Genomic DNA, 57,671 nt, shown 5'->3' on the forward strand with positions numbered 1-57,671 from the left:
AACGCAATCAACCCGTTGTATGAGGAACCCAGTTTACGTACGATCTGGACTTCTTACTTGAAAGAATCCGCTACTCCTTTGGATAAAGAATGGACCGCTGATTACGGTGGCGCATTGAATGCCAAAGAGTATTTAGTAGAAAAAGGGCAATCAGTGAGCTATCCAGTGGTTGATGTGCCAACGTGGAAATATGACGATGATTTGGAAGTCGTTGTTAACCAAGTAGGTGATGTAATTAAGGAATACTCATGGAAAATGATTTATGCAAATGATGAAGCAACCTTTAATTCATTAAAAAAGGAAATGCTCGAAAAAACGACCAATTTGGGTTATAAAAAATGTGTTGATTTCGAAACTAAACAAGCGAAAGTCTGGACCGACGCGCGAGGACAGTAGCTTACGAAAGAAAAATGGTGAGATAAACAGGTGAAATGACTCAAACATAGAAGATGACCTAGACCAAAGCTGGTCTTCTTCTGTGAGTCGTTCACCTGTTTTGATTTACTGAATTACTAAGAAGGATATCTTGATTTGGTACTGTAGAAATTTGAAAAATATTCGTCAAATTAACAATTAGAATAGGAATATCCATCTAGAAGGAGCAATGAATGAATCAAAATTTAGCAATCAAAATATATGAAGGTAGTCTTTTTATCACTAAATTGGCATTGATGAATTTATGTTGGATAATTTTTACCTTGTTAGGAGGTGTGATCTTTGGAGTCATACCGGCGACATTGACGCTAGCCGAAGTATTCAGAAAAACAATTGTCTCAAGCGATGAGTTCAACTGGTTTCGTCATGCTTGGCGTACTTATTTTGTTTATATGAAAAAATATTTTGTTGTTTCTCTTCTTTTCGTGGAATCAATTTGTGTTTGATTTTGAGTTATTACACATTAGGCTTCAAGTACGTCATCTTCAAGAGTGTGATCGTGATTACGGCGTTCTATGTTAATTGCGCGGTGTTACCATATTTGACAATTAATGAAGTGCACTTTCAGCTTCCGATAAAAGTGCTTCTTAAAAATTCAGCCTTGTTACCAGTATTCTGGACTACGACTACTTTAAAAATCATAGCGGTGTCAGTAGCCGTTATACTTTTAAGCTATTTAATTCCCGGTGGCATACCATTCTTTAGCTTCGCAATACCAATCTATCTTAACACCTTTTTCATTTTAACTCGTTGGCAGAACTATTTGAAAACTGAAGGCAGGGAAATTTAATGTTGAAATGCTTGATTGTAGATGATGAATATATCAGTCGAGAAGGCTTAATTGACTCACTGGAATGGGCAGAATTTGAGATTACGATTGTAGGGGCAGCACAAAATGGTGTAGAGGGACTACGACTGTTTGAAGAACATCGACCAGATATCGTGGTGACAGATGTCAAAATGCCGCTCATGGATGGTCTTTCAATGACTAAAGAAATCATGAACATTGATCCAACAACGAAAATCATTTTACTGTCGGCATATGGAGAATTTTCTTATGCACAGGAAGCTATTAAGTATGGTGTCAGTTATTATTTGTTGAAACCGGTAGATGAAGAAGAACTGCGCAATACGATTCAAGAGGTGGTAGAGGAAATTAGAGTGAGTCAAGCTTTATCTTCAGACAAACAGATCACCGAATTATTTACGGCTCAAAAGTATGTCCTTTGTAAAAATGAGGAACTTTTTATCCGAATTGGTGATAAAGACCTCTTTTTTGAAAAAATGATTGTTGCACAAGGTTTTTTCAGATCAAAATTCATTCAAATCTATGTCATCCCTCAGGGAAGAATGTATCCTATGCTGGAAACACTGTCTAAGGGTTTTTATAGTTTATCTCATCAAGACGGAAATTTAGTTGAAGCATACAATGAAGCAAATAAAGCTTTTCGCAGTGCCAATTTTTGGCAGGTAGATAAAGAGACGTTCCATAATGTTGATCAGCAATGGTACAAGTGGAAAAAATCTGCAAAAATGCGAAACGATACTATCGATATGGTGACTGTGACCTTATTAGAAAATACAAGTGGAAATAGATTGCAACATTTAGTCCAGACATTAGAAGGATTTATTCGAGTTTTGAAACAGTTTTGTGGAATCGATAAAGAGCAGATTTATTTTTATTGTTATGAACTGATTCATCATTTAGACGAACGTTTTTTCCTATTTAACGATCAAAACGACAAACAACGGTTCAAAGAGCACCTTTATCAAAATGAAGTTTTTGAAGATCTTACCAGTTTTTTGAAAAGAGAGATTATAATTTTGTTTGATACAAACGAGTTGTCTCCAACTGACAATAAGATTATTTCTAAAGTTAAAAATATCATTCATGAACAATACATGGAAAACATTGGTAGCAAATCGATTGCTGAACAGATTTTTCTCAGTCCTAACTATATGGGTCAATTGTTTAAGGAAGTGACCGGTAAGTATCTGAATGATTATATTTTGGAAGTTCGGATGAAAGAAGCCAAAAAGAAACTTATAGAGACAGATAAGAGCTTAAGCGTGATAGCTGAGGAAGTAGGAACTTCTTCTCAAGCATACTTCACGAGCTTGTTTAAGAAGGTTTATCAAATGACACCGAAAGAATATCGAAGAAAAATTAAAAAAATATAGCGAAGAAAAAAATCAAGCTACCGGCTATCATAGGCAGCAAAAAAATTCGGAGAGAGTTTAATCAATGGAAAATATCAATATCTTATCATGGAAACAGACACAGAAATCAGCTGTTCTAACTTATACTCACCCAAATCCTAATAAAAATAATCAATGGACCTATCATGGCTTTCAAGAATTAAATGATCATGCCGCGGATGTCATAGACTATTGGGGAATTCGAATCGAACCAGAAGCAGACTTTCCTTCGCAGTGGATAGAGATCACACTTACTTGTAGTCTCAAAAAAAATCCAGCTCCTGAAGCATTGATTACGACCAAAGGAAAGATTTATCTGGAAGGCGGAAAAGCAACTGAACTTTCATTTGAAAGTTTCGACTATGACCGCGGTATGTCCATTTTATTTAAAGCTGTAACTCAAATAGCTTTTTCTGCACCTATAAAATTGCTTATCTGTGAATTTATTCCTGCACCAAGAGTACTTTTGACTGCAGCAATCAAAGGGAAGCCACTGAAGGATCAGGTTAACTATGATTTCACTGTCAGTAATACGACTCACGAAATAATTCCGTTGCAGTTGATGATTGAAAGAGAAGGCTGGCAAGTTTTAGATGCTAAGCTGGCAGCTCCCAATGATGGGGCTGTTGAAGAACTTACCACAGAGCTAGCTGTCGGTGAAACGAAAACCTATCGGTTAGTGGTGAAAAATACCACTCGTTTTCCAGCTTTTGCTCGCGAAACGCAAAAAATAGTTGCTATCAGTGGCGGTTTTCAAAGTAGTTGCCAGTTTGTTACGGTAGCTCATAGTGAAGATTTGCTGACTAATTTATCACTGATGGATATTTGTGAGATTAAAGAGAAAATTCAAGAAGCGGACTGGGCCAAAACAAAATTTCAACAGCTATATAAGCAAGCTAAGAATTGGCAAGTACCGAAGATTGATCCAAAGCGTTCCTACCTTTTCTTAACCCGCCAATCAGATGAAGCTGGCAATGCTGCCTTAATGTATCTTTTGACTGACGAGCAGGTATTTGCTGAAAAGGCAGCAGCCTTTTTGAGAGAATTCATTCGAGATGATTACGGCTATCTCGTCTTTCCCCATGGAGGAAATCAGGAATTGGTACATGAAGGCGAGTTTTTCAAGCATACAGCTCTGGCTTATGATCGAATCAAACATGCAGGTTTATTGTCTAATGATGAAGAAACACGACTTGAGCAAGCTTTCAGATTCTTCATGAAGATAATTGAGGATGAGTGTCAGAAGGGAAGAGTATCCAATTGGAATTTGGCGGAGCTTTCAGGTGTGATTACTTGCGCTGCTGTCTTACAGGATCTGGACCGAGTAGACTTCTTCTTAGAACACATGAATGGTGTTCGCGGACATATCGCTCGAGGAATTCTCGATGATGGATGGTGGTATGAAGCATCTATCGGCTACAATCTTTTGGCGATGGGACTATTTTTGGAAATTTGTCAAATCATCGATAAATGGGATTATAATTTAAGATACGAGAAAATCCCGGGAAACTATGCGTCTTATTACAATTTAGATGAAAAAAAATTACCGCTGGAGGATCAGATCGACGGTTTGGTGAGTGATGTTTGGGGACCGTCTGAGAATAATAGTCGCTCTATCGAGATGCTGGTGGACAGTTTATTCGCTTTTTATGATGAGCAGGGAGTGATCTTCGGAATGAATGACTCCGGCGAGAGCCGGGCAGTAGGGGTTCATTTGATGGACCCACGTTTCGATTTAGCATACCATCTGTATCCGAAGTCGGAAATGCTCCCACTTTTACACACGATTCAGCCGGAGGACCGAGATTTATTATTTGGCTTGGCGGAGTTACCGAGCTATCAAGAATCTGATACTCACATCTATCAGCAAACGGTCAAAGCGGACGTTGCTGGTATTACTTTACTACGTACTCAAAACAAAGATGTACCACCAAACGAGCGCTATCAAGTGAGCTTGAAGACCGGGATTTTAGGAGGAGCACATGGACATTATGATCGCTTGGCTTTAAATTCTATCCGTCGCTTTGGCAAAAATTTCTATAATCCAGAAAATATTTGGTATGCTTATCATACTTTTATGTATAAATTTTTTGTGCAGAATTCGATCACCCATAACATGACAGTGGTAGATCTGAAGCAACAAGACCCCAAAGAAGCTGTCACGAAGGAAGTATACTCTGGCGAACAGCTTCAATATGCTCTGCAAGAGATAACGACTCAGTGGTGCAATCCTCCTTATGGTGGCTGGCGGGTCGGAGAAGATGAGACTTTTGAGGAGCGCTGTTGGAAGGAAGGCCGTTATGTACCGCTTCCAACTGAACAGCCCGCTTATTCCGTACGAACAGATTTTACTGAGGATATCTTACAACGAAGAGCCACGTTGGTGACCGATGATTATGTGGTCATCGCCGATTATTTAGCTGGTAATCAAGAGCATGATTTTGATTGTTTGTTTCATGTTAGTGGTCTTCAAAAAATCTGTCATCCTGAAGCGGAAAAAAGTCATCGACTAACAAAGGATCTCAGTGACAGCTGTGCTTTTGAAATCGGAGAAAATGAACAGCTTCATTACGATCATTTTTCAGAGCAGCTGGATAGTAATCCCCTTAGCAGTGGCCAGTTCGTGACTGAATGCCATTGGTTTAAAGCCAAGGATCAAGTGCGTCTAGACTGTTCAGTAGAGATGTCTAAGTACAATGATCAGGGCTGGCTAACACCTTTACGAACTTCACAAAACGTACCCGGTTTACTGAAAATGGCACTTCATTCTGTTGATCAAGAGGAAAAGGAGGTAATTATTGCGTGTGATCCAGAATACTATCAGACACAACAACAGCTCTCTTATCGAATTGAAGCAGATGGAGAAACACTTTATGAAAATCAGTTGGGTACATGGGTATTAGGACGAGACGACATCCGCCTATCATTAAGGAACACCCATGAGCTTCGTTTGATAACAAACACCAAATACGTTGCCAATGAATATGGCAGCGGTATTGATGTGCCACTACCTGCTGTTTTTTGGGGAGATGGTCAGATAAAAACAAAAGATGGAAAACTAATTTCTTTGAATACTTTACCTTATCAAATGAAAAATATTCGACCAGTGTCTGAGCCAAACCGTGATTATCAAGGAGGACCGGTGAAAATTCAAACAAAGTTGATGACTGAAAGCCTGCCTGCAACCCCGATAGCAGAAAATCAAGTAGCTGAAATGGTTTTTGACCTTTCAGATATTGATCCAAAAGAGTTGGTTGTGAGTATTGGCGGAGATTATCCGTTAGGAAATGAGGCTGATCGGCGGCGTTTAGTAAGCTTCCGCAAGCGTGGAACAGCAGCTAACTTTCTAATTGTTCTTGAGCAGTACCAAGATCAGCCGATGATAAAAAAAGTTGAAAAAACTACCACTGGACTGAAGGTTTTTCTAGCTAATGGCAAAGTAGACGAGGTTGTTATTCCAGACACTACTTTGGCCAAAGGCGAGTTTCGGCTACACAAAGGGTGAGAAGATGAAAAAATTTCAAATAGAAATTCCAGCAATTCATGCTGTAGAGATCAAAGGAAATGTTTATCGTCGGACAAAAGAGGAACAACAACCCGATGGATTCGCCCTAACAGGAAGTAAGTATGAAAGCTATTTAGATATGTCAAACCCTTTAACGAACACAAGTAACTTTCTTTCTACGATTCCTGCAGGACAAGATCAAGCTGCTTGGGACATCGAGCTACCAAAGGATGGCTATTATCGTATTACGTTTCGCTATAATAATCCTGGATTTATGATGGGAGGAGCTCGGAATCTTCGTGACGAACGAAATTGTCGAGTGATGATTGATGATGACTCTTTGGGTAGAAAAGATAACTGGCTAGGATGGATGATTTTTTCTGTGTCTGGTTATAATCAGGATTGGAAACCGTATTCTCCCCAAACGAAAGAAACAGTCGCTGGAAATCAGGAATGGAATCTGAACCATCTCAATTGCTATCTGACAGCCGGAATCCATCGATTATATCTTACGAATGAAGCGCCACCGGGACAAGCAGTTTATGACGGCCCTAATTTAGATTTTATTCAAGTTGAAAGTTACGATGAAAACTACATGGAAGAATCACAATTAGTGAATGTATCATCAACTCATTCGTTTCAGCACCCAGGTATTTTTCAATCGGCAAACGATTTGGAGAAGCTAATTTTCTCGTATCAAAAAAATGTTTTCGGTGTTCGAAAGGCTGTAGAAGAACTGATGAACGCAAATTTTATTGAGGACGAGAGAGTCCCGCATTCTATTACTGCGATTAATGTCGGCCCCTATAATACACCGAATATTGGTGGAAACGAATGGACGACAGATTGTATCGCAGCTCATGATCTCGCATTATTGTGGATAATAACAGGGGAAAAATGTTACGCTAAAAAAACGATGGCTATATTGAACACTTGGGCGCGTTATTTGAAAGAGGTAGCTGATGGCAATGATTTGATGTTACGATTTTCCCTAGTAGGAGTGGAGTTGATTAATGCAGCCGAACTTATTCGGCATCACTACAATCAGCATACAACTATCTCGCAGGATGAGCAGTGGCAAACAGCGGAGATCATTGCGTTTGAAAACTTTATACGTGAGAAATTATTGACGAAAACCGCTGCTTTCTACCCTCAAGCTAATGGAAATTGGGATGCGATCATCACGGCCTTTAATTTAGCATGCGGGATATTTTTGGAGGACACACAATTGATGGATCGTTGTCTTCGTCAATTTCAGTTAGGAAACGTTGCAGGTGGTGCTTGCTTGTCTATGGGGGCACTTCCTAACTATGTCTATCCCACAGGTGAATCCCAAGAATCAAACCGAGACCAAGTCCATGCAAGGATGGGACTTACTGGACTCGCCAACGTGGCACATCTCGCGAGTCGTCAGGGATTTGATCTTTTCAGTTTATATCAAGCACGACTGCTTGTAGGGTTTAACTACAATGCGGCATATCAAATAGGGAAAAATGTTGTTTCAGAGACTTTTATCAGTGATCGTGGATGCGGCCAAGTAGATATCAGTTCGTTAGGCTTCGAGTGTATTTTAGCTCATTATACTGATAACAAAGAGTTGGCAGATATCGAACTCGCTGTGATAAAAACTTTACGAGGAGCTAAAAATGAAGGCGAAATGATTTCCGGTCATCGGGGTTCGCTGCTCTACGGTAAATAAAATCATAAAATAAGCTCACACAGGCCTTAGATTCTGCAGTCTGTGTGAGCTTTTACGGATTGTACGAATGAAAAAAAATCCACCCGAAGCCAGAATAAGCTTTGGGTGGAAAAATGGATTCTATGGTAATTTGATAACATTCTCACTTTCCGTATCGAAGAAGTGTCCTTTATTTATGTTGAATGACAAGTCGATATTCTCACCAGGATTATGGAAATCACGAGCATCAACTCTTGTTACAAATTCTGTTTGGCCAGTTTTTGTATACAACATCGATTCAGCCCCTAATAACTCAGAAACAATCACTTCGGCACGAACAGTTGTATCAGGGGAAGAATCAAGAACTACTTGCTCAGAGTGAATATCCTCTGGGCGAATACCAAACACTATTTCTTTTCCTTCATAGCCTTTTTCAACCAAAACTTTGTTTTTTCCTTCAGGAATATGTAGTTTCAATCCGTAGCCGTCAGAAATCACGCTATTGTTCAAAGAGACCTTGAAGAAGTTCATAGCCGGTGATCCAATGAAACCTGCGACAAACATGTTTTTAGGTGTATCGTATACCTCTTGAGGTGTTCCGATCTGTTGAATAAATCCATCCTTCATAATAACGATCCGATCAGCCATGGTCATCGCTTCGGTTTGATCATGAGTAACGTAAATAGTTGTCGTATTCAAACGCTGATGTAGTTTAGCGATCTCAGCACGCATGGCAACACGTAATTTAGCATCTAAATTCGATAACGGTTCGTCCATCAAGAAAACTTTCGCGTCACGGACGATGGCACGACCCAAAGCGACACGTTGACGCTGACCACCAGATAAGGCTGCAGGTTTGCGGTTTAAATATTCACTTAAGCCTAAGACTTCAGCAGCATCTTCGACTTTCTTTTTAATGTTTTCTTTGTCATATTTACGGAGCTTCAAGCCGAAGGCCATATTATCAAAAACAGTCATATGTGGGTACAAGGCATAGTTTTGAAAAACCATGGCGATATCTCGATCTTTTGGTGCTACATCATTCATAACTTTGTCACCAATTAAAAACTCGCCTTCTGTAATATCTTCGAGTCCAGCAATCATTCGTAATGTAGTAGATTTTCCACAACCTGAAGGTCCTACGAAAACAATAAATTCTCGATCAGCAATGTCTAAATTGAAATCGGTTACTGAGTAATTCTCCGCATTGTCATATTTTTTGAAAACATGATTCAAATTCATTTGTACCATAAAGTTATACATCTCTCTTTCTTTTGTATAACCAAAGTATAGAGGAAAACGTTTACAGCTGTTACGTCGATGTGCACAAAAAGCTATTCAATTATTGTGCAAGTTATCAAAGACTGAAGTTTATTGAAGGAAGGTTCACTGTTCGAATTAATTATCATAAAAATTTTCGATTAATATATGGCAAAATACCAGATCATCCATTTTTTTTAAATCCAAATTCGTCAGTTCCTGAAATTTATCGATACGATATTTGATAGTATTTCGATGGATAAACAATGCTTTAGCAGCAGCACTAATATTCCCTTGTGCTTGCCATAGACATTTTAAAAGCGCTATCAACTCTTTATCAGAAAACCAAATTTCGTATAAACTTTTGAAGAGTGGAATTTCTCGCATGGGATCAACTAATAAATAATCAATAGCAGAATTACTCAGAGTGAATTCTTTTCTGGTTTTATTGTATAGTTTCTGCTGAAAGAAAATAGCTCTTTCTGTTTGGAAATTGGCAGCTAGGTCATTATTTGGATCATAAAAATTACCGATAAAGATGCGACTATAGCAGTCAAAGTCGCTGTCTAGCGCTTGAAAGATACCGAATATCTCACTCACTGAATAATTTTCTAAGTCTTTTTTTTCAATTAAAATTAAATGCTGCTCGCTTATCCAAAAGGAGTCTGCTAATCCTGGAAACATATTATCGATTGTCTCAAGCCACTCTTTTTTAGCAAAATCCTTTCTAATGCTTATTTCTACTTGAAGGATTCTAACGGGGGTTTCATAATCACTTTTTTTATTTTCAAATAATATTTGATACCATAAATGCGAGAGGGCTGAATTTTCTTCGTAAGTAGTATTTCCTAAAAGTAGGAGTAATCGCTGTTCTTTACTAGTGAGACTACTTTTTAACAATGTTGCATAGCCTTCATCTATAGGTATGCAAAGATAGAGTGGATCAGAAATTGGACTATTCGTTAAATGGACTTCAGAGTAAATTTGCTGTAATTCTTTGTACCTCATACGATCTCCTTTTTATAAGCTATTTGCATTACGCGATTTTTTTATGTCAAAAGTCACTTGATTTCTAAAACAGTTTGCAAGTGCAAGCTCTTTCATTTTAATACACTAATACTGTGGTATCAATGTTGTTTTAAATAATGTAATAAAATGATTTTTTAAGCGAGTTGAACATTATTACTAGGAAGAATCTTTTTAAAAAAAGGTAAATGGTGGTGAAACAAACAAACGGCTTCAGAGCTTTCTGACTCAGGATTGGTTGACCGATCACGAGTTAAATGGATTGAGATTGATAAATAGGTAGGTAAACGAGTATAATGATTTCATATTCGGTTTGATTTACTAGATAAAGTTAGTAACGTTCTATGAGTATTTGAAAATTGAAAACGACTTATAATAATAGCGTAGAAAATAGCTAAAAATAAATAACGGGTCAAAATTTCGGGTGAGAACAGAAAAAAAGGCACTTCCTGGTAACAGGAAATGCCTAACGGATGGATGCTAAAATAATGCGCCCTGAGGGAATCGAACCCCCGTCTCAAGAACCGGAATCTTACGTGATATCCACTACACTAAGGGCGCAGCACGTTTATTAGTTTAGCATATAATTTTAAAAAAACAAGGGGAAAATATATGAAGTTTCAACAAGGCTATTCGCAAAAACAACAACAGACCCAAAAATTGGCGATGACACAGGAATTACAACAAGCCATTCAGATATTACAATTTAATACCGAAGAGCTGCAAGACTACGTTGAAACAGTCTCATTGGAGAATCCGCTGTTTGAAGTCGTTGCGCCGAAGATTCAGAGTGACTTGATGCAAATGAGCGGCAGCGCACCCAAGAATGATTCATTTATGCAAATCGCGGATCATTCCGTCTCGTTGTTTGAGCACTTGATCAATCAAATTCATTTGAATTATCGGAATACTTTCATTCGTGAAATCATGCTGGTCTTAGTCGAATATGTCGATGTCAATGGCTATTTAAAAGTGGATGAAGTGGAGGTTAAGGAAGAACTGCAAGCAAGTGACATCCAATACTTGGATGCTTTGACGCTTTTGCAGCAATTAGATCCACCTGGTGTTGGGGCCAGAGATTTGCAGGAGTGCTTGATGCTGCAAACGGAGCAAGATGATTTTGCACCGGAACTTGCTTATCTTCTATTAGAAGAGGCCTTTGATAAAATCGCTAAACGAAAATTTGAACAGCTGGCGAAGGAATATCAAATCAGTCTGGCGCAGATTCAGCAGATTATGGATTACATTAGGACGTTAAATCCATTTCCTGGAGCAAGTTTTGGTGAACAAGAGTCAAACTTTATCATTCCTGATCTAACCTTGATTCGTGAAGAAGATCATCTGGAAGTTCTATCAAATAAACGCGGACAATTGCGACTGAATTTTCAAGAAAATTATTTTAAACGGTTGAAAGAGCAGGCAGATGAGGAAACCAAAGTTTACTTGAAAGAAAAGCTGCAGCAATTTGAATGGTTAAGTAAGACACTGGGACAACGGAAAGATACGATCCTAGAAGTGGGCAAGATCATCGTTCAACATCAATCGGCTTTTTTTGAGGATAAACAAGGTGCCTTGAAACCATTGATGTTGAAAGATGTTGCCAAACAATTGGACGTCCATGAATCAACTATTAGTCGCGCGGTCAATGGAAAATATATTGAAACCGACTTCGGCGTCTTTGAGCTGCGAGGCTTTTTTGTCAATAAAGTAAACGATGACGACACCTCAGCGGATGAAGTAAAGCAATTGATCGCGACGTTAGTTAAAGAAGAAGATAAACGCAAACCGTTATCGGATCAAAAAATTGTCGAACTACTTGCTGAAAAGGAGCAAAAAATTTCGCGGCGGACGGTTGCGAAATATCGAGACGCGCTGAAAATTCCCAGTTCATCGAAAAGAAAACGTTTCGATTAAGCCAAGTGAAAAATCTTGGCTTTTTCCTTGCGTAGAAGGCTCAAAACTGGTACACTTTGTCATGTAAGAAATTCGTATTTAAAAAAATAAATTGACTTTCTTACTTTTTTTTAGAATTCATGGGTCGCTAAAAGTCTATGAGGGACTACTTAAGTCCAACGGAGGAATTCCTTTGTTAAGTGAATTAAGAGTACTTGAAGCAATCGCCCCTGATGTGTTAGAGGTTGTCAAAAAAAGATACCGCGTCATGCAGAATATTTTTTGGATGCAACCAATCGGTCGAAGAAACTTAGCTGATTCATTAGGTTTAACTGAGCGGGTCTTGCGCAGTGAAACGGATTATCTTAGAGATCAGCGTTTGATTGATGCGACAAAGAGCGGCATGTTATTAACTGAAAAAGGTACGGAACTGTTGCAGCATTTAGAACTTTTGATGGAACAGTTTACGGGTATGGATCAGTTAGAAAAACAACTAGCGGCACTTTTCAACATCGAACGTTGTCTGATTGTTTCTGGAAACAGTGATGAACAGGAAAAAGTAATTGGTGAATTTGGCGAGTTAGTTGATGAGGCATTGCAGCGTCAATTACCGGATGGCCGAAACATTATTGCAGTGATGGGCGGTACCACAATGGCAGAAGTTGCCAGACACGTTAGCCCGTTAGAGACAGCGAAACGTCACAATCTTTTTGTTCCAGCTCGAGGTGGTATTGGGGAAGCAGTATCGATCCAAGCCAACTCAGTGAGTGCCTTGATGGCGGCTAATGCTCATGGCGAGCATCGTGCCCTTTATGTGCCAGAGCAATTAAGTGAAGAAGCCTATCATACACTGCTGAAAGAACCTTCGATCAGAAGCGTCTTGGCGATGATCAAAGAGGCCAATTGTGTGGTTCACAGTATCGGTCGTGCTGTCCATATGGCAGCCAGACGTAAGATGTCAGAAGAAGAGATCGTTCGTCTGAAACAAAAAAATGCTGTTGCAGAATCTTTTGGCTACTTTTTCGACGAACATGGAGCGATCGTCCATAAAGTGCCACGCATCGGATTATCATTAGAAGATATTCAGAAGATGCCAACGGTTCTAGCCGTAGCTGGTGGGAAAAGCAAAGTTAAAGCAATCACCGCCTATATGAAAAATGCTCCAAAGCAAACGTGGCTCATTACTGATGAAGCCGCCGCAAATGAGATTTTAAAAGGGACATCCCCTTTAAAATAAATATATTTTTTGATTCCATAAGGAGGAAATCTTAAATGACAGTAAAAGTTGGAATTAACGGATTTGGACGTATCGGACGCTTAGCATTCCGCCGTATCCAAGATGTAGAAGGATTGGAAGTTGTAGCTATCAACGACTTAACAGACGCTAAAATGTTGGCTCACTTGTTAAAATATGATACAACTCAAGGTCGCTTTAACGGAACTGTTGAAGTTCACGAAGGTTCATTCAACGTGAACGGCAAAGAAGTAAAAGTTCTTGCTAACCGCAACCCTGAAGAATTACCATGGGGAGACCTAGGAGTAGATATCGTATTAGAATGTACTGGATTCTTCACTTCTAAAGCAGCTGCTGAAAAACATTTAACAGCTGGTGCTAAACGTGTTGTTATCTCAGCTCCTGGTGGTAACGATGTTCCAACAATCGTTTACAACACTAACCATGAAACTTTAACTGGTGACGAAACAGTTATCTCTGGTGCTTCATGTACTACTAACTGTTTAGCTCCTATGGCTAAAACTTTAAATGACGAATTTGGTGTTGTTGAAGGCTTAATGACAACTATCCACGCTTACACTGGTGACCAAATGACTCTTGATGGACCTCACCCTAAAGGCGACTTCCGTCGTGCGCGTGCTGCTGCAGCAAACATCGTGCCTAACTCAACTGGTGCTGCTAAAGCAATCGGTCTAGTTATCCCTGACTTAAACGGTAAATTAGACGGAGCTGCTCAACGTGTTCCTGTTGCAACTGGTTCATTAACTGAATTAGTTACTGTATTAAACAAAAAAGTTACTGTTGATGAAGTAAATGCTGCTATGAAAGCTGCGTCTAACGAATCATTCGGTTACAACACTGACGAAATCGTTTCTTCAGATATCGTAGGCATGACTTACGGTTCATTATTTGACGAAACTCAAACTAAAGTAATGACAGTTGGCGACCAACAATTAGTTAAAACTGTTTCTTGGTACGATAACGAAATGTCTTACACTGCACAATTAGTTCGTACTTTAGAATACTTCGCTAAACTTTAAGATTTAGTTTAAACGAAAACAACATTGTCTGAACAAGGCGGGGAAGCGACGCGCTTCTCCGTTTTTTTGTTAGAACAGAAATATATAGCTGGACAAAGATAGGGCTTTTGAAGTTTTTATTGGTTTCTGGCTTGACGAACTAGCTGTTCTATAAAAGTTTATCATTGGCTCTTTCCTTGAAAAGAGTTGTATAATGAAGAAGATTTAAAAAAATTAATCGGAGGTTTTCTTTCATGGCAAAAATGACTGTTAAAGATCTTGACTTGAAAGACAAGAAGGTTTTAGTTCGTGTGGACTTCAACGTTCCTGTTAAAGATGGCGTGATCACGGATGACACTCGTATTAAAGCGGCGTTACCAACTATCAACTACATTTTAGAACAAGGCGGCAAAGCAATTTTGTTTTCTCACTTAGGTCGTGTGAAAACAGAAGAAGACAAAGCAGGCAAATCATTAAAACCTGTAGCTGAACGTTTAAGCGAATTACTAGGCAAAAACGTGACATTCGTTCCTGAAACTCGTGGTTCTGAATTGGAATCAGCAATTGCTGACATGAAAGACGGCGATGTCGTTGTCTTTGAAAATACTCGTTTTGAAGATATCGACGGTAAAAAAGAAAGCGGCAATGACGCTGAACTTGGTAAATACTGGGCTTCATTAGGCGATATATTCGTCAATGACGCATTCGGTACAGCTCACCGTGCCCACGCTTCTAACGTAGGGATCGCTTCTACTGGTATCCCAACAGTAGCTGGCTTCTTAATGGAAAAAGAAATCAAATTCATCGGCGAAGCTGTTGAAGAACCTAAACGTCCTATGATCGCAATCTTAGGTGGCGCGAAAGTTTCTGACAAAATCGGCGTAATCAAAAACTTAATTCCTAAAGCAGACAAAATCTTGATTGGCGGCGGAATGACGTATACATTCTACAAAGCTAAAGGCATGGAAATCGGCAACTCATTAGTAGAAGCTGACAAAGTGGAATTAGCAAAAGAATTGATCGAAGCTGCTGGCGACAAATTAGTTTTACCAGTAGACTCAATCACAGCGGCTGAATTCTCAAATGACGTTCCAACAGAAGAACATACTGGTGATGTTCCTGAAGGACAAATGGGTCTTGACATTGGACCAGAATCAATCGCTTTATTCGCTCAAACATTAGAAGGCGCGAAAACAGTTGTTTGGAACGGACCTATGGGTGTGTTTGAAATGAGTAACTTTGCTCGCGGAACAATCGGTGTTTGTGAAGCAATCGCTAACCTTAAAGATGCAACAACCATCATCGGTGGTGGCGACTCTGCAGCAGCAGCTGAACAATTAGGCTTTGCTGACAAGTTTACTCACATCTCAACAGGTGGCGGTGCCAGCCTTGAGTTGCTAGAAGGTAAAGAATTACCAGGACTAGCTGCAATCAACGATAAATAAGAAAAGTTTTTGAGCTCGAGTAGCTCTTGAACAATAAGACTAAAATTTTGATAAACTGCTTCTCAAGTTTCTCGAAATTTTCGCTTATTGCTGATAGAGCTAGCTCAATAAACTAGACAATAGAAGAGTTTTTGAGCTCGAACAGCTCTTAAACCATAAAACCTAAACTAATACCAAGTGTTGAAGGAGCTCACTTGTAAGTGGGTTCCTGAGCTTGAAAAAAAGGGAGTTCATTTAAATGCGTAAACCAATTATTGCTGGTAACTGGAAAATGAATTTAACTGCATCAGAAGCAAAAGATTTTGCTGAAGCAGTAAAAAACAACATTCCTGCAAATGATAAAGTAGATTCAGTGATTGGATCACCTGCTTTATTTTTACAAGAATTAGTTGAAGCAGCAAAAGGCACAGAACTAAAAATCTCTGCTCAAAACTGCTACTGGGAAAATGCTGGAGCCTTCACTGGTGAAACTTCACCTGCAGCTTTAGCTGATCTTGGTGTGGATTATGTCATCATCGGCCATTCAGAACGCCGTGAATACTTCCACGAAACAGACGAAGAAATCAACAAAAAAGCGAAAGCAATCTTTGCTAACGGCATGTTGCCAATTCTTTGCTGTGGTGAGTCTTTGGAAACCTATGAAGCTGGAAAAACAGCTGAATGGATCAAAGGACAAATCGAAGCTGGCTTAGCTGATTTATCTGCTGAACAAGTTTCAAGTATGGTTATTGCTTATGAACCAATTTGGGCGATCGGTACTGGTAAATCTGCTGACGCACAAATCGCTGACGAAATCTGTGGCGTTGTTCGTTCAACTGTCGAAGGGATCTACGGCAAAGAAGTTTCTGACGCTGTTCGTATCCAATACGGTGGTTCTGTAAAACCAGAAAATATCGCTGAATACATGGCGAAAGAAAACGTTGATGGTGCTTTAGTTGGCGGAGCTAGCTTGAAAGCAGATTCATTCTTAGCGTTATTAGAAGGCGCTAAATAATTTCAGAAAATCGCGGCTTTTGTTTGCAACTGCCAACGATTTTCATTACTATTGGTTATAAGGGTTTTTACCCCTATTTACAAAAACAAATTTAAAGGAGAGACAAAACATGTCAATTATCTCAGACGTTTACGCACGCGAAGTCCTAGACTCACGTGGTAACCCAACAATCGAAGTAGAAGTTTATACAGAAGACGGCGCATTCGGCCGCGGTATGGTTCCTTCAGGTGCTTCAACCGGTGAATACGAAGCCGTTGAATTACGTGATGGCGACAAAGCTCGTTACGGCGGTAAAGGTGTTACTAAAGCAGTTGATAATGTAAACAACGTTATCGCTGAAGCAATCATTGGCTACGACGTACGCGACCAAGCTGCAATCGATGCTGCAATGATCGAATTAGATGGCACTCCTAACAAAGGTAAATTAGGCGCCAACGCTATTCTTGGTGTTTCAATTGCCGTTGCTCGTGCAGCTGCTGACTTCTTAGAAATCCCATTGTACAACTACCTTGGCGGATTCAATACAAAAGTTTTGCCTACTCCTATGATGAATATCATCAATGGTGGATCACATGCTGATAACTCTATCGACTTCCAAGAATTTATGATCATGCCTGTTGGCGCTCCTACATTCAAAGAAGCTTTACGTTATGGCGCAGAAGTATTCCACGCTTTAGCTGCAATCTTGAAATCTAAAGGATTAGCAACTTCAGTTGGTGACGAAGGCGGATTTGCTCCTAACCTTGGTTCTAACGAAGAAGGTTTCGAAGTAATTATCGAAGCTATCGAAAAAGCTGGCTATGTACCTGGTAAAGACATCGTTCTTGCTATGGACGCTGCTTCTTCAGAATTCTACGATAAAGAAAAAGGTGTTTACGTTTTAGCTGACTCAGGCGAAGGCGAAAAAACAACTGAAGAAATGATCGCATTCTATGAAGAATTAGTTGCTAAATACCCAATCATCTCAATCGAAGACGGCTTAGACGAAAACGACTGGGAAGGTACTAAGAAATTAACTGAAGCTTTAGGCGATAAAGTTCAATTAGTTGGTGACGACTTGTTCGTTACAAACACTGAAAAATTAGCTAAAGCAATTGATATGGGCGTTGATAACTCAATCCTTATCAAAGTTAACCAAATCGGTACTTTAACAGAAACTTTCAATGCTATCGAAATGGCTAAAGAAGCTGGCTACACTGCAGTTGTATCTCACCGTTCTGGTGAAACAGAAGATTCAACAATCTCTGATATCGCTGTTGCAACAAACGCTGGCCAAATCAAAACTGGTTCTCTTTCACGTACTGACCGTATTGCTAAATACAATCAATTATTACGTATCGAAGACCAATTGGGTGATGTTGCAGAATACAAAGGAATCAAATCTTTCTACAACTTAAAAAACAACCCATTCATCGCTAAATAATTAAATCTGACTTTTAAGATCTGATTTAAGTTAGTGTAAAAAAAGTCCCGCTATCTATTTGGATAGTGGGATTTTTTTGTTGATAGAAGCTGTCTAAAGAATCGATTTTTTTCCCTGTCGCGGCCTTCAATGCTAGTATAGAGTTAGGAAGTATAAAGGAGTTGATTCGTGTGAATATCCTAAAGCGCTATGGCTTTTATTTTTTATTAGTAGGTGTTATCAGCGACTTTTTAACGCCATATGTTTTAGGTTTTTTTTATCCCCAGTTGGATCAAATGACGAGTGTGATGAGTTTATTTGGGGATGTGGATAGTCCAGTTCGCCAAGCGTTTCTGATTTGGTCAGTTGTGGCAGGCTGCTTTTATGTGCTAGCGTTACCAGCACTTTATTCAGCCTTCAAGCCAGTGTCCCATGGGCTAGCAGGACTGGCAGTGTTGGCGATTGGCGCTTATGGGATCGGGGATTGTATTTTTACCGGATTGTTCAGCGTGGATTCTGCGGAGGCCCAGTGGAATTTTTCTACTTGGGTCCATAATATTGGCTCTGGTATTGGTTATGCCGGTTTTCTACTGTTTCCATTGATCTTATTCTTTTTATATCGTATACAAAAAGATAAACAAATGAGTCGACGGTATCTTATTTTATTTTGTTTAAGCATCGCTGTTGCTGCTATTTACGGCTTGGCCCGACTGCCGCAATTGAATCAATTTGCCGTCTTCAAACAGTTGGGTTTTTGGCAACGTTTGAGTTTTATTTTTAATTATTTGCCAATCGTTTATCTAGCGATGACCCAATTAAAGAATCGCAAAAGCGTCAAGAAATCAATCAAAAATATTTAGGACTAGGTTTGTTCGTTTCTTATAAGGCGAATATTTGGTCACAATAAAAGCAGGAATACGGCAGCAACTCTTGTCTGCCGTATTCCTGCTTTTTAAAATGTCTGGTGAATCTCATGTAGCGCATGGGCAACAGTGGGATGTTGAATAGGGGAGTGCTCGCGTTTTTCCCATAAGCGGTTAAACTGTTTTTCGACTTCTGGTTGCATCGAAGTAAAAATCAACTTTTGCTGGTTTAAAGTAGCGATAGAAAAGTAATCATTGAAACTATCCAAAGCGGTCAAGTCGATACTAGGAACGCCGCGCAGTGAAAAAATCAGACCTTCTTTGTTGATGACTTGGTCTAACGTCTTTTTCAATTGATTGGCGGACATAAAAAAGAGTGGACCTGTAATATAGATCACTGCCCAGTCAGAACCGACAGGAGAATCAGGAAGATCCATCCGTTTCCAATCAATATCCTCAGTTATTATCGAAATTCGGGCACTTTTAGCGATGAAAAAAATGCAACTGCAAATGACCCCGATCACGATCGCGATACTTAAGTCAAAGATGATTGTGCTGAACATCGTCACAGAAAACAAAAGCAAGGCGGAACGGTTTTTTTCATGGATCATGGCTTTGATCGTTGCCCACTCATGCATCCGCCAGCTAGTGATGAGTAACACGCTGGCCAACGCCGCCATCGGAATTTGTGACATGATTGGGGCGAAGAGGATCATTGATAAAAATAGAAATAGTGCATGAAAAATACCTGCTAAACGTGTTTGTGCGCCTGATTTGATAGCGACACTGGTTCTCGCGATAGCTGCCGTTGCGGGGATGCCCCCGAAAAAAGGTAAAATGATATTGCCGATTCCTTGAGCAATTAATTCCTGATTGCTGTCAAGGTCTTTTCCGGTCATTCGTCCGGCAGAGGCCCCACATAATAGACTCTCAATCATTCCCAACATCGCAATGCTAATTGACGGTAAAAGCAATTGCTTGATAGAAGATAGGCTAAGGGCAGAGAGTTGAAGGCGTTCACCAGTTAATAAAGAAGTTGGAATTGTGCCGACTTTCGCCACTGGAAATTGAAAAATAATGGTTGCGAAAGTGGCAAGAATAATAGCAACGAGCGAAGCTGGCAAAATTTGATTCCATTTTTTTGGATAAAGGAGAAGGATCAATAAAATAATGATTCCTAATGCTAGGGTCGGAAAATCAGGAGAAAAACCATCTTTATAGCTTATTAACTTAGCTAAGGAATTTTCACCAGTAGAACTCGTGCCAAAAAAGTTATCAATTTGTCCTAAAGCAATAATAATGGCGATTCCCGACGTGAAGCCGGTAATCACTGGTGAGGGGATGAAAGAAGTTAAACTACCCAATTTCAATAGTCCGGCAAAAAGTAAAATCAAACCTGCGATAAACGTCGCTAGTAAGACCCCCGCTAACCCTTGAGTCGCGATGATTCCTGTTAAAATGGCAGCCATTGCACCGGTTGGTCCAGAAATTTGATAAAAGCCGCCTGAAAGACTGCCAATCACTACCCCTGCAATGATCGCTGTGATCATTCCTGCGGCGGCGTCTGCTCCACTAGAAACACCAAAAGCCAGAGCTAAAGGGAGGGCAACTGCGGCAACAGTCAATCCCGCTAGTAAATCTTTTTGCAGCTTTTCTTTTGAATAATGAAGAAACTCTTGTTTTAACATTTTTTTGTAACGCTTGATCATAAAACACTCCTTTTAGAAAACACGACAAAAGCCCGTTGATCAACGGGCTTTTAATAAAAGACAGTTTTCATATTTTTTAACTATCTTTAACTATAAAGTAGATAGAATAAAAGTACAATGGTTTTCTTAAGGCTTTTTGCAGCTCGACATATTCGTCAAATGTAGTATGTGATAACTGATTACAAGGAATCAGCATTTTCAGCGTACTTTTGTTATACTAGAATCAATCGAAACAATGGATAAGGAAGTGAATAAAATGGCAAAAGATGAGTTGCAGCAGCATATGGATAAGGGACGGTATGGAACGCCGCAAGTCAATCCAGATGAGCAAAGAAAATATTTAGGAACTTTTCGTGAACGGTGCTTTTTGAGCATGACCGTCAAAGAGATGGGAAATCCTACCGATCGAGACCACCTGCTGACAGAAATTCAAAAATACCCAGAAGGCAAGCTGTTGATCAATGGAGAAGTTCCCGAGACGCTGCAAAGCACCTTTATTGCGCTGGCTTCTAAGAACTCGGTGGATTTTACGATTGTCAATGACGCGACAGTGGATTCTGAAGATAGCATCGGTTTGTTATTAGTGACAGATCATGCGGTGAATGAAGAGATCATTGATATCGAAAAAAAATACCCGCCTAAAACAGATGATGAAACTGCCGATCCGAAAGAAAAGAAAAGCTTTTTTGGTAAGCTATTTGATTAAGGAAAATTAAGCAACCAAGAATTACTGTTGACATTTTTCCAAAGACTCGGTATTATACTGCTTGGGCACCCTTTTAGTAAGGGTCAGTGTTTAGTGAATTCAAAGCTCCCTATCAAAAAAGATAGGGAGCTTTCTTTTTGTTTGGTTCTACGGACGTATCTTTCAAAAAAGAGAAGTCGGTTTTGCCTTTCAGATTCTTTTTGCTAGACGTTTCCTGCAAATTAGTATGAAGGAGTTTTTTCATTTATGACAAAGTATATTTTTGTAACTGGCGGCGTAGTTTCATCAATCGGCAAGGGAATCGTGGCAGCATCATTAGGTCGTTTGCTTAAAAATCGGGGATTGAAAGTGACTATCCAAAAATTCGATCCGTATATCAATGTCGATCCAGGTACGATGAGTCCATACCAACACGGTGAAGTTTTTGTAACAGATGATGGTGCTGAAACGGACTTGGACTTAGGTCACTATGAACGTTTTATCGATATCAACTTGAATCAATACTCCAACGTAACGACAGGAAAAATCTATTCAGAAGTGATTCGTAAAGAACGCAAGGGCGAATACTTAGGTGCGACAGTCCAAGTAATCCCACACATTACCAATGAGATCAAATCAAAAATCATGCGCGCAGCAAAGATGACCGATTCAGATGTCATCATTACTGAAGTTGGCGGTACCGTAGGGGATATTGAATCCTTGCCATTCTTAGAAGCTTTGCGTCAAATGAAAGCTGAAGTCGGTGCGGACAACGTGATGTACATCCATACAACGTTGATTCCTTACCTTAAAGCAGCGGGGGAAATGAAAACCAAGCCAACGCAACACAGCGTTAAAGAGTTACGTGGTTTAGGGATTCAACCAAACATTTTAGTCGTTCGGACAGAACAACCTGTTTCTCAAAGTACCAAAAATAAATTAGCACAATTCTGTGATGTCGCTCCAGAAGCGGTTATCGAATCTCGTGACGTAGAAACACTTTACTCGATTCCATTGGCCCTACAAGCTCAAGGTATGGATCAAATTGTTTGTGATCATTTGAAATTAGATGTGCCAGTAGCGGATATGACTGAATGGCGCGCATTAGAAGAAAAAGTCTTGAACCTTAAGAAGAAGGTCAAAATTGCTTTAGTCGGTAAATATGTAGAACTACCAGACGCGTATATCTCAGTGGTAGAAGCATTGAAACATTCCGGTTTCGCTTTTGACTCAGACATCGAGATCAACTGGATTCAATCACAAGATGTTACTCGCGAAAATGTTGCGGAAAAATTAGCGGATGCTGATGGTATCTTAGTTCCTGGTGGCTTTGGGGATCGCGGGATCGAAGGGAAAATTGAAGCTATTCGCTATGCTCGTGAAAACGACGTACCATTCTTAGGAATCTGCTTAGGCATGCAAATGGCCTGTGTAGAATTTGGTCGCAACGTTGCTGGACTTGAAGATGCGAACTCAGCGGAAACTGTTCCAGATACGACCAATAATATTATTGACTTGATGGCTGATCAAGAAAATATCGAAAACTTAGGGGGAACCTTGCGTCTTGGTTTATACCCATGTAAGTTGAAAAAGGGCAGCAAAACAGCTGCGGCATATGACAATGAAGAAGTGATTCAAGAACGTCATCGTCATCGCTATGAATTCAACAACCAATATCGCCAATTGTTTGAAGATAAAGGCTTGGTCTTCTCAGGTGTTTCTCCTGACAATCGTTTAGTCGAGATCGTTGAAATCCCTGAAAACAAATTCTTCGTGGGTTGCCAATTCCACCCAGAATTAATCTCACGGCCAAACCGTCCTCAACCATTGATCAAAGCGTTCGTTGGAGCATCATTAGAAAACAAAGAAGCAAAATAAGCATAACTATAACTGGAAGGTGGTCGCACTTTCCAGTTTTTTTATATAGCAGGATTAACTATGTCTGAAATTTTTCTTCTTTTTTCATGAAAAATGCTTTACTTCTTGCAATAGCAGTAAATAAAACCAAAAAAGTTGAAATGTAAAGGTTTTATCGAATGGTTTGCAGTAGCAAAGATGTCGAAACTTTGATAGAATTAACACGTTAGTTAAGCATCGCTTAACCAAATAGTAAAAAAGAAAATCTTAGGAGGAATTTTTTATGCCAGTAGTATCAGGAGCAGAGTTCTTAAAAGCTGCACGTCAAGGCGGATATGCAGTAGGTGGATTCAACACGAACAACTTAGAATGGACTCAAGCGATTTTAAAAGCTGCAGAAGCTAAAAAAGCACCAGTTCTAATTCAAACATCAATGGGCGCTGCAAAATACATGGGTGGATACAAAGTTGCTAAAGACATTATCTGTAACTTAGTTGATTCAATGGGTATCACTGTACCAGTTGCTATTCACTTAGACCACGGTGACTACGAAGCTGCTTTAGAATGTATCGAAGTTGGCTATACTTCAATCATGTTTGATGGTTCTCATTTACCATTCGAAGAAAACTTGAAATTAGCTAAAGACGTTGTTGAAAAAGCTCACGCTAAAGGTATCTCTGTAGAATGTGAAGTTGGTTCAATCGGCGGCGAAGAAGACGGAATCATCGGCTTAGGCGAATTAGCTGACGTTGAAGAATGTAAACAAATGGTTGCTACAGGTATTGATTACTTAGCATGTGGTATTGGTAACATCCACGGCGTTTACCCTGAAAACTGGAAAGGTCTTGCATTTGACCACTTACAAGAAATCGCAGATGCTGTTGGACATGAAGTACCATTAGTATTACACGGCGGTTCTGGTATTCCTAAAGAACAAATCCAAAAAGCAATCTCAATGGGTGTTTCTAAAGTCAACGTTAACACTGAATTCCAATTATCATTTGCTAAAGCAACTCGTGAATATATCGAAGCTGGCAAAGACAAAGAAGGAAAAGGCTTTGACCCTCGTAAATTGTTGGCACCAGGTGTTGCTGCAATCGTTAAAGATGCTGAAGAACATATCGACTGGTTCGGTTCAGCTAACAAAGCTTAATCAATTAAGGCACTCGAGAAGTGTACCAATTTCGATTGGTATGCTTCTTTTTTTTACGTGAGAACAATCATGCTTTGATAGCGAGCTTTACGGAGGAACTGTTTTGGCGATAAGCAAGAGTCTTCGTTTTATCGTTTAAAAATTAAGCAAGTTCGCGAGCCCGTTTTATTTATACATAGTTTTAATAATGCTTCCTTTTTATACCAGCGAATCTATGCTAAAATAATTAATAGTCTATAAACTTCAAAATAATTAATTAGGTGAAAATAAATGAAAAAAATCGAAATTCATGGCGGAAAGCCATTATCAGGTAATATTACAATTAGCGGCGCAAAAAACAGCGCTGTCGCATTGATCCCAGCAGCAATCATGGCGGACTCGCCCGTGACTTTAGAAGGGGTTCCCGATATTCAAGACGTTCATTCCTTGATCGAAATTTTAGAGATCATGGGGGCTAAGGTGACGTTTTCTAATAATCGAATGGTCATCGATCCAAGTAATGTGGTTTCAATCCCGATGCCAAGTGGAAAAATCAATTCACTACGAGCTTCCTATTATTTCATGGGGGCGTTAGTCGGAAAATTTGGTGAAGCGGTCGTTGGGTTACCAGGAGGCTGTTTCTTAGGTCCTCGTCCGATTGATTTGCATATTAAAGGCTTTGAAAGCCTTGGCGCCGACGTGTCTAACGAACATGGCGTGATTTATCTACGAACCGATGACGAAGGTTTGAAAGGCGATCGCATCTTTATGGATGTGGTGTCGATTGGGGCGACCATTAACGTGATGCTAGCAGCGGTTAAAGCAAAGGGCAAAACAATTATTGAAAATGCCGCAAAAGAACCAGAAATTATTGATGTCGCCACTTTATTAAATAATATGGGTGCGAAAATTCGTGGCGCTGGTACCGATGAGATTCGGATCGAGGGCGTAGAGGAATTACACGGCTGCGTTCATTCAATCATTCCTGACCGGATTGAAGCCGGAACGTATTTAGCGTTAGCTGCAGCGATGGGTGAAGGCGTGACGGTTCATAATGTGATTTATGAACATATCGAAAGTTTTATCGCTAAATTGGAAGAAATCGGTGTGGAAATGAATATCTCTGAAGACAGTATTGATGTTCTGCCTTCGAAGAATTTGAAGACAGTTGATGTGACTACTTCGCCTTATCCCGGCTTTGCGACGGATTTGCAGCAGCCATTGACGCCTTTATTATTAAAGGCGCAAGGGACGGCGGAAGTCATTGATACGATCTATTCTAAACGAGTGAACCACATCCCTGAATTGGTTCGTATGGGGGCTGATGCTCGGGTAGAAGGCAACCTGATCGTCTTAAATGGACCAAGCAAGTTGCACGGAGCGGAAGTTGTAGCTTCTGATTTACGTGCGGGGGCTTGTTTAGTGATTGCCGGTTTAATGGCAGAAGGCACAACAACGATCTATAATGTAGAATACATTTTACGTGGTTACGATCACATTATTGAGAAACTGACGGCTCTTGGTGCTACTATCGAAATGATCGACGAGGAAGAGGCGGAATAATGAGCGATTATTTAACTATGGCGGAGCTTGAAAATAAGACGCTGAAAGAAATTTACGCATTTGCTAAGGATTTCAAAATCCCTTACTACAGTCAAATGAATAAAAAAGAATTGTCTTTGGCCGTTATTCGAGCACAAGCTGAAAAACAAGGCTTCTTCTATATGGAAGGGGTCTTGGATATCGTCGGTCAAGACGGCTACGGCTTTTTACGTCCGATTAACTATGGCTCAAGCGCCGAGGATATTTATATTTCATCTTCACAGATTCGCCGCTTTGGGTTACGGAATGGGGACAAAGTTGCTGGAAAAGCACGTCCGCCAAAAGAATCGGAACGTTATTACGGGTTGATGCACGTGGAAAGTGTCAATGGCAAAGATCCAGAAGAAGCCAAAGAACGTCCACACTTTCCAGCGTTAACCGCACTTTATCCAGACAAACAGTTGGTGTTGGAAACGACACCAGGCCGACTGTCTACTCGGATGATTGATATCTTTTCACCAGTCGGCTTTGGCCAACGGGGGTTGATTGTGGCGCCACCTAAAGCAGGGAAAACGACGATCCTAAAAGAAATCGCCAACGGCATTACCGATAATTATCCGGAAGTCGAATTGATCGTACTTTTGATCGATGAACGGCCAGAAGAAGTGACGGATTTAGAGCGCAGTGTCAAAGGCGATGTGGTGTATTCCACCTTTGACCAGCAGCCGCAAAATCATACCCGTGTGTCTGAGTTAGTCTTGGAACGGGCGATGCGGCTAGTCGAAGACAAACGCGATGTGGTGATTCTAATGGATAGTATCACCCGTCTAGCGCGGGCGTATAACTTAGTGGTGCCTCCAAGCGGACGGACATTAAGTGGTGGGATTGATCCAGCCGCATTATACAAACCAAAGAAATTCTTTGGTGCCGCTCGAAATATTGAAGAAGGCGGCAGTCTGACGATTTTAGCCACTGCCTTAGTTGATACCGGCAGCCGAATGGACGATGTGATTTACGAAGAATTTAAGGGAACTGGAAACTTAGAATTACAATTATCTCGTGAACTATCAGAGCGCCGCATCTTCCCAGCAATCGATATCAAGAAATCTGGTACACGGAAAGAAGAACTGTTAATGAGTCCGGATCGTTTAGAAGAAATCTTCAAACTGCGGAACAACATGACAGGCGACTCATTAGAATACACGTCACAGTTCATAAATTTCCTAAAGAAATCAAAAAACAACGAAGGAGTTTTCAAGGCCTTCAAAGACGTTTCCTTCGGCGGAAAATCACCCCGACGAAATCAAAAAAGATAATTGCATTGTCGAATCATTCATGATAGTATATTCATGTTGCGAATTGCAAAAATAACTCTGAACCAGCAAATGATTCAGGGCAAAGGAGCGAAAAAAACTATGAAACAAGGAATTCACCCAGAATATCATCCAGTTGTCTTTATGGACTCAACGACAGGTTTCAAATTCTTGTCAGGTTCTACTAAATCTTCACAAGAAACAGTTGAATGGGAAGACGGAAACACTTACCCTGTAATCCGTGTCGAAGTAACTTCAGACTCTCATCCATTCTACACTGGACGTCAAAAATTCACGCAAGCCGATGGACGTGTCGATCGTTTCAACAAAAAATACGGTCTCAAAGACGCCAACGCAGAAGAAAAATAAAAGGACTGTTCAAACAGACTTTAACGAGTTTCCTATTTTGGGAGGCTCGTTTTTTATAACCTTCTTTTGTATTCGTAAGATTATATTGGCAAATATCAAATTGAAAGAACCATTAGGCTTAGAAAAGAGAGAAGCTTATTTCTTTGTTGCAAAAGTAGATTTATAAAAAGAACTTTATTTATGATTTTTTTTAATCATGCAGCTCCTTGTCAGAGCTCTTTTGAGACACGATATTATTTATTAATTCGAGCTTCTCTTTTCTATTCAAACGAAAAAAATGTGCTGGAAGAAAATCGACAGGATTTTTCTACCAGCACTAAAAATTATAGAATTCAACAAGGAAATCTTATTTTCTATTTTTAAGTTCCTTCATGGTTACGAGTGCGACAGGAGTCTCAGCAACGACAAGACCGTCTGCATTTAAGGTAACGTCAGCGACCTCGTCCATATTTGTGACGACGATCAAAACATCTGTCTCTTTTTTAGCCTCTACTACAGCTTTGATATCCATCTCTGCGATCATGGTAGTGGGAGTGACTACATCTCCAACATTAACGTAAACGCTAAAAGGTTTTCCGTTTAATTCAACGGTATCTAACCCCATGTGAATCAAGACCTCCAAACCAGAAGTTGTCTCGATACCGATTGCATGTTTTGTATCGAAAATACTAATGATTTTCCCATTAATAGGCGAATAAATTTGATTAGCTGTCGGAGTCACCGCGAAACCGTCTCCCATCATTCTTTGAGAGAAGACAGGATCACTAACCTCAATAATTGGTTTGACTTTACCCGCAACTGGAGCGTAAAGCGTTTCTAGAGTACTAATATTTTTTTTATCGGAAATTTGTACTTTTGGTTCTTTCTTTTTAAAGCGATCAAAAAGACTAAATTGTTGCATAGTAGCAATTTGCATAATCATTCTCCTTAAGGTTATTATTTAAATACGTAAAAAACTGCTGATCTCGTTAACAACGTCTTCTGATTGAGGCAAGATGCCGATTAAAGGTGCAAAGGCATGAATCATACCGCTGTATTGAAGAAAGCTGACAGGAACAGCTGCTTTCACAAGTTTTTTTGCAAATACTTCGTTTGCTTGACGAAAGAAATCATATTCTCCGACTAAAAATAGAGTTCTTGGCATAAAACCGATTTCATTCATTGCCAATGGGGAGGTCAGAGGTGCGTCAATTTTTTCGTCATGTTGCAGATAGTACTCTTTCATGATAGTGCTTAAACTTAACGTACGTTCAAATAGATTGTCTCGGATATTTTTTTGAACAGGAATAACTGGGTATGCGTTGACATTCCACAAATCTTGAGCATGTAAATCAAATGTAAGCACAGGATAAAGTAAGATTTGTGCTTCTATGGCAGGGGCCCCCATCTCATGGCAAAGGTATGAAGCTCCTAGAGCAATGTTTCCGCCGGCTGAATCACCCGCAATCGCGACTGTTCGTTGCAGTTTTTGCTGATAATAAAGTATGACCGCAGCGCCATCCCAGATTCCAGACGGAAATGGGTGTTCTGGTGCTAAACTGTAGTCGACACTAATAATTTGTCGGCCGCTTTTTTGTGCGATCGCCTTTAAAAAATCATGAACATCTGCCGGCGTTCCTCCATAAAATGAACCTCCGTGAAAGTAGATTAAAACGGCGTCTACTTCTAATTGTCGCGGAGTAAGGATTTCAACCGAGACTTTTCTTTCTAAATACTCGATAATTTTGGTAGTAGTTGATACATTATCGCCAGGGAAGTCGATTGTACCGACTACGTTATTTCCAGTACGGAGTTTTTCCAAATTTTTGTCGATTGGGCGCGCCTCTTGATATTTTTCTTCCAGCGCGGGAAAAATTAATGGACTGTATTCACCCGAAAAGATCTTGGAGTTGATGGGTTTGATGATTTTAGTCAAGCCGTCATTTGTTTCTTCAACGCTATTCTCAGTTAAAGAATTCAAAACTGCTTGATAACTTGTCATAGCAAAAACCTCCTATAGCTTCTAAGAATTAATGTACATGTAAATTAGCAAGCTTAGTTAATAATTTTGTAAATAAATTTCTAACTGTATTCGTTTGCATAGTAACACAGTATATTCTAGAAATCAATTATTTGTCTGAACAAATAATTGTAATAGTATGAATACATAGATAGAAGGACGTTCTCAATAAGAGGATATTTATCTCTGATTTTTAACAAGAAAAAAATAAAAATAGTTTTCAACAAAACTGTTGACAAAGCAATGAAAGGGCATTATTATTTGTTTGAACAAATAATTAAAGTTGTTTATACATTTTGGGAGGTAAGAAAAATGGCGGATAAGTATAGTGATGTTGCCAAAGAGATTGTAGATCATGTTGGCGGCAAGGAAAATATCAAAATGTTGACCCATTGTGTGACTCGTTTGCGTTTCGTTGTCAAAGATGAAAAGGCTATCGACGAAAAAGCGGTTAAAGAGATACCCTTAGTGAAAGGGGCTTTTCATTCTAATGGACAATACCAAGTTGTTATTGGTACCGGAACAGTGGATAAGGTATTCGATGAAGTAGAAAAGCAAACTGGGATTCAACAAGCGGATGCAGCAGAGTTAAAAGCAATTGAAGCATCAAAGAAAAATATTTTCCAACGAGGATTGAAAACGTTCTCCGATATTTTTATTCCAATCTTACCAGCGATTGTAGGAGCTGGTATACTGCTAGGAATTGGAAATATTTTGACTTCAGCTGGTATTTTTGGATCTGAATCTTTAGTTGCACAACATCCTCAGATTCAAGGACTGGCTGATATGATTATAATGATAGCGAACACGGCATTCACTTATATTCCAGTTTTAGTTGCTTGGTCGGCGGTCAAACGCTTTGGTGGCAATCCAATGTTGGGTGTGTTCTTAGGTTTAGTTTTGATCAATGCCCAATTGTTACCCGGTTCGCAAATGTCTTCCGTTATAAATGGAGATGTAAAACCGGAATACTGGCATATCTTTGGTCTTAAAGTAATGCAGTTAGGCTATCAAAATTCAGTTTTGCCTCCTCTAGTAGCATCATGGGTATTAGTTTTCTTAGAAAAAAAATTGAAGAAAATCGTTCCAGATACTTTGCAATTAATCGTGGTGGCTCCAGTGGCGATCGTTGTTACTGCTTTCTTGACTTTCTTAGCGATTGGACCATTTATGAACCAAGTGGCAACAGTAATTACAAATGGAATCATGAGTTTATTTAATTTTAGCCCGATTATTGCTGGCTTCTTGTTTGGCCTTTTATGGGAACCGTTGGTTGTGACTGGTATGCATCACGCTTTTATTGCAGTCAATATCCAATTGATCGCTCAAACTCAACAAAGCTTTATGTTATCAATCATTACGATCGTATGCGTTGCGGAAGCAGGCGCGGATTTCGCTATGGCATTGTTGACACGCTCTAAGCAAAAACGTGGTATTGCTATATCTGCAGGAACATCTTCTTTATTAGGGGTAACTGAGCCTTCTATGTTTGGTGTCACGATTCCTGCTAAATATCCTTTCATTTGTTCGATTCTGAGCGCTGGTGTTGCTGGAGCACTTATAATGATGTTCAAAGTTTATGCCATTTCATTAGGTCCAAGTGGTCCTTTGTCATTCACAATCATTCCAGCACAATTTTGGGCAAAGCATTATTTAGTTATGGGTATAGCTTTTATACTATCTTTCGCTTCAACTTTTGCTTATGGTAAATTCGCAAAGAAAGAAAAATCAGAAGTTGATGTAGCAACACAGACTGTAGTCGAGTAAAAAAATCGGATCTGGGTTGCAAGTAGACTTGCATCTCAGATCTTTTTCTAAAAATGATATGAAGGTGAAACGTATGGAACAAATAGTATGGCAACAAGTTTTTTCAAACTATCATAATCTTAACTATAACTTAGACAAACCACAGCGTTTATGCTTTTTACATAATACGGAAGGTGATCAATTACGCCTTGAGATGACGAATCAATATGATGAACAGCCTTTGATTGTCGATAGATTACGGATTAGTGGTAATGCTCATTTTGAGCAAGCAGTCACAGTAACTAGTGAGGGTATGGCAACTTTCAATATCCCCGCTTTCAGTAAAATTTGGACAGATACGGTTTCATTTCCTATCCATGCGGGCAAACCGCTTTACGTAGAAATCACGGTGCACAATCAAAAAGGAACGATCAATACTTTAGCGAGTTCTCTAGACCATCATTTAGTAGAAGTACTAGATTATGAAGATGATATCCAACAAAATTTTTATTTTGGAATAACGACGATTCAAGCGGAGACTTCATCTAAAATGACCATCGGATTTTTCGGAGACTCTTTAACCAACCAAGGTTATTTCAGTAATCAAGTTGCTACGATGCTTTATGAGGAATATCCAAATGAAGTTACTACCTTTAATGCGGGCATCTCTGGTAACCGTCTCCTCTTAGCAGGAAATTCGGAATCTGAATGGAACGAAAGTTTTGGCCCAGCAGGAGTCGAACGCTTTAAGGTAGATGTTCTAGAAAAGAGTCCGCAACTGGTGGTCTCTATGATCGGGATTAACGATTTGTTCCATCCGGGTGCGGGGTGTCCAGAAAATGAATTGCCTACTGCTGATGCTTTGATCAAGGCAATCAAAAAACTATCGGAAGTTTGTTCTGAAAGAGGAATCCTATTTGTACCAATGACTATTACTCCTTTCAAAGGTGCTGTCAATCGTGAGATTAGTTCCTGGAATCCGATAAAAGAAGCTATTCGTTCTACAGTTAATGATTTTATTCGTTCATATCCACATTGTATCGATATCGCAGCACGAATCGAACAAACTGATGATGTAGCTTCTTTGCAAGGCCTATATGATTGTGGCGATCACCTTCATTTTTCACCGGATGGAGCTGTTGTAATTGGGACCGCCGTATTCAATGTGCTGAAGCCGTTAATCGACTCAGCTATCAAAATGGAAATATGATTGTTTATTATCGGCTAATCCAGTAGAATTAGAAATATCGAGTCGTTACTGGAAAGGATCGATTACAATATGGCTGGAGCAAAGTTTTATCCTATATATATGAAATTAAAAGAACGTATTAAAAATGGTGAGTATGAGGAAATGCTGCCGACGGAGAGCGTATTGACGCAAGAATTCAACACAAGTCGCAACACGATTCGTCGCGCGATTCTGATGCTAAAAGAAGAAGGCCTGGTCTACAGTGTCAAGGGCCGTGGAGTCCTTATTTTAGAAACTATTGCTGATGATCGCTGGGACTTTGATGCTGGCGGATTTAATGGTTTAGAAGCGATCGAACAGGCGAATCAAATGGAAACAGAGACAAAAGTCTTGTGCTTAAAAAAAATCATCATAGATGAAAAATTACAGGGGAAGGTCCCCTTTACTACAGGTGAGATCTTGTATCAAGTTGAAAGACTCAGAATCTTAAATGGTGATCCTTTGATGCTAGATATCAGCTATTTTCGTTTTGACCAAGTCCCTATTCTGACTAAATCTATCGCGGAAAAGTCAATCTATCAATACTTAAAGGATCAAGATGTCCATATCGCCGCAGCAAAGCGTCGTTTTTTAGTGACGAAAGCTGATGAGAAAGATATGGAGTATCTAGATCTTGGAACGAACAATTGTGTAGGTGTCATGGAGAATCTTGTTTTTAATGACATGGGGAGGCTCTTTGAATATACTCAAAGCCGGTTCGTTCCAGATCGATTTAGTTTAACTTATTTCGCACAAAATGCGGATTTGTGAAAATAGTGTTAGTCATAAAAAATGAGTCTTGTAATGCACGTGGGCGTATAGCAAAGTTCAGTTTGAATTTTGCTGTACGTTTTTTCTGTTCTCTTGTTGTTTAGTCTTGACCCTGCAAACCAAGCAAAAAGGATCTCTTTGAAAAATCTAACAAACGATGTGAAGCAATTAATAAAATGGTGCATTTTAGGTTGCTAGCTGTATAATCAATCGGCTAATCCAATCATTTCTAACAAATAAAAGGTTTTTCTAATGAAAAAGGTGTTTGAAGTTTATTATTTCTAGTTCCAGAATAATTATACAATCATGATATAATCAATATTAGCATTAAAATTTTAGTAACTGTGTCCAAAATTATTTTAGAAAAAATAGAATCAATATGACCATCTCGGTCAGAACTTTAGAAGGCATTAAAGCGTCTATTTTACCTTACCTAATATAATGGTTACGAAGAGGATAATTGAAAAAAGATCGTAATGGATCCGGGCTTCATCTTAAGAACGACATATTAAATTTATTAAAAAAATTGATTTGTATGTAGAATAATGAGTGTCTATCTTCATAGGAAGCTCGTTTTTATTTTATTGCATCGCTTTAATTGTTGTTCTGGCCTATATCTGCTATGTTTTTAGTAGAGAGATGTTGGTGCTTGTGGAGGTGTTCAAGTTGTATCGAAAATGGGTTGCTGGCGGTCTAATTGTTTTAGGTCTTTTATATTCTTCTCCTGGGTCTGTGGCGGCATCGGAGTATGGACTGACGGATGCGCAGCAGAAAAAGATTGTGGAGCCTTATGACCGATTTTATCATGCAGCGTTTGCTGATAAAGCGGCTGTCGAGGATTTTGGGATGTATAAGATTCCGGGATTGTATGAAGCAGCAACGCTTAGTCTGGCAACAGGTAAAATAGCGGAGAGTCAAACCATGACGCCGCAGGGCATTGCTTTGACGGACAAATATGTATTGATCTCAGCCTATAGTCATGATCATCAGAACCATTCGGTAATCTATATGTTGGATCGGCAAACGCACCGCTATTTAAAAACAGTGGTTTTACCTGGGCATCCGCATCTTGGCGGAATCGCCTATGATCCGAAGCATCAGCGTGTCTGGGTGACGACGGATGGACTGTACGCCGGCTTGGCGTCGATTGATTTAAAAGTGATGGAAGACTATCAGTTGGAAGATCAGCGAGTAGTAGCTTATCATCAGCAGATTTCTTTGAATAATATCGCCCGCGCTTCTGCCTTGACTTATACTTCAGGTGTATTAGTGGTAGGTTATTTCACTTTAGATGAATATGGGCGTATGAGTACTTACCGTTTGAATGATCAAGGGGAGTTGACGACGACCTCACAGGAAAAGGTCTCTAGCTTTGATGCTGGTCAGCCAAACAAGGCAACACAGATGCCCGTAGCACCACCGCAATTTGCCCGCTCCATTGGTGCTTGGAAAACGTTGGCGATGGTTCAAGGGATTGCCTTTTATAAAGATTATCTGTTGATGTCCCAATCTTGGGGCCCAGAACGTTCTGGAAAGATTTACTTTTTTAACTTAGATAAAGTTGATCGCTATTTCTCGATTAAGGATGCGGAATTCAAGGTTGATACGCCGCCCTATATCGAACAAATAACCGTTAGTGACGATCAGCTCTTTACCCTTTTTGAAGGGGCCGCATTTCCTTATCGAAGAAGAAATCCCGTCTTAGTGGATCATGCGATCCAATTAAGAATTGATGATTTATTGGAAAAGACGGATGAATAATTGTGAAAAAAAGCAGCCGGTTGCCTGGCTGCTTTTCAATCGTAGGAAAGTTCGATACAATAATAAAAAAAAGACAGTTGGAGAAGACAAAATGAAAAAAATTACCATCAAAGAAGTCGCTGAAGAAGCGGGTGTTTCTAAAACAACTATTTCGCGTTTTCTGAATAACAATTACGGAAATATGTCGAAGGAAACGAAGGCTCGGATTGCTGACGTGATTGAGCGCTTGGGCTACCGGCCAAGTAAGCAGGCGCAAGCGTTAAAATCTAAGCACAGCTATCTGATCGGTGTGGTGGTAGCCGATATTTCAAATATGTACTCTTCGTTGCTTTTAAAAGGGATTGGATCGGTACTGGAAAAAAGCGGCTATCAAATGATTATTATGGATGCGGCGAATTCAGTTAGTCTTGAAAAAGAATTGTTGCAAAAACTGATTGATCAAAGTGTGGAAGGGATTATTTTACAGCCGTCATCTCGGCAATCGAGTAATTATGAATTTATCGCCGAACACAATATCCCATTGCTTTTAGTGGATCGGCAAACAGAGCCTGAACGCTGGACATCAGTGATCACCAATAATATCGCTGCCACCAAAGAAGTGATCGAAAAAGCCTTGGAAAAAGGGTATGAACATGTTTTTGTCGTTAGTGAGCCGGTCAAGGATGTCAGTACTCGGGAAGATCGCTATCGAACGGTGCAGGAGACGGTCCTTAAATCGCAAAAACAGTGTCACTTAATCGAAGTCAGCGATGAAGATGAGATGACTGGAAAAATCGAAGAAATCTTGCAGCAGCCAAACAAGAAATTATTGTTTGCTTCTAACGGACGGGTGTTAATGGAGAGTTTGACGATTTTGATTCATAAAAATATCTCCATTCCAGCAGAAATTGGAATCACCGGTTTTGATGATTGGAATTTGACGGAGTTAGTGGGTCCGGGGATCACCAGCGTGGAGCAGCCATCGAGAAAAATTGGAAAAAGAGCGGCAACGCATTTGCTGGAGTTGTTGAAGGACAAACAACCGGTGGGGGAAATTATCGTGCCATCTGCAATTCGTTGGCGTAAATCGGTGTAAATATTCGTTATTTTTAAAATAAATTTTATAGAGTAGTGTCGTTTGGAAACCGATTTCTAAATGATGCTGCTCTTTTTTGTAATTAAAGAAATGTTTTTTAATCATGAAACCGTTGACATTTTTTGTTAACCGGTTTACTATACATCTATAGAAACCGGTTAACAAATTGAGAGGATGGGTTTTATGAAAGACAATCGTTTAGTGCTTAATTTTTTAGTTTTTGCTGAAAAAGTGGAAAATGGTGCATTGCAAAGTGAATTATTACCCGAAATTGCTGAGTTAGGTTTTCAATCTGTTGAAATACGTCGTGAATATTTTAAGGATCTTGAAAAAGAGATGCCTGTTATCAAAGCAGAGGCTGAACGTTTGAAGCTTGAATTGTTTTATAGTGTTCCAGATGAAGTTTATGTAGATGGAAAGATTAATCCAAAATTGAAAAACTATTTAGCAGAAGCTCAACAAATGGGTGTAAAACATATCAAATGGAACATCGGTGCATTTGAAGGGGATTTACATGAGGATGAATTGAAAACGCTTATCGAAAGCGGTGTGGCAATTACAATTGAAAATGATCAAACCCAAACATCAGGAACGATCGCTGCTATTCAAACGTATATGAAAGCGATTAAAGCCGCGGATTTAGCCATCGGTTATGTTTATGACTTAGGAAACTGGCGCTTCGTTGGTGAAGACGAAATGAAAGCCGCTGAAGCATTGACAGACTATGTTCAATATATCCATATGAAGGATGTTGGCTATGAAAATGATCAGCCAAAAGCCGCTGGACTTGATCATGGCGAAATCGATTGGCGTAAGGTTTTGACGATCTTACCGAAGAATCGTCCAATCGCGATTGAATATCCAACAACCTCAAATGCAGAAATTCTTGAAGCGAAGAAACTTTTAGAAGAAGCGATTGATTAGACAGTCGCTGATAAAAGACTAGGAGGAACGGTAATGACAGAGCAACATACTAAGATTGACGCTGAAAAATTTGCTTACCATTTTATGGAAACGATTAATCGTCCTGAGATCGACACAGAGAATATGGAAGGTGCGGCAAAAGAAGCATTAGCCGCCTATCTGACAGCGTATTATATGATTCAAAAATTTAATCACTTAGAAAATGACTTCTTTATAGAAGATCATAAGAAACCAGCATCAAACTACCAACGCATTTTAAGTGAACTAAATAAATATTAGGAGGCGCTACTTATGGGGGGCGCAATAACAGGCATTTTATTAGCAGTAACCTTTATTATTTTCGTTATCTATGCCATGAAGGGTGGTAATTTAACGGTTGGATTCTTCGTTATGGCTGTCTTATGGACAGCGATTGGATTGGTGCCTTTCAACACAGCGGTTAAAGAAATTTTTACTGAACCAGTTTTAAATTATGGGAAAACAGCCGCCTATATTATTTTTGGTTCTTGGTTTGGTCGAGTATTAGTCGATACTGGGATCGCCGGGAGTATTAGCCGCAGAACAGAAAAGGTCGGTAAGAAAAGTCCGGTCTTGGCAACGATCTTGATTGCTTTTGTAATCGCTCTAATTTTTACTAGCTCATATGGGGTTGGTTCGGCGATTGCGGTTGGTGTCATTCTTTTTCCAATCATGTTTTCGATTGGTGTACCTAGAAACATTGCGGTGTCAGTCTTTACAATCGCGATCGGGGCTGCAATGTACGTGAACAATGTTCTTTTTGTTCAATTCCAGGTTTTCTTCCCGAAAGTCGCTTGGGGTCCGCATTACCAACGCTTTGGCTTTGTTGCGATGGGCATTCAAATGGTGATTTTAGTCATCTTTATCTTATTCAATGCTAAGAAAATTCGTAATGGTACGCCTGAGATTATTGAAAGTGACTCTGAGACAGAAATCGTGGAAGTTCCTATGTGGACGTATATTTTACCCGTAATGCCGGTGGCTTTGAGTATTTTTGCTAAGTGGGATGCTGTTCCTGCGTTGTTACTTTCAACCATCATCGCGTTTGCAGCAACTGGCAATATGAAGAAATATTCAAGATTTGTCACTATGATGAATGAAACAGCGAAACATGCGATTAGTGATATTGCTGGCTTGCTGATTATGTTGTTCGTCTTAACGATGTTTCAATCAGCCGCTGTTCATGCAATGTCAGGCTTTACTAGTGTCTTCCAACAAGTAATTCCAGATAATAAATTAGCGTTGATCATTATTGTAGCGATTGTTGCACCGCTCTCTTATTTCCGTGGACCATTGATGCTTTATGGCGCGGGTGCCGCAACGGCCGCGATTCTAGTCGGCACAGGCATGTTCGATCAATACTTCTTATATGGCTTATTAGTAGTACCATCTATGATGGGCGTTTCAGCTTGTATCACACAATCATGGAATTTATGGTCAGTTCAATACGCCGGCCTAGATACGAAAACATTTCTACTTACCGGCCTACCATGGGCTTGGGGAGCAACAGTCTTGAACTTAATTGCAGCATATATTTTACTATAAAAGAAAAGAGGAAATTAAGATGAGTGAATTTTTAACGATTGGTGAACCGATTGCATTATTTGGATCAGAGGAAGTTGATAAATCATTGAAGGACGCACTTCATTTTCAAAAATTTTTAGCAGGAGCAGAAGTCAATGTCGCTGTCGGTGTCTCTCGCTTAGGTCATAGCAGTGAATATATTACGCAAGTCGGAAAAGATCCATTTGGCGAATTTATTATTGACCGCCTGCACGAAAATAAAATCGGCACTGATTATATTTCGGAAACATCAGATTTTTGGACAGCTTTCCAATTAAAGGATAGAGTAAGTGAGGGCGATCCAAGCATTTTCTATTTCCGTAAAGGTTCGGCTGCCGCTCATTTTGAAAAGGAAGTTTTAGACAAAATTGATTTTTCTGATGTGAAAATGGCGCATCTATCCGGGATTTTCCCAGCAATCTCGAAAGAAGCACAGACAGCTTTCCGTTATTTGATCCAATTATTGGAAGAACACAAGATTCGTACAACTTTTGATCCAAATCTACGCCCCCAATTATGGGACAGCGAAGCTGAGATGGTAGAAACAATTAACGACCTTGCCTCTCATGCAGAAATCGTTTTGCCAGGGATCAATGAAGGTGAAATTTTGATGGGTAGTCGCGAACCAGAAGCAATCGCTGATTTCTATTTGAACAATGGCGAAGCGACACAAACAGTCATTGTTAAACTTGGAACAGAAGGGGCTTATGTGAAGCAAAAAGATGGCACGAGCTTTACCGTTCCTGGTTTTAAAGTCGCAAAAGTAGTTGATACCGTGGGTGCAGGGGATGGATTTGCAGTCGGATTAGTGACCGCCTTAATTGAAGGCAAAGATTTGAAAGACGCGGTAATCCGTGCGAATGCGATTGGTGCAATGGCCGTACAATCACCTGGCGATAACGATGGCTATCCAACACCAACAGAACTTGAAGCATTTTTAAAAAATCAGAAGGTGAAATAATGAAGTTACAAACAGCGATCGATCGGGTATCATTAGAAGATGCTGCCCGATTGGCGAAACAATTAGATGGTAAAACCGATATCTTAGAAATGGGTACTTCATTAGTGAAAGATTACGGGAATGAAGCCATTCGCAGACTGCGAGGAGAATTATCACAAACCAGTTTATTAGTCGATAGTAAAACGATCGATGAAGGCGCCTATGAATTTAATCAAGCCTTTCATCATGGCGGAGATATCGTCACGGTCATGGGGGCGGCCTCGCATGCCACCCTTCAAGCTTGCTATGAAGTAGCACAAAAAGAAAACAAGACCATGATGATCGACCTGTTAGAAGTCAGTGATGAAAAGATTGCCGCTATTAGTAATTTTCCTGAAGCAATCTATGCACTGCATCATTCGATTGATCGTGAAGACAAGCTGGATGCTGTCGGCAGCGTGGCAGATTTTCATCAGAAATTTCCAACGATTAAACGGTTAGCGGTCGCTGGTGGGATCGATTTACCACAAGTTCAAAAATTAGCCGCGCAGGACTTACTTAAAGTGGTGATCGTTGGTTCAAAAATCGCTAAAGCAGCCGATCCCGTGGCAGCAGTAAAAGAGTTTATGGAGGCTATTCACAATGGAAACAATTAAAACGATTATGGCAGAAATCAATCAAGTCATGGACTTGGTGGATGAAAAGCAATTGGATCAAGCATTGCCATTATTTCAAAAAAATAAACGGATTTTCGTGATCGGCGCAGGCCGCAGCGGTTTTCAGGCAAAAGGTTTTGCAATGCGTTTGATGCATATTGGCTATACGGATTATGTGATGGGGGAAACGATCACACCATCGATTCAAAAAGGCGATACGTGGGTAGCAATCTCAGGTTCCGGTACAACCAAAGGAATCGTGAATGATACAGAAGCCGCTAAAAAATTGGGATTGGATATCGTCGCATTAACGAGTGATCCAGAATCTCCTTTGGCGCAATTGGCTGATCAAGTAATCGTCGTTCCCGGTGCAACGAAAACCGGTGCAGGCATCAAATCAGTTCAGTTATTATCAACGCTGTTCGATCAAACCGTGCATATCACTCTTGACGCTTTAACATTAAAACTAGCGAAACGTGATCAAACCTCTAACGAAGAGGCACTACATGAACACGTGAATGTAGAGTAGGCGATCAAAATGAAGAAAAGCCAAATTCTTGCTCGGTTAGAAGCAGCTGGCGTGGTAGCGGTTGTGCGAGAAAACAATACTGCGAGCGCCCTGGAAGCTGCCAAAGCGGTAGTTGCAGGGGGCATTCATGGCCTCGAAGTGACTTTTTCGGTTCCAAATGCCGATCAAGTGATTGCCAAGTTAAAGGAAATCTATCAAGCTGACCAAGCTGTAGTAGTTGGAGCGGGGACCGTTTTAGATGCCGTGACCGCTCGGTTGGCGATTATGGCTGGAGCGGAATTTGTCGTCAGCCCTAGTTTTGATCAAGCAACGGCCGAACTATGCAACTTATACCAAGTTCCCTATCTTCCCGGCTGTATGACTATCACGGAGATGCAGCGGGCAATGATCAGTGGAGCGGAAGTCGTCAAGCTTTTCCCAGCGAATAATTTTGATCCGCAATTTATTAAGTCCGTTCAAGCACCTTTGCCTCAGATCAATCTGATGCCTACGGGTGGGATCAATTTAGCTAATTTATTGGCTTGGAAGCAAGCGGGTGCTTTAATGGTTGGCGTTGGCGGTAATTTATTTAAGGGAGTCGCCGATCAAGATTACGAAAAAGTCACGGAGACAGCCAGAGAGTACATGGCGAAGTGGCGCGAGGAATAGGAAGAATACTAATACTAGAGACTGTGCCAAAAGTCAAATCTGGCACAGTCTCTATTTAGTTAAAAAAGCTCTGTGACAGATGATTGTCACAGAGCTTTTTGTGGATGAAACCTGTTTCAAATCGTGAAACAGGTTGAGTTGTAAGCGGTAACTATATATTTTTTTGTTTCGTGACCGTATACTAAACACATCATAAAAGAAGGAGAGAAGAAAGATGAAAGCGAAAATCATGGATAGCATGCAAAAATTTTCAAAAGCGATGTTTGTTCCCGTTTTGATCTTGCCGATCGCCGGGATTTTGATTGCGATTGGAAATGTCTTTACGAACCCGCGACTGATTGAAATGTTTGGCTTTTTAGATAATCCAATCACGATGGGTTTTGGAAGCATTTTATCAGCAGCTTTGTTGCCGGTTTTAACCAACCTCGGAGTGATTTTCTGTGTGGGAATTGCCTTAGGACTTGCGAATAAGAAAAAAGCTGAGGCTGCGTTTACGGCATTATTAGGCTATTTAGTTTTCTTATATGCAATGAATAAATTTATGGAGCTAAGAGGAATGCTAGTTGCTCCGGATCAATTACAAGGCTCTGGTCAAGCACTGGTTTTAGGCGTTCAAGTCCTTGACATGGGTGTTTTTCTCGGGATTATTTTAGGATTAGTAGTTGCGTTGATCCACAATCGGTTTATCGATACGACGTTTAACAATGCCTTCCAAGTTTACGGCGGCGCAAGATTTGTCTTTATTGTTTTGATTCCTGTATTAGTATTGGCAGCAATTATTTTATCGTTTGTTTGGCCAGTCGTTCAGCAAGGGATCGATGGGTTAGGCGGCGTGATTCAAAAGACCGGCAATTTCGGGATTTTCTTATACGGTTCACTAGAGCGTCTGCTGATCCCAACTGGCTTGCACCATTTGATTTATACACCGTTTTTATACACTTCTCTTGGTGGTGTGGCAGAGGTTGGTGGTCAAGTATTTGAAGGCGCGCGGAATATCTACTTTGCTGAAATCGCTGATCCTGCAGTCCGCGTTTTATCTCAGAGTGTCATTTGGGACGCGCGAGGGATCTCCAAAATGTTTGGTTTAATTGGTGCTTGCTTGGCAATGTATCAGACCGCTAAACCAGAGAATAAGTTCAAGGTTAAAGCAATCTTGATTCCAGCAGTAGTCACTTCATTTGTTGCGGGAGTTACAGAACCGATCGAATTTTCGTTTATGTTCGTGGCACCGGCACTATTCGTGATCCATTCCGCATTAAGCGGTCTCAGCATGGTAGCGTTAAATATTTTTGGGTCACGAGCAATTGGCCCCAATGGTTTTATCGATTTCCTACTGTACAATATCCCGTTAGGAACAGAGAAAACTCGTTGGCCGATCTATTTATTAGTAGGAGTCGCTTTCTTCTTTATTTATTATTTCGTGTTCCGATTCTTAATCGTCAAATTCAACTTTAAGACAGTCGGAAGAGAAGATGAAGATCAAGAAACGAAGCTGTATTCTAAAAAGGAATACAACGATAAAAAAGCTCAAGCTCCTGCAGATGGCGTAATGGCAACGAATGCTTCGGATGATCAAGTTTCAGGCGCGATCGTGGAAGGCTTAGGCGGAGCAGAAAATATTAAAACAATTGATAATTGTTATACTCGTTTACGCCTGAAATTGGCCGACCCAGCGTTAGTCAACGAAGGATTATTAAAAAATCAAACGCAAGCCAAAGGTGTCATTAGTAATGGGGAGAATGTCCATGTGGTCTATGGCTTGACCGTTCCCCAAGTACGAGAACGATTAGAAAAATATTTAGGCAGAGATAGTGGAGGAGACGAATAGTTATGAAGAAATTTTCAGTAGTAATTGCCGGTGGTGGTAGTACCTTTACCCCTGGTATTGTAATGATGATGTTAGACAACTTGGAGCGTTTTCCTTTAAAAACATTGAAATTATACGACAATGATGGAGATCGTCAGGGAATACTAGGTGAAGCATTAGAAATTTTACTCAAAGAACAAGCACCCGATATTGAGTTTCTATATACGACAGATCCAGAAACAGCTTTTAGTGAGGTTGATTTTTGTATGGCCCATATTCGTGTCGGCAAGTATGCGATGCGTGAAAAAGACGAGAAGGTTCCACTTCGTCACGGGGTCTTCGGACAAGAAACTTGCGGACCTGGTGGGATCGCCTATGGGATGCGCAGTATCACAGGAATGCTAGAGATTATCGATTATATGGAAAAATACTCGCCAGACTGCTGGATGCTGAATTATTCCAACCCAGCAGCAATCGTAGCAGAAGCTTGTCGTGTTTTACGTCCAGACTCAAAGGTCTTGAATATTTGTGATATGCCTGTCGGAACGTTGCGGCGAATGTCGCAAATCGTTGGAAAAAAACCGGAAGAATTGGAAGTTCGCTATTTCGGTTTGAATCACTTTGGCTGGTGGACTAGTGTCAAGGATCGTGAAGGGCATGAATACATTGAGCAAATTCGCGATTATGTCTCTGAACATGGCTATTTAACGCAAATCGAAGTTGATACGCAACATACTGATCCAAGCTGGCAAGAAACCCATAAAAAGGCGAAAGATATTTTAGCGGTAACGCCTGAATATCTACCGAATACGTATTTAAAATATTATTTATACCCAGACTATGTGTTTGAACATATGAAAGATCATCCCGAGTTTACCCGGGCAAATGAAGTCATGGAAGGGCGCGAAAAACACGTTTTCGATCATGCTCGTCAAATCATTGAGAATGGTTCAGCAGAAGGAATCGCATTTGATATCGACGCTCATGCGACCTTTATCGTAGATCTAGCTCGGGCAATTGCTTTTAATACCCATGAACGGATGGTCATGATCGTAGAAAACAACGGAGCAATTGCCAATTTTCCTGATGATGCGATGGTAGAGGTACCATGTATTGTAGGAACAGACGGTCCGGAAGCATTGGCACAAGGACAAATTCCAGCGTTCCAACAAGCGTTGATGTTCCAACAAGTCACAGTGGAAAAATTAGTGGTCGAAGCTTATGTAGAAAACAGCTATCAAAAAATGTGGCAAGCATTGACTTTATCTAAAACGGTACCTAGCGCACAAGTGGCGAAAGAATTATTAGACGACTTGATTAGCGAAAACGGCGACGCTTGGCCGGAATTACATTAATAAAATGGGTTGCAGCACAGTGGATGAAATAAGCTGATGCTGCAATCTCTTTTTCTAAAGACAGTAGGAGGAATCAGATGGAAATTGCAATGGTTGGCTTAGGTAAAATGGGAATGGGAATCGCGGAAAATTTATTGAGTCATCAACATCAAGTCCGCGGATTTGATGTTGACCTCAAGCTTGCGGAAAAATTAACTGATTTGGGCGGGACCTTTTATTCTGACCTGACAGAGTTGTTGGCAGCGGGTTCTCAGCAAAAGATTGTATGGCTGATGCTGCCAGCTGGAAAATTAACCAATGATATGGTAAGACAAATTGTCCAACAGCTTCATGAAAAGGATATCGTAATCGATGCCGGAAATTCACATTATCAAGATAGTGTAGCGAATTATTCTTTCTGCCAAGCACGCGGCATCGATTTTATTGATGTTGGAACTTCTGGCGGGGTCGCTGGAGCAAGAGCAGGAGCTTGTATGATGATTGGCGGATCACCTCAAGTCTTTGATCAGCTGCAGTCGTTATTTTCAGATATCTGTGTAGATAAAGGTTATATGTACTGTGGTGAAGCTGGCAGTGGCCATTATTTGAAGATGGTTCACAATGGAATTGAATATGGGATGATGCAAGCTATTGCTGAGGGCTTTAATTTACTACATCACAGCCCGTACGATTATGAAATGGCTGAGGTCGCGCAGGTATTCAATCATGGATCGGTCATCCGTTCATGGCTGATGGAATTAATGGGAAATTTATATCAAGAAGATTTGGATCTAACAGAGATTGCCGGAGTCATTCCTTCATCAGGAGAAGGAAAATGGACAGTAGAGGAAGCCTTACGGTTAAAAGTGAATCTGCCAGTCATTACTCAATCACTTATGACGCGCTTTGCTTCGGAGGATTGTGATAAGATAAGTGAGAAACTTGTCGCATTATTGCGCAATCAGTTTGGCGGACACGCCTTTGTAAAGGATGAATGAGCTTGTCAGTATTTTTAGGAATCGATGTTGGAACTACCGCAATTAAATTAGGAGTCATCGAAGAAAATCAGCTGCTTTATACGAATGACCACCCAATAGAAACGTCTGGTGATGAAATCGTCAAATACCAAGACGCAAACCAGATACTTACCGTTTTACAGGAGGGGCTCATGACGATCCCCCTTGAATTACGGCGGCGAATCACGAAACTTGGTATTAGTACGGCGATGCATAGTCTGATGCCGGAGGACGACAGTGGACAAATTTTTATTTGGTCGGATCTTCAAGCAGCAGGAGTAATCGAGCAATTTAAGCAAGTAAAAAAAGCAACCGCCAAGCATTTTTATCAGCTGACGGGAACGCCGATCCATGCCATGTCGCCCTTTGCGAAATTGTTGTATTTTCAACAAGCTGAAAAATACCCGGCAGGGCTCCATTGGTCTGGCTTAAAGGAAGTCTTAATGAAGTACTTTACCGGTGAAACCGTGCTCGACTATAGCACGGCTTCCGCTACCGGACTGTTTGATTTAAGGAAAAAACAATGGAGTCATGAAATTTTGACTTATTTGGGGATGCATGAAGAGCAATTAGCCCGTTTGGTAGACACGAATCAGACTTTTGCGCTACTGCCAAGTGTCGCAGAATTATTCGGCTTTTCTTCGGAGCTACAGGTGGTCATTGGGGCGAGTGATGGAACGTTAGCGGCCTATGCTAGTTATTATGCCACCGGGCGCAGAGCCAGCTTGACTATCGGTACGAGTGGAGCTGTTCGACAAATTACTACGGACAATCAGTTAGACGCCGACAAGCAAAATTTCTGTTATTACTTAAACGGCGAGCTGAAGGTTAGTGGAGCACCTTCAAATAATGGTGGGATTATCCTTGCTTGGGCAGCTCAGCAACTGGCCGTAGATCCACTTGATTTTTATGCGTCAGTCCCCAACTTGTTGATGGAAACCAAAATAGGAAGCAATGGTCTGCGCTTTTGGCCTTATCTGAATGGGGAACGAGCACCTTATTGGGACAACGAGATCAAAGGCGGCTTTTATGATTTGACCTTGCAACATACCAGAAGTGACCTTTTACGAAGTGTGATTGAAGGCGTACTTCTAAACATTCGCCGCTTAGTCCAATTAGTCGCTAAAAATGAAGACTTGTCAGTCAGCGGCGGATTTTTCCAAACACCGGCGTTGGCTCAACTAGCGGCAACTGTTTTTGGCACCGTTTGTTATTATGCGCCAGAAAATGAGCCGATCTTTGGCTTGTATTATTTGTTGGAACAACCGGAACTAGTGAAGAAAGAACAGCAGCAAGTCTTTTTCCCTGATTCCCTGCAACAAGCAGCGTACCAACATTTAGCGGAGCATTATTTTGATTGAGTTTTTTGCGTAAATTCTTGAACAATATACTCCATTAGCAGTAATAGTTTCCCAAAAAAGCTATTATAAGTAACATTTTGACTATCGACCGGACGTTCATCGGTGACTTCAAAAATAATGCTGGCGGCTTCAGTCGCTCGCGATTGGCTGTTGCCGGTGAACAAGATAGTTGGAATTTGGCGTTCTTTAGAAAACTGCATCTTTTCAATCACCTTTTGAGTTTCGCCGGATTTTGAAATGACGATCAACATACTGATATTATCAGCGTTATTATTAATGATGCCAGCTGAATCAGCAGCATTTACAAAGAGGGTTTTGATCCCATTCACCAATAATTTTTTGTAAAGGTATTCAGCGATGATACTGGAAAAACCAGTAGCGTAAATCGTGATAAATTTTTCCTGATTGTCTTGATAGATATTTTTCATAGTATGGATAGACGGCGCTATTTTTTCTGTAGGAATCGAAATATCCACCGTGGCTTCTACCAATTGATTTTGCGGCTGGTATTGATTTTTGAGGAAATAAAACAACTCTAAATAACCAGAAAAATCTAATTTTTGTGCCAATCGCACGATGGTTGCTGGAGACGTATAGAGTGTTCCGGCAATTTTTCTTAAAGAAACACCTTCCAGTTCATTAATATGTGTGACTAAATAAGTTAAGATCGTCTGATCATTATCAGAGATTTGTTTTCCCTTAGTTACTAATTCTAAATCCATTTGTACACCTCATATAAAAATAATAAAGCCCTTTCCTATGTATTATACACTAAGAATGGTTAAAGAAAGGTTCTCCCTTTTCACTAAGTAAAATGTAACTCATCTTGCACAAATAGAAAGGAGAAAGAATATGTTTGGTCTATTTAATAAAAAAGTTGAACTTCATGCGCCCGTCTCTGGAAATGTTATTGAAATAACAGAGGTTAATGATCCTGTCTTTAGTCAGAAGATGATGGGGGACGGTTTCGCGGTCAAACCAACAGCCGGACAAATCAACTCACCTATCAATGGTCGGGTAAAATCCATCTTTCCTACGTTACATGCGGTAGCTCTTGAAACCGATGATGGACAAGAAATGCTACTTCATATTGGTATTGATACCGTTGAACTAAATGGTGAAGGGTTTCAGTCTAATCTAATAGAAGGACAAAAGATCAAAATTGGTGATCCTTTAGTCCAGGTTGATTTAGCCGTCCTTGCAGAAAAAGGAAAAGACAATGTCATCATTATTGTTTTACCAGAATTGAAGGACAAGCAGGTAATCGTTCAAACTGGCGAAAAACAAAGCGGCGAAGTCGCGGCCATTTTAAAATAAATCTTTGAGAAACAGCCTTTCAAAACGAAAGGCTGTTTTTGCGAGTCGGACTTTTTATGGTAATCGATCAACCTGTTTAGTCCGATCGTATGCGTCTGAAAATCAACAATTTAAAAAATAAGCAAGATTCTAAAATTTGACTTCATAGTCTAATTAGACTAAGATGGAAAAATAATTGAAATTGAGGTGGAAAATTATGAAATCAATCTTACTGATTGGTCAATCTAATATGGCGGGCCGCGGCTATTTAACCGATGTTCCGCCGATTTATAACGAAAGGATCGAGATGTTGCGTAATGGACGGTGGCAAATGATGGCCGAACCGATTCATTTTGATCGTGAAGTGGCTGGAGTGGGACCGGCGGCATCTTTTGCCAGTGCGTGGACTCAAAAGCACCCCACAGAAAAAATTGGCTTGATTCCTTGTGCGGAAGGTGGGAGTTCCATCGATGAATGGGGAGCTGATCAACCATTGACCCGTCATGCACTGACAGAAGCCAAGTTTGCGATGGAATCCAGTGAATTGATTGGAATTTTGTGGCATCAAGGGGAAAATGATAGTTTAAATGGGCGCTACAAAGCCTACGAAGAAAAACTAACACGGGTTTTTGAACACTTTCGCAAGGAGCTGGCTTTGCCTGAGTTGCCAATCATTGTTGGCCAGCTGCCTGATTTTCTTGGGAAGCAAGGTTTTGGTCTAAGTGCAACGGAATTTAAGGAAATTAATCAAGAGATGGCTAAAGTGGTGGCTAAGCTGGACCATTGTTATCTAGTCAGCGCTGAGAAGCTGACAGCGAATCCGGATGGCATCCACATTAACGCAAAGTCACAACGACAATTCGGCCTTCGTTATTATGAAGCTTTTGCTAATCAGAACAATGTGCTTAGTCCTTTGTCCGATGAAGATGAACGTTTGGCTGAGATTTATGGGCGGGAAACGACGAAAAATGAAAAGATTTATTTGTTGAGCCGTGATTTTGCATTAGGAAAGATCGATTTTCAGCAATTTATGGAACGCTTTGGAGCAGTTCAATGATTCCATTACTTATTTTAGGTCTGTTGAAGGAGCAGCCAGCTTCTTATGGCTACGAATTATTAGCGAAGATGGAAGCCAATTATTTTAAGTATTTTGTTCGGTTTACCAAGGGGTCATTTTACTATAATATCCAACAGCTTGAAGCTAAAGGACTGATCGAGCGTGTTTTCTCGGAGCCTCAGAAAGAGGGAAAAGAAAAAAATCGTTATACGTTGACTGCCACCGGGGAAAAAGAATTTAAGCGCCTATTTCTTCGTTATGGTGAAAAAAATGAGCCTATCACTTTCCCATTTTATACGCCGTTATTATTTGAGGATCAAGTGGCGCCAGAACAAATGGTCCAGCTGTTAGAAGGACAGATAGCCCAGACACAAGAAAAAATACGTTTGATTGAAGCCGCGCTGGCAAATCCCGCAGAGCAACTGCGACCTAATTTTCTCAAAATGATGGAGAATTCTAGGCAGCATCACCAAGTTAATTTGGCGTGGTTTCAAGAGCAATTAGCCGAATACAAATAACCGATGCGGAAAAGTCACTAGGATTCTAGCGACTTTTCCGCATCGGCTTTTAGTTTTTCTTATTCATCTTCAGTCTTTTTTTGTTCTATCAGTTCTTGTAGCAGTTCGATTTGGACTTGTTGCAACTCGACTAAGTGTTGCCATTTAGTCGCCATTAAATAGTCGATTTTTTCGTGGAGCAAGTGGATCTCAACTTCAGATTTGACATTGACTTCATAATCATTATCCGCTTCTACCCGGTCCCGATCGGCTTGGCGATTTTGGCTCATTAAAATGATCGGTGCTTGGATTGCGGCTAAGCAGGAGAGGGCCAGATTCAATAAAATAAAAGGATATTTGTCAAATGGATCGAAAAATAGCGGCAATGTATTCAAGACGATCCAAGCAAAAAGTGTTAACAAAAAGATAATGATAAAGGTCCAACTGCCGCCAAACTTTGCGATGCCATCGGCGACTTTTTGACCAAAGGTTTCTTTGGTTTTTAACGCATCATTGACATTTTTGATTTGAACTTGCTCATTACGGATTTTATGCTTCAACTCGTGATCAAATTGCTTTGATGTCGATATTTCTTTTTGAATCTGCTGATTAAGGTATTGAAATCGAAAATTCAATAAACGGTTATAGGAAATTGTGTCTGCCGCCGTCAACTCTTTATCTGTCGTTAAGATGAAATCTCGTAAATTTTCATCTAGTTCTGAAAGTGTAAAGTGTTGCTTGTTTTGCTTATCTGTCATAGGAATCACCCGTTTTTCTTTTAATGATAGCACGGTGATCGATCATTTTCCTAAAACTTGTCTTTGATTATCTATCTGCAGTCTAATAAAAAAAGACGACAGCCTAAGCTATCGCCTGAAAAAATGCTTACCAGGGAATGACGCCATCGCGGTTGAAGAAGCCACCAGTTGGTCCGTTTTCATCAATCGTCGCTAATTTGACGATGGCATCGGAGCCTTGCTCCACTGTTTGCATACCGTTGCTGAAATTTTCTCCGGTCTTGGTTGGTCCGGGATCAACCGCATTGATCTTCATATTTGGCAGACTTTTCGCATATTGAACAGTCAGCATCGAAACCGCGGCTTTTGATGAGCTGTAGGCCAAAGCATTGACTTTTGATTCGATCTTATCTGGGTTCAACACTTGACCGAATGAACCAAGGCCACTGCTGACGTTGACGATTACTGGGAATTCTGACTGTTCTAACAGCGGTAGAAAAGCATGAGTCACGGAGACCAAGCCGAAAACATTTGTGTCATAAACGTTGCGCATGATCGCCGCGTCGATCTCTGCTGGCTGGCCATAACCGCCTGGAATACCGGCATTATTGATTAGAATGTCGATCCGGCCTTCCTGTTTTTTGATCGTTTCGGCAGCCTGCTCGATTGAGGTTTCATCGGTGACATCCAAGGCAACGTAGGAAACAGCTAATTCCTTTGCCGCTGCGGCTGCTTTTGTTGCTTGGCGAGAGGTGATGTAGACATGATATCCCATTTTTTTCAAACGACTAGCAGCGGTATAGCCTAAACCGGTACTGCCGCCGGTAATTAACACGATTCGTTCTTTCATGATTCATTCCAACTTTCTTAATTAAAATAAAAACTTGTATTTACAACTTTGATTGGAGCATACGCCTGATTTTTTTATTTGTCAATAAAATAGTTGTTTTTAAAAGTATTTTTATTTTTTTTATGCTAATATAATGACAAAGGGGTGGAACCAGTGAAAACAAATGAAGACAATCTCTCCGAAAATATTTATCAAGCTAACTTGGTTCAGCAAGAATTCATCGAGACTCGTTTGAAAAAAATCGGTCTGACATCTCACCAAGCTCGTGCGCTAAATTATATTTCGCGTTATCCCGGTGTAATCCAAAAAAAAATTGCTAATTATTTAGGCAAGCAAGATGCTACCATAACGAACATTTTGAAAACGTTGGAAAAAAAGGACTACATCTACCGTGAGATTCCTAAAAACAATGAGCGTCAGAAAAATTTATTTTTGACCGAAAAGGGCGAGGAATCCATCAAGCAAATTCGCCTGATTTTTCAAGATCTTGAAGCGCAGCTGACGCAGGAGCTTGAAGCGGAGGAACAACTATTACTAAAAAAACTATTGAAGAAAATTCAATAAACTCGATCTGGTGGCCATTCGCTCACCAGATTTTTTTGTTTATATTCAATGACTAAAATAAGAAAAAATGGATTAAAAATCATTAGAAGCAAGGTCAAGCTCCTATTGACTGTTTGTGAAGCGCTAAAAGAAGCTCAAAGTCCGATTGACAAGCCGATTTTTACTCATTTATAGTGCAAGTGTCAGCTTTACTAAGAAGGAGGAGCAAACATGGTAGTCCAGCCCTTTTCAGCCCAGCAATTATTTAAGTTAAAGCGCCAAACGTTAGAAAAACGTTTGACTGATTATTATGGAGAGACCCAAGATACGAAGACATTGCTTAACCTATTGATTGCCCTTCAAATTCGTGATGCGCTGGGAAACGAAGATTTCTCTCAATTTTTACGCCCATTGGTTCGTCAACTTTTTTTAAAGACAACAGCTACACGGGTGCTGCGCCATTATTATTGCCATTTTGAGTCCTATTTTTCTGCAAAAGAATGGCAGACGGTGCTAGCCCGCTTGTTTCCGATAAAAATATATTTAACCAAGCTGATCTCAAAATTTCGTTCCATTTTTCAACCAGAAACTTTGATCGGTTTGACTGATTCATGACCGCTGGATAGAAGTGAATCAAGCAACATTCAACCGTTTATCTCCAGGTAAAAGAGATGGGTTATTTGTTGTGGAGATTTCTATTATTTTCATAAAATAGTTATTTTATGGGTAATCCCATTTGTGAACAAGGGACTTTCTTTTAGTTAATAAGACCATTTGAATAATTACAGTTGTTTTTATTAAATAGATCAAAAGTTGGGTTGCTTTTCTCCAACAGAATTGTTACATTTAATCATAGAAAGCGTTTACAAAATTTAGAAACTTGCGGGAGAGAGCAATCATTGCCACCGAAGGTATAAGCTATGAACATGCTGGTTTCATAGTGAACATCTCAGGTAAAGGGACCGCAAGCGGAAGCAACTCTGGAGAGCAGAAATGCGCCGAAGGAGCAACCTTTGAAAAAGGGGAATCTCTCAGGCTAGTGACAGAGGACAACGGCACAAGGTGTTGTTGTCCTCTTTTTTATGCGATGGGACTTAAATAATTTTTTACAAAATCAGTCGCAAAATATATGTGAATAATTGAACAATAAGGAGGGAACCAATGATTATCGTGACGAATAATCCAATGGTCAAAGAACAGATCAATCAGAAAAAAGCCGTTGATTTCGTGGAAGGCTCTTACGGTGATGTTTTGAGCTATGTCAAGCGGCGAGTGATTGATGAACGGCTGTATTTGTTATCCCATCCATTAAGCGGGAGTATCAAGCCTAATGAGACCTATTATAAAACGATTTTTTTAACAGAGACCAACTCTCAGTCCATCGATCTGGAGAGTTTAGAATATATGGAATCAGCGATAACCGTCTACGAGAAATTTATAAAAAACAAGCAGCGACCTAACTGGTCCTTAGGGGTGTTGCAAGATTTTGCTTTCGTGGAGTTTTATATCGCCCAAAGTACGTTGGACAGGATAGGAGGTGACACGTGTTCGACTACTTGCTATTAAATAGAACTGAGGTGAGTCAATGAAACTCGAGATTGGCAACATTGAAATCAAAGATGTGGTTTTTAGTGAAGATGAAAAAATTGAGCAGGGTCGATTATCAATCAATCCTGCCAAAATCAAAGCAATCGTTTTAGAGGATGATCGATTATCCGACTGTGAGATTGAGATTGCCAAACCCGGCGACAGTCTTCGAATCACACCGGTTAAAGATGTGATTGAACCAAGATGTAAAGTAGATTCTGCTACGGGTATTTTCCCAGGAGTCATCAACAAAGTTGATGTCGTAGGCAGTGGCCGAACCCATGTCTTAAAAGGCTGCGCGGTTATGACGGTGGGAAAAATCGTCGGTTTCCAAGAAGGAATCGTCGATATGCAAGGACCGGGTGCGGAGCTCACGCCTTTTTCACAACTAATCGAAATTTGTTTAGTCTTGAAACCGCAAGCAGGGCTTGATCCCCACCAGTATGAAGAGGCCGCGCGTTTTGCTGGATTAAAAACGGCGGATTATCTTGGGAAGCTAGGTGAAAAAATTGAGCCTGACCAACTTGAAACATTTGAAACACTGCCGTTATTAGAACAGATCCAACAATATCCGGAGCTGCCGAAGGTTGGTTACGTTTATATGTTGCAGACGCAAGGACTGCTCCATGATACGTATGTCTATGGAACGGACGCGAAACACATCGTGCCAACGATCCTTTATCCGACAGAGGTAATGGATGGCGCGATTATCAGCGGCAACTGCGTGTCGGCCTGTGATAAAAATACCACGTATCATCACTTGAATAATCCAGTGATCGCGGATTTGTATCAGCAGCACGGCAAAGAAATCAATTTCTTAGGGGTGATCGTAACCAATGAGACGGTCTATCTAAAGGATAAACATCGTTCTAGTGATTTCGTTGCGAAGCTAAGTGAATATTTAGGGTTAGATGGTGTGATCATTTCTCAGGAAGGGTTTGGCAATCCGGATACAGACTTGATCATGAATTGTAAAAAGGTCGAAGAAAAAGGCATTAAGACAGTCATTGTAACAGATGAGTACGCAGGTAGAGATGGTGCTAGTCAGTCCTTAGCGGATGCCGATAAATTGGCAACGGCCGTAGTGACTGGCGGGAACGCAAATGAAACGATCCAGTTACCGAAAATGGATCGCTTAATCGGACAATTAGATTATGTCGATGTTATCGCAGGCGGCTTTGATGGCAGCTTGAAGGAAGATGGCACGATTGAAGTTGAAATCCAGGCAATTACCGGTGCGACGAATGAATTAGGGTTTAACAAAATGTCTGCTAAAGGCGTTTAATAAGATAAATAGGGAGGAAATACTAATGACTTTAGATTTAAAAAATAAAAAAGTCTTAGTGATCGGCGACCGTGACGGGATTCCCGGACAAGCAATCGAAGCTTGTATCGAGGGAACCGGGTCAGAAGTAATATTCTCATCCACAGAATGTTTCGTCTGAACGGCCGCTGGTGCAATGGACTTGGAAAATCAACGTAGAGTAAATGAAGCAGCGGAAAACTTCGGCCCAGAGAACGTAGTCGTTCTGATTGGCGCGGCTGAAGGAGAAGCAGCAGGGTTAGCTGCCGAAACTGTGACGAACGGAGACCCTACGTATGCCGGTCCATTGACCAATAAACAGCTAGGATTAGCTGTATACCACGCAGTAGAGCCAGAATTTAAAGAAATTGTCGACCCAGATGTTTTTGAAGAGCAAATTGGCATGATGGAAATGGTTTTAGATGTTGATGACATCATTGAAGAAGTTTCGGAAATGAGGAATCAATACGCCAAATATTAATTAAAACAGCGGAACAAACTTTTTTCAGCCTTCGATCAATAGGCTGAAGAGCTCGTTTGTGAAGCTAGACATCAACCAGTAAAGGAGCGTCTTATGACTAAATTTAAAGTTGTTCACTACATCAACCAGTTTTATGCTGGGATTGGTGGTGAAGAAAAGGCGGACATCCAACCATTCTCAAAGGCCGAAGTAGTAGGACCAGGTCTTGCTTTTATGAATTCATTTGGCGAAGAGGCGGAGATCGTCGGCACCGTTGTGTGCGGCGACAGTTTCTTTAACGAGAACTTGGATAGTGCCAAAAAAGATGTACTGGAACGCATCAAACAATTTGAACCAGATATCGTAGTGGCGGGACCAGCCTTTAATGCCGGCAGATATGGCATCGCCTGTGGGGAAGTCGCGCAGGCGGTAATGACGGAGCTTGATATTCCAGCGGTAACGGGGATGTATGAAGAGAATCCCGGCGTTGAAATGTACAAGAAGGCAGCCTATATCACACCGACAAGAAATAGTGCGGCCGGTATGCGTAAAGCGGTGCCGGTAATGGCGCGTCTTACGTTGAAATTGTTGAAAGGCGAAGCCGTTTCACCAGTCGCGGACAATTACTTTGTTCGTTATCGCAAAAATTTTCAGGATGAAAAACGTGGCTCAGAACGAGCAGTTGAGATGCTGATTCGTAAGGTGAAAAACGAGGAATTCGCGACTGAATTTCCGATGCCTGAGTTTGATAATGTGGCACCAGCCGCGGCGATCAAGGATCTAACCAAAACGAAGATCGCGTTGGTGACGTCTGGTGGAATTGTTCCCAAAGGCAATCCAGATCGAATTGAATCTAGTAGCGCGTCGAAGTATGGCATGTATTCCATCGAAAATGTTGATACATTGACAGCAGATTCTTACGAAACGGCTCACGGCGGGTATGACCCTGTTTATGCCAACCAAGATCCAAACCGTGTATTGCCATTAGATATTGTTAGAGCAATGGAAAAAGAAGGCGTAATCGGCAGCCTACACAATTATTTCTATACAACGGTCGGCAATGGGACGGCTGTTGCCAACGCGAAGAAATATGCAGCTGAGATCGCGCAAAAATTATTAGCAGATGGTGTTGAAGCGGTTATTTTGACTTCCACCTGAGGAACCTGTACACGTTGCGGTGCAACGATGGTGAAAGAAATTGAAAAAACAGGTCTGCCTGTGGTTCATATTTGTACAGTAGTTCCAATCTCACAAACAGTCGGCGCGAATCGGATCGTTCCCGCGGTCGCGATTCCTCATCCATTAGGAAATCCAAGTCTGAGCTTGGCCGAAGAACAAAAACTTCGGCGGGGAATCGTTGAAAAAGCCCTAACGGCTATGACGACCGCGGTGGATGAGCAAACTGTATTTGAATAAAGCGGACTGCCTGAGTGGTTTCACTCAGGCGGTTCATTGAGGAAAGGAGCAAAGCAATGTACGATGTGATCATTATTGGTGGCGGACCGGCCGGCTTGACGGCTGCTATTTACAATGCCAGAGCCCGTTTGAAAGTGCTGCTTTTAGAGAAAACGAAGCTAGGAGGGCAGATCGTTTCCACCCACGAAATCGCCAATTTTCCAGGATCGATCAAAACGACAGAAGAAGAAACGTCAGGACCTGAACTAATCAAACGGATGGCAGAGCAAGCTGAGCAATTCGGAGCGGAAATTCAGCTGCGTAAAGAAGTTACTGAGTTAGAGCTAGCAGGCCAAGTCAAAAAAATTACTTGTAAAGATGGTAGCGTTTACGAATCTCACGCGGTGATTTGCGCCAACGGAGCTTTTCCTAGAGCAATCGGCTGTGAAGGCGAACAGGAACTAGCAGGAAAAGGGGTTTCTTATTGTGCGACTTGTGATGGCGCCTTTTTCGAGGACATGGAAGTCTTCGTGATCGGTGGTGGGAATTCCGCGGTGGAAGAAGCGATGTTTATTACTACCTTTGCCCGTAAAGTCACGATTATTCAAAATTTAAGTGAATTGACTGCGGATGCGATCGCGATCGAACAAGTCAGAGCCAATGACAAGATCGATTATATTTTTGATTCGGTTGTGGAGCATATCGAAGGGGACGGCATGGTGGAAGCTATGACGATTCGCAATACGAAAACGGATCAACTGACACGTTTCGAAGCCGATGAAGAAGATGGTTTGTTTGGCATCTTTGTCTTTATTGGGAATGTCCCAAGCACTAAGCTTTATGAAGGGAAAATTCCATTGAATGAATACGGCTATATGATCACTGACGAAGCGATGGCGACACAAGTCGAGGGCGTTTTTGCGGCGGGTGATATGCGGCCGAAAGTATTGCGGCAAGTGGTCACAGCTACGGGAGATGGGGCGATCGCCGCCTTCTCAGCCCAGAAATAC

The 57,671-nt window shown here is 40.5% G+C and carries 52 protein-coding genes, 1 tRNA gene and 2 riboswitches (2 of these 55 cut by a window edge); of the genes, 44 read left to right on the forward strand and 9 right to left on the reverse strand.

All coding sequences use genetic code 11. From position 1 onward, the window contains the following. From RV00_RS02840 to RV00_RS02865, 5 genes are all read left to right on the forward strand, one after another. Window positions 1-396 carry the final stretch of an extracellular solute-binding protein gene (locus RV00_RS02840; protein ID WP_071861097.1) on the forward strand. The gene continues 1,317 nt to the left of window position 1, outside the view, so 396 of the gene's 1,713 nt are visible here — the last part of the coding sequence; its start codon lies beyond the left edge, outside the window; it ends in the stop codon at window positions 394-396. A gap of 212 nt (window positions 397-608) precedes the next feature. Then, entirely contained in the window at window positions 609-881 is a 273-nt protein-coding gene (locus RV00_RS02845; RefSeq protein WP_071861098.1) for a DUF624 domain-containing protein, read from the forward strand. 343 nt (window positions 882-1,224) lie between these two features. After that, window positions 1,225-2,616 carry a response regulator transcription factor gene (locus tag RV00_RS02855; protein ID WP_071861100.1) on the forward strand — a complete coding sequence of 464 codons (1,392 nt, stop codon included), beginning with the start codon at window positions 1,225-1,227 and terminating at the stop codon, window positions 2,614-2,616. Between the two features lie 64 nt (window positions 2,617-2,680). Then, window positions 2,681-6,139 (forward strand): alginate lyase family protein, encoded by a 3,459-nt coding sequence (locus RV00_RS02860; protein ID WP_071861101.1) that lies wholly within the window; start codon window positions 2,681-2,683, stop codon window positions 6,137-6,139. A 4-nt stretch (window positions 6,140-6,143) separates the two neighbouring features. Continuing rightward, window positions 6,144-7,838, forward strand: a complete 1,695-nt coding sequence (locus tag RV00_RS02865) for an alginate lyase family protein (RefSeq protein WP_071861102.1) — start codon at window positions 6,144-6,146, stop codon at window positions 7,836-7,838. Window positions 7,839-7,958: 120 nt separating this feature from the next. On the opposite strand, the gene RV00_RS02870 is transcribed toward RV00_RS02865, so the two are convergent. From RV00_RS02870 to RV00_RS02880, 3 genes are all read right to left on the reverse strand, one after another. Then, window positions 7,959-9,068, reverse strand: coding sequence for an ABC transporter ATP-binding protein (locus RV00_RS02870; protein WP_071861103.1), 1,110 nt, complete (start codon window positions 9,066-9,068; stop codon window positions 7,959-7,961). Between the two features lie 147 nt (window positions 9,069-9,215). Further along, a complete protein-coding gene (locus RV00_RS02875; RefSeq protein ID WP_071861104.1) occupies window positions 9,216-10,085 on the reverse strand; it encodes a PucR family transcriptional regulator in 870 nt (289 codons plus the stop codon). Between the two features lie 507 nt (window positions 10,086-10,592). Further along, window positions 10,593-10,664 (reverse strand) — tRNA-Arg (locus tag RV00_RS02880). Window positions 10,665-10,715: 51 nt separating this feature from the next. Between RV00_RS02880 and rpoN the strand changes: the two genes are divergently transcribed. The 7 genes from rpoN to RV00_RS02915 all read left to right on the forward strand — a co-directional run bounded on the left by rpoN (window position 10,716) and on the right by RV00_RS02915 (window position 18,950). After that, the gene (gene rpoN / locus RV00_RS02885; RefSeq protein WP_071861105.1) at window positions 10,716-12,017 is read left to right on the forward strand and encodes an RNA polymerase factor sigma-54; all 1,302 of its coding nucleotides are present in this window, start codon (window positions 10,716-10,718) and stop codon (window positions 12,015-12,017) included. A gap of 172 nt (window positions 12,018-12,189) precedes the next feature. After that, window positions 12,190-13,233 carry a sugar-binding transcriptional regulator gene (locus RV00_RS02890; protein WP_071861106.1) on the forward strand — a complete coding sequence of 348 codons (1,044 nt, stop codon included), beginning with the start codon at window positions 12,190-12,192 and terminating at the stop codon, window positions 13,231-13,233. A 35-nt stretch (window positions 13,234-13,268) separates the two neighbouring features. Next, window positions 13,269-14,270, forward strand: coding sequence for a type I glyceraldehyde-3-phosphate dehydrogenase (gap, locus tag RV00_RS02895; protein ID WP_071861107.1), 1,002 nt, complete (start codon window positions 13,269-13,271; stop codon window positions 14,268-14,270). Between the two features lie 233 nt (window positions 14,271-14,503). After that, window positions 14,504-15,694: a phosphoglycerate kinase gene (locus RV00_RS02900; protein WP_071861108.1), complete on the forward strand. Its 1,191-nt coding sequence runs from the start codon at window positions 14,504-14,506 to the stop codon at window positions 15,692-15,694. Between the two features lie 238 nt (window positions 15,695-15,932). After that, entirely contained in the window at window positions 15,933-16,688 is a 756-nt protein-coding gene (tpiA, locus tag RV00_RS02905; protein WP_071861109.1) for a triose-phosphate isomerase, read from the forward strand. A 109-nt stretch (window positions 16,689-16,797) separates the two neighbouring features. Next, complete coding sequence (eno, locus tag RV00_RS02910; protein WP_071861110.1) at window positions 16,798-18,111, forward strand: phosphopyruvate hydratase; 1,314 nt, start codon at window positions 16,798-16,800, stop codon at window positions 18,109-18,111. Window positions 18,112-18,281: 170 nt separating this feature from the next. Then, complete coding sequence (locus tag RV00_RS02915; protein WP_071861111.1) at window positions 18,282-18,950, forward strand: DUF998 domain-containing protein; 669 nt, start codon at window positions 18,282-18,284, stop codon at window positions 18,948-18,950. Window positions 18,951-19,042: 92 nt separating this feature from the next. On the opposite strand, the gene RV00_RS02920 is transcribed toward RV00_RS02915, so the two are convergent. Beyond that, complete coding sequence (locus tag RV00_RS02920; RefSeq protein WP_071861112.1) at window positions 19,043-20,662, reverse strand: SulP family inorganic anion transporter; 1,620 nt, start codon at window positions 20,660-20,662, stop codon at window positions 19,043-19,045. 256 nt (window positions 20,663-20,918) lie between these two features. Between RV00_RS02920 and RV00_RS02925 the strand changes: the two genes are divergently transcribed. The 6 genes from RV00_RS02925 to RV00_RS02950 all read left to right on the forward strand — a co-directional run bounded on the left by RV00_RS02925 (window position 20,919) and on the right by RV00_RS02950 (window position 27,560). Beyond that, the gene (locus RV00_RS02925; protein ID WP_071861113.1) at window positions 20,919-21,368 is read left to right on the forward strand and encodes a YueI family protein; all 450 of its coding nucleotides are present in this window, start codon (window positions 20,919-20,921) and stop codon (window positions 21,366-21,368) included. A 246-nt stretch (window positions 21,369-21,614) separates the two neighbouring features. Continuing rightward, entirely contained in the window at window positions 21,615-23,225 is a 1,611-nt protein-coding gene (locus tag RV00_RS02930; RefSeq protein WP_071861114.1) for a CTP synthase, read from the forward strand. A gap of 262 nt (window positions 23,226-23,487) precedes the next feature. Next, window positions 23,488-24,357 (forward strand): class II fructose-bisphosphate aldolase, encoded by an 870-nt coding sequence (locus RV00_RS02935; protein ID WP_071861115.1) that lies wholly within the window; start codon window positions 23,488-23,490, stop codon window positions 24,355-24,357. Between the two features lie 270 nt (window positions 24,358-24,627). Continuing rightward, window positions 24,628-25,899: a UDP-N-acetylglucosamine 1-carboxyvinyltransferase gene (locus RV00_RS02940; RefSeq protein ID WP_071861116.1), complete on the forward strand. Its 1,272-nt coding sequence runs from the start codon at window positions 24,628-24,630 to the stop codon at window positions 25,897-25,899. Further along, the gene (gene rho / locus RV00_RS02945; protein ID WP_071861117.1) at window positions 25,899-27,194 is read left to right on the forward strand and encodes a transcription termination factor Rho; all 1,296 of its coding nucleotides are present in this window, start codon (window positions 25,899-25,901) and stop codon (window positions 27,192-27,194) included. The genes RV00_RS02940 and rho overlap by 1 nt, the downstream gene beginning before the upstream one ends. Before the next feature lie 99 nt (window positions 27,195-27,293). Then, the gene (locus RV00_RS02950; RefSeq protein WP_071861118.1) at window positions 27,294-27,560 is read left to right on the forward strand and encodes a type B 50S ribosomal protein L31; all 267 of its coding nucleotides are present in this window, start codon (window positions 27,294-27,296) and stop codon (window positions 27,558-27,560) included. Between the two features lie 346 nt (window positions 27,561-27,906). Here the strand turns inward: RV00_RS02950 and RV00_RS02960 are convergent, their stop codons facing one another. Next, window positions 27,907-28,476 carry a PTS sugar transporter subunit IIA gene (locus RV00_RS02960; protein WP_071861120.1) on the reverse strand — a complete coding sequence of 190 codons (570 nt, stop codon included), beginning with the start codon at window positions 28,474-28,476 and terminating at the stop codon, window positions 27,907-27,909. Between the two features lie 24 nt (window positions 28,477-28,500). Next, window positions 28,501-29,541: an alpha/beta hydrolase gene (locus tag RV00_RS02965; RefSeq protein ID WP_071861121.1), complete on the reverse strand. Its 1,041-nt coding sequence runs from the start codon at window positions 29,539-29,541 to the stop codon at window positions 28,501-28,503. 330 nt (window positions 29,542-29,871) lie between these two features. On the opposite strand from RV00_RS02965, the gene RV00_RS02970 reads away from it, so the two are divergent. The 16 genes from RV00_RS02970 (at window position 29,872) to RV00_RS03045 (ending at window position 46,936) form a co-directional block, all read left to right on the forward strand. After that, window positions 29,872-31,326 carry a PTS transporter subunit EIIC gene (locus tag RV00_RS02970; RefSeq protein WP_071861122.1) on the forward strand — a complete coding sequence of 485 codons (1,455 nt, stop codon included), beginning with the start codon at window positions 29,872-29,874 and terminating at the stop codon, window positions 31,324-31,326. Between the two features lie 73 nt (window positions 31,327-31,399). Continuing rightward, window positions 31,400-32,515, forward strand: coding sequence for a GDSL-type esterase/lipase family protein (locus RV00_RS02975; RefSeq protein ID WP_071861123.1), 1,116 nt, complete (start codon window positions 31,400-31,402; stop codon window positions 32,513-32,515). Window positions 32,516-32,584: 69 nt separating this feature from the next. After that, window positions 32,585-33,304 (forward strand): GntR family transcriptional regulator, encoded by a 720-nt coding sequence (locus RV00_RS02980; RefSeq protein WP_071861124.1) that lies wholly within the window; start codon window positions 32,585-32,587, stop codon window positions 33,302-33,304. A gap of 666 nt (window positions 33,305-33,970) precedes the next feature. After that, complete coding sequence (locus RV00_RS02985) at window positions 33,971-35,065, forward strand: YncE family protein (RefSeq protein ID WP_071861125.1); 1,095 nt, start codon at window positions 33,971-33,973, stop codon at window positions 35,063-35,065. 91 nt (window positions 35,066-35,156) lie between these two features. Further along, on the forward strand, window positions 35,157-36,140 hold the full coding sequence (locus tag RV00_RS02990) for a LacI family DNA-binding transcriptional regulator (protein WP_071861446.1): 984 nt from the start codon (window positions 35,157-35,159) through the stop codon (window positions 36,138-36,140). 183 nt (window positions 36,141-36,323) lie between these two features. After that, a complete protein-coding gene (locus RV00_RS02995) occupies window positions 36,324-37,064 on the forward strand; it encodes a sugar phosphate isomerase/epimerase family protein (protein WP_071861126.1) in 741 nt (246 codons plus the stop codon). A 33-nt stretch (window positions 37,065-37,097) separates the two neighbouring features. Next, window positions 37,098-37,343, forward strand: a complete 246-nt coding sequence (locus RV00_RS03000; RefSeq protein WP_071861127.1) for a hypothetical protein — start codon at window positions 37,098-37,100, stop codon at window positions 37,341-37,343. Between the two features lie 12 nt (window positions 37,344-37,355). Further along, the gene (locus RV00_RS03005) at window positions 37,356-38,627 is read left to right on the forward strand and encodes a gluconate:proton symporter (protein ID WP_071861128.1); all 1,272 of its coding nucleotides are present in this window, start codon (window positions 37,356-37,358) and stop codon (window positions 38,625-38,627) included. A 19-nt stretch (window positions 38,628-38,646) separates the two neighbouring features. Beyond that, window positions 38,647-39,606 carry a sugar kinase gene (locus tag RV00_RS03010; protein ID WP_071861129.1) on the forward strand — a complete coding sequence of 320 codons (960 nt, stop codon included), beginning with the start codon at window positions 38,647-38,649 and terminating at the stop codon, window positions 39,604-39,606. Continuing rightward, complete coding sequence (locus RV00_RS03015) at window positions 39,606-40,241, forward strand: orotidine 5'-phosphate decarboxylase / HUMPS family protein (protein WP_071861130.1); 636 nt, start codon at window positions 39,606-39,608, stop codon at window positions 40,239-40,241. The genes RV00_RS03010 and RV00_RS03015 overlap by 1 nt, the downstream gene beginning before the upstream one ends. Beyond that, a complete protein-coding gene (gene hxlB / locus RV00_RS03020) occupies window positions 40,228-40,770 on the forward strand; it encodes a 6-phospho-3-hexuloisomerase (protein ID WP_071861131.1) in 543 nt (180 codons plus the stop codon). Before RV00_RS03015 ends, hxlB begins: the two co-directional genes overlap by 14 nt. Before the next feature lie 9 nt (window positions 40,771-40,779). Continuing rightward, the gene (locus tag RV00_RS03025; RefSeq protein ID WP_071861132.1) at window positions 40,780-41,418 is read left to right on the forward strand and encodes a bifunctional 2-keto-4-hydroxyglutarate aldolase/2-keto-3-deoxy-6-phosphogluconate aldolase; all 639 of its coding nucleotides are present in this window, start codon (window positions 40,780-40,782) and stop codon (window positions 41,416-41,418) included. Between the two features lie 214 nt (window positions 41,419-41,632). Continuing rightward, window positions 41,633-43,246 carry a PTS transporter subunit EIIC gene (locus RV00_RS03030; RefSeq protein ID WP_071861133.1) on the forward strand — a complete coding sequence of 538 codons (1,614 nt, stop codon included), beginning with the start codon at window positions 41,633-41,635 and terminating at the stop codon, window positions 43,244-43,246. Between the two features lie 2 nt (window positions 43,247-43,248). Beyond that, window positions 43,249-44,580 (forward strand): 6-phospho-alpha-glucosidase, encoded by a 1,332-nt coding sequence (locus tag RV00_RS03035; RefSeq protein WP_071861134.1) that lies wholly within the window; start codon window positions 43,249-43,251, stop codon window positions 44,578-44,580. A gap of 77 nt (window positions 44,581-44,657) precedes the next feature. Then, window positions 44,658-45,557 (forward strand): phosphogluconate dehydrogenase (NAD(+)-dependent, decarboxylating), encoded by a 900-nt coding sequence (gene gnd / locus RV00_RS03040; protein ID WP_071861135.1) that lies wholly within the window; start codon window positions 44,658-44,660, stop codon window positions 45,555-45,557. Beyond that, a complete protein-coding gene (locus RV00_RS03045) occupies window positions 45,554-46,936 on the forward strand; it encodes a gluconokinase (RefSeq protein ID WP_084133218.1) in 1,383 nt (460 codons plus the stop codon). Before gnd ends, RV00_RS03045 begins: the two co-directional genes overlap by 4 nt. On the opposite strand, the gene RV00_RS03050 is transcribed toward RV00_RS03045, so the two are convergent. Beyond that, on the reverse strand, window positions 46,924-47,658 hold the full coding sequence (locus tag RV00_RS03050) for a MurR/RpiR family transcriptional regulator (protein WP_071861137.1): 735 nt from the start codon (window positions 47,656-47,658) through the stop codon (window positions 46,924-46,926). The two genes, RV00_RS03045 and RV00_RS03050, sit on opposite strands and share 13 nt — an antisense overlap. Before the next feature lie 130 nt (window positions 47,659-47,788). Between RV00_RS03050 and RV00_RS03055 the strand changes: the two genes are divergently transcribed. The 3 genes from RV00_RS03055 to RV00_RS03065 all read left to right on the forward strand — a co-directional run bounded on the left by RV00_RS03055 (window position 47,789) and on the right by RV00_RS03065 (window position 49,807). Next, window positions 47,789-48,253 carry a PTS sugar transporter subunit IIA gene (locus tag RV00_RS03055; RefSeq protein WP_071861138.1) on the forward strand — a complete coding sequence of 155 codons (465 nt, stop codon included), beginning with the start codon at window positions 47,789-47,791 and terminating at the stop codon, window positions 48,251-48,253. A gap of 196 nt (window positions 48,254-48,449) precedes the next feature. After that, window positions 48,450-49,289, forward strand: coding sequence for a sialate O-acetylesterase (locus tag RV00_RS03060; RefSeq protein WP_071861139.1), 840 nt, complete (start codon window positions 48,450-48,452; stop codon window positions 49,287-49,289). Beyond that, window positions 49,286-49,807, forward strand: coding sequence for a PadR family transcriptional regulator (locus RV00_RS03065; RefSeq protein WP_071861140.1), 522 nt, complete (start codon window positions 49,286-49,288; stop codon window positions 49,805-49,807). Before RV00_RS03060 ends, RV00_RS03065 begins: the two co-directional genes overlap by 4 nt. A 59-nt stretch (window positions 49,808-49,866) precedes the next feature. Here the strand turns inward: RV00_RS03065 and RV00_RS03070 are convergent, their stop codons facing one another. Together RV00_RS03070 and RV00_RS03075 are read right to left on the reverse strand one after the other, a co-directional pair. Further along, window positions 49,867-50,544, reverse strand: coding sequence for a DUF1003 domain-containing protein (locus tag RV00_RS03070; RefSeq protein ID WP_071861141.1), 678 nt, complete (start codon window positions 50,542-50,544; stop codon window positions 49,867-49,869). Window positions 50,545-50,671: 127 nt separating this feature from the next. Continuing rightward, a complete protein-coding gene (locus RV00_RS03075) occupies window positions 50,672-51,373 on the reverse strand; it encodes an SDR family NAD(P)-dependent oxidoreductase (RefSeq protein ID WP_071861142.1) in 702 nt (233 codons plus the stop codon). Between the two features lie 153 nt (window positions 51,374-51,526). On the opposite strand from RV00_RS03075, the gene RV00_RS03080 reads away from it, so the two are divergent. The 7 genes from RV00_RS03080 to RV00_RS03120 form a co-directional block, all read left to right on the forward strand. Further along, window positions 51,527-51,937 carry a MarR family winged helix-turn-helix transcriptional regulator gene (locus tag RV00_RS03080; RefSeq protein WP_071861143.1) on the forward strand — a complete coding sequence of 137 codons (411 nt, stop codon included), beginning with the start codon at window positions 51,527-51,529 and terminating at the stop codon, window positions 51,935-51,937. A gap of 210 nt (window positions 51,938-52,147) precedes the next feature. After that, on the forward strand, window positions 52,148-52,531 hold the full coding sequence (locus tag RV00_RS03085) for a hypothetical protein (RefSeq protein ID WP_071861144.1): 384 nt from the start codon (window positions 52,148-52,150) through the stop codon (window positions 52,529-52,531). 258 nt (window positions 52,532-52,789) lie between these two features. Beyond that, window positions 52,790-52,891, forward strand: a riboswitch (glycine riboswitch). Window positions 52,892-52,894: 3 nt separating this feature from the next. Beyond that, window positions 52,895-52,964, forward strand: a riboswitch (glycine riboswitch). A 113-nt stretch (window positions 52,965-53,077) separates the two neighbouring features. Beyond that, window positions 53,078-53,482: a GrdX family protein gene (locus tag RV00_RS03090; RefSeq protein WP_071861145.1), complete on the forward strand. Its 405-nt coding sequence runs from the start codon at window positions 53,078-53,080 to the stop codon at window positions 53,480-53,482. Window positions 53,483-53,501: 19 nt separating this feature from the next. Next, on the forward strand, window positions 53,502-54,788 hold the full coding sequence (locus RV00_RS03095) for a glycine/sarcosine/betaine reductase component B subunit (protein WP_071861146.1): 1,287 nt from the start codon (window positions 53,502-53,504) through the stop codon (window positions 54,786-54,788). A gap of 25 nt (window positions 54,789-54,813) precedes the next feature. Then, window positions 54,814-55,287, forward strand: a complete 474-nt coding sequence (gene grdA / locus RV00_RS03105; protein WP_084133219.1) for a glycine/sarcosine/betaine reductase complex selenoprotein A — start codon at window positions 54,814-54,816, stop codon at window positions 55,285-55,287. 93 nt (window positions 55,288-55,380) lie between these two features. Then, a complete protein-coding gene (gene grdB / locus RV00_RS03110) occupies window positions 55,381-56,682 on the forward strand; it encodes a glycine reductase complex selenoprotein B (RefSeq protein WP_084133220.1) in 1,302 nt (433 codons plus the stop codon). A 56-nt stretch (window positions 56,683-56,738) separates the two neighbouring features. After that, on the forward strand, window positions 56,739-57,671 hold the 5' portion of the coding sequence (locus RV00_RS03120; RefSeq protein WP_071861150.1) for an NAD(P)/FAD-dependent oxidoreductase. It continues 36 nt past the right edge of the window; the window shows 933 of its 969 coding nt (coding positions 1-933); the start codon lies at window positions 56,739-56,741; its stop codon lies beyond the right edge, outside the window.

The sequence above is a fragment of the Enterococcus devriesei genome, from assembly GCF_001885905.1.
Lineage (GTDB): Bacteria > Bacillota > Bacilli > Lactobacillales > Enterococcaceae > Enterococcus_A > Enterococcus_A devriesei.

What these genes read in the sequence shown, in the direction of transcription:
- RV00_RS02845 (WP_071861098.1), top strand. Translation starts at nt 609, where the DNA reads ATGAATCAAAATTTAGCAATCAAAATATATGAAGGTAGTCTTTTTATC.
- RV00_RS02855 (WP_071861100.1), top strand. Translation starts at nt 1,225, where the DNA reads ATGTTGAAATGCTTGATTGTAGATGATGAATATATCAGTCGAGAAGGC.
- RV00_RS02860 (WP_071861101.1), top strand. Translation starts at nt 2,681, where the DNA reads ATGGAAAATATCAATATCTTATCATGGAAACAGACACAGAAATCAGCT.
- RV00_RS02865 (WP_071861102.1), top strand. Translation starts at nt 6,144, where the DNA reads ATGAAAAAATTTCAAATAGAAATTCCAGCAATTCATGCTGTAGAGATC.
- RV00_RS02870 (WP_071861103.1), bottom strand. Translation starts at nt 9,068, where the DNA reads ATGGTACAAATGAATTTGAATCATGTTTTCAAAAAATATGACAATGCG.
- RV00_RS02875 (WP_071861104.1), bottom strand. Translation starts at nt 10,085, where the DNA reads ATGAGGTACAAAGAATTACAGCAAATTTACTCTGAAGTCCATTTAACG.
- rpoN (WP_071861105.1), top strand. Translation starts at nt 10,716, where the DNA reads ATGAAGTTTCAACAAGGCTATTCGCAAAAACAACAACAGACCCAAAAA.
- gap (WP_071861107.1), top strand. Translation starts at nt 13,269, where the DNA reads ATGACAGTAAAAGTTGGAATTAACGGATTTGGACGTATCGGACGCTTA.
- RV00_RS02900 (WP_071861108.1), top strand. Translation starts at nt 14,504, where the DNA reads ATGGCAAAAATGACTGTTAAAGATCTTGACTTGAAAGACAAGAAGGTT.
- tpiA (WP_071861109.1), top strand. Translation starts at nt 15,933, where the DNA reads ATGCGTAAACCAATTATTGCTGGTAACTGGAAAATGAATTTAACTGCA.
- eno (WP_071861110.1), top strand. Translation starts at nt 16,798, where the DNA reads ATGTCAATTATCTCAGACGTTTACGCACGCGAAGTCCTAGACTCACGT.
- RV00_RS02920 (WP_071861112.1), bottom strand. Translation starts at nt 20,662, where the DNA reads ATGATCAAGCGTTACAAAAAAATGTTAAAACAAGAGTTTCTTCATTAT.
- RV00_RS02925 (WP_071861113.1), top strand. Translation starts at nt 20,919, where the DNA reads ATGGCAAAAGATGAGTTGCAGCAGCATATGGATAAGGGACGGTATGGA.
- RV00_RS02930 (WP_071861114.1), top strand. Translation starts at nt 21,615, where the DNA reads ATGACAAAGTATATTTTTGTAACTGGCGGCGTAGTTTCATCAATCGGC.
- RV00_RS02935 (WP_071861115.1), top strand. Translation starts at nt 23,488, where the DNA reads ATGCCAGTAGTATCAGGAGCAGAGTTCTTAAAAGCTGCACGTCAAGGC.
- RV00_RS02940 (WP_071861116.1), top strand. Translation starts at nt 24,628, where the DNA reads ATGAAAAAAATCGAAATTCATGGCGGAAAGCCATTATCAGGTAATATT.
- rho (WP_071861117.1), top strand. Translation starts at nt 25,899, where the DNA reads ATGAGCGATTATTTAACTATGGCGGAGCTTGAAAATAAGACGCTGAAA.
- RV00_RS02950 (WP_071861118.1), top strand. Translation starts at nt 27,294, where the DNA reads ATGAAACAAGGAATTCACCCAGAATATCATCCAGTTGTCTTTATGGAC.
- RV00_RS02960 (WP_071861120.1), bottom strand. Translation starts at nt 28,476, where the DNA reads ATGCAAATTGCTACTATGCAACAATTTAGTCTTTTTGATCGCTTTAAA.
- RV00_RS02965 (WP_071861121.1), bottom strand. Translation starts at nt 29,541, where the DNA reads ATGACAAGTTATCAAGCAGTTTTGAATTCTTTAACTGAGAATAGCGTT.
- RV00_RS02970 (WP_071861122.1), top strand. Translation starts at nt 29,872, where the DNA reads ATGGCGGATAAGTATAGTGATGTTGCCAAAGAGATTGTAGATCATGTT.
- RV00_RS02975 (WP_071861123.1), top strand. Translation starts at nt 31,400, where the DNA reads ATGGAACAAATAGTATGGCAACAAGTTTTTTCAAACTATCATAATCTT.
- RV00_RS02980 (WP_071861124.1), top strand. Translation starts at nt 32,585, where the DNA reads ATGGCTGGAGCAAAGTTTTATCCTATATATATGAAATTAAAAGAACGT.
- RV00_RS02990 (WP_071861446.1), top strand. Translation starts at nt 35,157, where the DNA reads ATGAAAAAAATTACCATCAAAGAAGTCGCTGAAGAAGCGGGTGTTTCT.
- RV00_RS02995 (WP_071861126.1), top strand. Translation starts at nt 36,324, where the DNA reads ATGAAAGACAATCGTTTAGTGCTTAATTTTTTAGTTTTTGCTGAAAAA.
- RV00_RS03000 (WP_071861127.1), top strand. Translation starts at nt 37,098, where the DNA reads ATGACAGAGCAACATACTAAGATTGACGCTGAAAAATTTGCTTACCAT.
- RV00_RS03005 (WP_071861128.1), top strand. Translation starts at nt 37,356, where the DNA reads ATGGGGGGCGCAATAACAGGCATTTTATTAGCAGTAACCTTTATTATT.
- RV00_RS03010 (WP_071861129.1), top strand. Translation starts at nt 38,647, where the DNA reads ATGAGTGAATTTTTAACGATTGGTGAACCGATTGCATTATTTGGATCA.
- RV00_RS03015 (WP_071861130.1), top strand. Translation starts at nt 39,606, where the DNA reads ATGAAGTTACAAACAGCGATCGATCGGGTATCATTAGAAGATGCTGCC.
- hxlB (WP_071861131.1), top strand. Translation starts at nt 40,228, where the DNA reads ATGGAAACAATTAAAACGATTATGGCAGAAATCAATCAAGTCATGGAC.
- RV00_RS03025 (WP_071861132.1), top strand. Translation starts at nt 40,780, where the DNA reads ATGAAGAAAAGCCAAATTCTTGCTCGGTTAGAAGCAGCTGGCGTGGTA.
- RV00_RS03030 (WP_071861133.1), top strand. Translation starts at nt 41,633, where the DNA reads ATGAAAGCGAAAATCATGGATAGCATGCAAAAATTTTCAAAAGCGATG.
- RV00_RS03035 (WP_071861134.1), top strand. Translation starts at nt 43,249, where the DNA reads ATGAAGAAATTTTCAGTAGTAATTGCCGGTGGTGGTAGTACCTTTACC.
- gnd (WP_071861135.1), top strand. Translation starts at nt 44,658, where the DNA reads ATGGAAATTGCAATGGTTGGCTTAGGTAAAATGGGAATGGGAATCGCG.
- RV00_RS03045 (WP_084133218.1), top strand. Translation starts at nt 45,554, where the DNA reads ATGAGCTTGTCAGTATTTTTAGGAATCGATGTTGGAACTACCGCAATT.
- RV00_RS03050 (WP_071861137.1), bottom strand. Translation starts at nt 47,658, where the DNA reads ATGGATTTAGAATTAGTAACTAAGGGAAAACAAATCTCTGATAATGAT.
- RV00_RS03055 (WP_071861138.1), top strand. Translation starts at nt 47,789, where the DNA reads ATGTTTGGTCTATTTAATAAAAAAGTTGAACTTCATGCGCCCGTCTCT.
- RV00_RS03060 (WP_071861139.1), top strand. Translation starts at nt 48,450, where the DNA reads ATGAAATCAATCTTACTGATTGGTCAATCTAATATGGCGGGCCGCGGC.
- RV00_RS03065 (WP_071861140.1), top strand. Translation starts at nt 49,286, where the DNA reads ATGATTCCATTACTTATTTTAGGTCTGTTGAAGGAGCAGCCAGCTTCT.
- RV00_RS03070 (WP_071861141.1), bottom strand. Translation starts at nt 50,544, where the DNA reads ATGACAGATAAGCAAAACAAGCAACACTTTACACTTTCAGAACTAGAT.
- RV00_RS03075 (WP_071861142.1), bottom strand. Translation starts at nt 51,373, where the DNA reads ATGAAAGAACGAATCGTGTTAATTACCGGCGGCAGTACCGGTTTAGGC.
- RV00_RS03085 (WP_071861144.1), top strand. Translation starts at nt 52,148, where the DNA reads ATGGTAGTCCAGCCCTTTTCAGCCCAGCAATTATTTAAGTTAAAGCGC.
- RV00_RS03090 (WP_071861145.1), top strand. Translation starts at nt 53,078, where the DNA reads ATGATTATCGTGACGAATAATCCAATGGTCAAAGAACAGATCAATCAG.
- RV00_RS03095 (WP_071861146.1), top strand. Translation starts at nt 53,502, where the DNA reads ATGAAACTCGAGATTGGCAACATTGAAATCAAAGATGTGGTTTTTAGT.